General features: G+C 41.0%; 38 protein-coding genes and 1 tRNA gene (1 of these 39 only partly in view). 19 read left to right on the top strand and 20 right to left on the bottom strand.

The window, feature by feature from the left end; translation table 11 throughout:
* Nucleotides 1–1,447: 1,447 nt before the first annotated feature.
* Entirely contained in the window at nucleotides 1,448–3,061 is a 1,614-nt protein-coding gene (locus RE317_RS10955; protein ID WP_074783481.1) for a VapE domain-containing protein, read from the top strand.
* 127 nt (nucleotides 3,062–3,188) lie between these two features.
* Here RE317_RS10955 and RE317_RS10950 read toward each other — a convergent pair whose 3' ends face one another.
* The 3 genes from RE317_RS10950 to RE317_RS10940 form a co-directional block, all read right to left on the bottom strand.
* A complete protein-coding gene (locus RE317_RS10950) occupies nucleotides 3,189–4,502 on the bottom strand; it encodes a FimB/Mfa2 family fimbrial subunit (protein ID WP_117873428.1) in 1,314 nt (437 codons plus the stop codon).
* Nucleotides 4,499–5,494 (bottom strand): fimbrillin family protein, encoded by a 996-nt coding sequence (locus RE317_RS10945; RefSeq protein ID WP_057280932.1) that lies wholly within the window; start codon nucleotides 5,492–5,494, stop codon nucleotides 4,499–4,501. Before RE317_RS10945 ends, RE317_RS10950 begins: the two co-directional genes overlap by 4 nt.
* A gap of 297 nt (nucleotides 5,495–5,791) precedes the next feature.
* Nucleotides 5,792–7,402, bottom strand: coding sequence for an ATP-binding protein (locus RE317_RS10940; RefSeq protein WP_057280931.1), 1,611 nt, complete (start codon nucleotides 7,400–7,402; stop codon nucleotides 5,792–5,794).
* Between the two features lie 47 nt (nucleotides 7,403–7,449).
* On the opposite strand from RE317_RS10940, the gene RE317_RS10935 reads away from it, so the two are divergent.
* The gene (locus RE317_RS10935; RefSeq protein ID WP_117616360.1) at nucleotides 7,450–7,671 is read left to right on the top strand and encodes a hypothetical protein; all 222 of its coding nucleotides are present in this window, start codon (nucleotides 7,450–7,452) and stop codon (nucleotides 7,669–7,671) included.
* Here RE317_RS10935 and RE317_RS10930 read toward each other — a convergent pair.
* The 4 genes from RE317_RS10930 to RE317_RS10915 form a co-directional block, all read right to left on the bottom strand.
* On the bottom strand, nucleotides 7,668–8,783 hold the full coding sequence (locus RE317_RS10930; RefSeq protein WP_117873429.1) for a clostripain-related cysteine peptidase: 1,116 nt from the start codon (nucleotides 8,781–8,783) through the stop codon (nucleotides 7,668–7,670). The two genes, RE317_RS10935 and RE317_RS10930, sit on opposite strands and share 4 nt — an antisense overlap.
* An 88-nt stretch (nucleotides 8,784–8,871) precedes the next feature.
* Nucleotides 8,872–12,000 (bottom strand): PL29 family lyase N-terminal domain-containing protein, encoded by a 3,129-nt coding sequence (locus RE317_RS10925; RefSeq protein WP_008666388.1) that lies wholly within the window; start codon nucleotides 11,998–12,000, stop codon nucleotides 8,872–8,874.
* Nucleotides 12,001–12,048: 48 nt separating this feature from the next.
* The gene (locus RE317_RS10920) at nucleotides 12,049–12,285 is read right to left on the bottom strand and encodes an AraC family transcriptional regulator (RefSeq protein ID WP_229532457.1); all 237 of its coding nucleotides are present in this window, start codon (nucleotides 12,283–12,285) and stop codon (nucleotides 12,049–12,051) included.
* Nucleotides 12,286–12,401: 116 nt separating this feature from the next.
* On the bottom strand, nucleotides 12,402–13,520 hold the full coding sequence (locus RE317_RS10915; RefSeq protein ID WP_005838741.1) for a site-specific integrase: 1,119 nt from the start codon (nucleotides 13,518–13,520) through the stop codon (nucleotides 12,402–12,404).
* Nucleotides 13,521–13,646: 126 nt separating this feature from the next.
* On the opposite strand from RE317_RS10915, the gene ruvB reads away from it, so the two are divergent.
* Genes ruvB through RE317_RS10895 form a run of 4 tightly spaced genes read left to right on the top strand, consistent with a single transcriptional unit; the run spans nucleotide 13,647 to nucleotide 19,622 of the window.
* On the top strand, nucleotides 13,647–14,675 hold the full coding sequence (ruvB, locus tag RE317_RS10910) for a Holliday junction branch migration DNA helicase RuvB (RefSeq protein ID WP_005838742.1): 1,029 nt from the start codon (nucleotides 13,647–13,649) through the stop codon (nucleotides 14,673–14,675).
* 3 nt (nucleotides 14,676–14,678) lie between these two features.
* On the top strand, nucleotides 14,679–16,124 hold the full coding sequence (locus RE317_RS10905) for a lipopolysaccharide biosynthesis protein (RefSeq protein ID WP_005838743.1): 1,446 nt from the start codon (nucleotides 14,679–14,681) through the stop codon (nucleotides 16,122–16,124).
* Nucleotides 16,125–16,126: 2 nt separating this feature from the next.
* On the top strand, nucleotides 16,127–17,491 hold the full coding sequence (locus RE317_RS10900; protein ID WP_005838744.1) for a TIGR00341 family protein: 1,365 nt from the start codon (nucleotides 16,127–16,129) through the stop codon (nucleotides 17,489–17,491).
* Between the two features lie 4 nt (nucleotides 17,492–17,495).
* Entirely contained in the window at nucleotides 17,496–19,622 is a 2,127-nt protein-coding gene (locus RE317_RS10895; protein WP_008666373.1) for a S46 family peptidase, read from the top strand.
* Between the two features lie 320 nt (nucleotides 19,623–19,942).
* On the opposite strand, the gene RE317_RS10890 is transcribed toward RE317_RS10895, so the two are convergent.
* From RE317_RS10890 to RE317_RS10845, 10 genes are all read right to left on the bottom strand, one after another.
* Entirely contained in the window at nucleotides 19,943–21,817 is a 1,875-nt protein-coding gene (locus RE317_RS10890) for a DEAD/DEAH box helicase (protein WP_005838746.1), read from the bottom strand.
* A 261-nt stretch (nucleotides 21,818–22,078) separates the two neighbouring features.
* Nucleotides 22,079–22,291 (bottom strand): helix-turn-helix transcriptional regulator, encoded by a 213-nt coding sequence (locus RE317_RS10885; protein WP_007834480.1) that lies wholly within the window; start codon nucleotides 22,289–22,291, stop codon nucleotides 22,079–22,081.
* Between the two features lie 271 nt (nucleotides 22,292–22,562).
* The gene (locus tag RE317_RS10880) at nucleotides 22,563–23,210 is read right to left on the bottom strand and encodes a DUF2975 domain-containing protein (protein ID WP_005838748.1); all 648 of its coding nucleotides are present in this window, start codon (nucleotides 23,208–23,210) and stop codon (nucleotides 22,563–22,565) included.
* A gap of 16 nt (nucleotides 23,211–23,226) precedes the next feature.
* Nucleotides 23,227–23,856: a DUF2975 domain-containing protein gene (locus tag RE317_RS10875; RefSeq protein WP_008666365.1), complete on the bottom strand. Its 630-nt coding sequence runs from the start codon at nucleotides 23,854–23,856 to the stop codon at nucleotides 23,227–23,229.
* Between the two features lie 8 nt (nucleotides 23,857–23,864).
* Nucleotides 23,865–24,695 carry a CPBP family intramembrane glutamic endopeptidase gene (locus RE317_RS10870; RefSeq protein WP_008666364.1) on the bottom strand — a complete coding sequence of 277 codons (831 nt, stop codon included), beginning with the start codon at nucleotides 24,693–24,695 and terminating at the stop codon, nucleotides 23,865–23,867.
* Nucleotides 24,696–24,867: 172 nt separating this feature from the next.
* Nucleotides 24,868–25,167: a hypothetical protein gene (locus RE317_RS10865; protein WP_008666361.1), complete on the bottom strand. Its 300-nt coding sequence runs from the start codon at nucleotides 25,165–25,167 to the stop codon at nucleotides 24,868–24,870.
* Nucleotides 25,167–25,586, bottom strand: coding sequence for a DUF3836 domain-containing protein (locus RE317_RS10860; protein WP_008666359.1), 420 nt, complete (start codon nucleotides 25,584–25,586; stop codon nucleotides 25,167–25,169). Before RE317_RS10860 ends, RE317_RS10865 begins: the two co-directional genes overlap by 1 nt.
* Nucleotides 25,587–25,965: 379 nt before the next feature.
* Nucleotides 25,966–26,886 (bottom strand): bifunctional riboflavin kinase/FAD synthetase, encoded by a 921-nt coding sequence (locus RE317_RS10855; RefSeq protein WP_008666358.1) that lies wholly within the window; start codon nucleotides 26,884–26,886, stop codon nucleotides 25,966–25,968.
* Nucleotides 26,886–27,500: an HAD family phosphatase gene (locus tag RE317_RS10850; RefSeq protein ID WP_008666357.1), complete on the bottom strand. Its 615-nt coding sequence runs from the start codon at nucleotides 27,498–27,500 to the stop codon at nucleotides 26,886–26,888. The genes RE317_RS10855 and RE317_RS10850 overlap by 1 nt, the downstream gene beginning before the upstream one ends.
* A 27-nt stretch (nucleotides 27,501–27,527) precedes the next feature.
* A complete protein-coding gene (locus RE317_RS10845; protein WP_008666355.1) occupies nucleotides 27,528–30,158 on the bottom strand; it encodes a calcium-translocating P-type ATPase, PMCA-type in 2,631 nt (876 codons plus the stop codon).
* Between the two features lie 155 nt (nucleotides 30,159–30,313).
* Between RE317_RS10845 and RE317_RS10840 the strand changes: the two genes are divergently transcribed.
* The 13 genes from RE317_RS10840 to RE317_RS10780 all read left to right on the top strand — a co-directional run bounded on the left by RE317_RS10840 (nucleotide 30,314) and on the right by RE317_RS10780 (nucleotide 40,558).
* A tRNA-Ile gene (locus RE317_RS10840) sits at nucleotides 30,314–30,387 on the top strand.
* A gap of 610 nt (nucleotides 30,388–30,997) precedes the next feature.
* Nucleotides 30,998–32,485, top strand: coding sequence for a phage integrase SAM-like domain-containing protein (locus tag RE317_RS10835; protein WP_008666353.1), 1,488 nt, complete (start codon nucleotides 30,998–31,000; stop codon nucleotides 32,483–32,485).
* A 17-nt stretch (nucleotides 32,486–32,502) separates the two neighbouring features.
* On the top strand, nucleotides 32,503–33,747 hold the full coding sequence (locus RE317_RS10830; RefSeq protein WP_008666352.1) for a DUF6043 family protein: 1,245 nt from the start codon (nucleotides 32,503–32,505) through the stop codon (nucleotides 33,745–33,747).
* A gap of 178 nt (nucleotides 33,748–33,925) precedes the next feature.
* Complete coding sequence (locus RE317_RS10825) at nucleotides 33,926–34,243, top strand: DUF3853 family protein (protein WP_008666351.1); 318 nt, start codon at nucleotides 33,926–33,928, stop codon at nucleotides 34,241–34,243.
* A 4-nt stretch (nucleotides 34,244–34,247) separates the two neighbouring features.
* Entirely contained in the window at nucleotides 34,248–35,633 is a 1,386-nt protein-coding gene (locus RE317_RS10820) for a virulence-associated E family protein (RefSeq protein WP_008781281.1), read from the top strand.
* Between the two features lie 134 nt (nucleotides 35,634–35,767).
* Nucleotides 35,768–36,115 (top strand): hypothetical protein, encoded by a 348-nt coding sequence (locus RE317_RS10815; protein WP_008666349.1) that lies wholly within the window; start codon nucleotides 35,768–35,770, stop codon nucleotides 36,113–36,115.
* 51 nt (nucleotides 36,116–36,166) lie between these two features.
* A complete protein-coding gene (locus RE317_RS10810) occupies nucleotides 36,167–36,727 on the top strand; it encodes a hypothetical protein (protein WP_008666348.1) in 561 nt (186 codons plus the stop codon).
* 5 nt (nucleotides 36,728–36,732) lie between these two features.
* Nucleotides 36,733–36,861: a hypothetical protein gene (locus RE317_RS10805; protein WP_256186682.1), complete on the top strand. Its 129-nt coding sequence runs from the start codon at nucleotides 36,733–36,735 to the stop codon at nucleotides 36,859–36,861.
* 174 nt (nucleotides 36,862–37,035) lie between these two features.
* Nucleotides 37,036–37,434: a hypothetical protein gene (locus RE317_RS10800; RefSeq protein WP_008666347.1), complete on the top strand. Its 399-nt coding sequence runs from the start codon at nucleotides 37,036–37,038 to the stop codon at nucleotides 37,432–37,434.
* Between the two features lie 15 nt (nucleotides 37,435–37,449).
* Nucleotides 37,450–38,661 (top strand): relaxase/mobilization nuclease domain-containing protein, encoded by a 1,212-nt coding sequence (locus RE317_RS10795; RefSeq protein WP_008781280.1) that lies wholly within the window; start codon nucleotides 37,450–37,452, stop codon nucleotides 38,659–38,661.
* Nucleotides 38,662–38,685: 24 nt separating this feature from the next.
* Nucleotides 38,686–39,228 carry a hypothetical protein gene (locus tag RE317_RS10790; protein WP_008781279.1) on the top strand — a complete coding sequence of 181 codons (543 nt, stop codon included), beginning with the start codon at nucleotides 38,686–38,688 and terminating at the stop codon, nucleotides 39,226–39,228.
* Between the two features lie 225 nt (nucleotides 39,229–39,453).
* Complete coding sequence (locus RE317_RS10785; RefSeq protein WP_008666344.1) at nucleotides 39,454–40,065, top strand: master DNA invertase Mpi family serine-type recombinase; 612 nt, start codon at nucleotides 39,454–39,456, stop codon at nucleotides 40,063–40,065.
* 16 nt (nucleotides 40,066–40,081) lie between these two features.
* Entirely contained in the window at nucleotides 40,082–40,558 is a 477-nt protein-coding gene (locus RE317_RS10780; RefSeq protein WP_008666343.1) for a TaqI-like C-terminal specificity domain-containing protein, read from the top strand.
* Nucleotides 40,559–40,604: 46 nt separating this feature from the next.
* Here RE317_RS10780 and RE317_RS10775 read toward each other — a convergent pair whose 3' ends face one another.
* The 3 genes in view from RE317_RS10775 to RE317_RS10765 are tightly spaced (at most 3 nt apart) and all read right to left on the bottom strand, a layout consistent with a single transcriptional unit that may run on beyond the window.
* Nucleotides 40,605–43,991: an Eco57I restriction-modification methylase domain-containing protein gene (locus RE317_RS10775; RefSeq protein WP_008666341.1), complete on the bottom strand. Its 3,387-nt coding sequence runs from the start codon at nucleotides 43,989–43,991 to the stop codon at nucleotides 40,605–40,607.
* Nucleotides 43,992–43,994: 3 nt separating this feature from the next.
* Nucleotides 43,995–47,303: a helicase-related protein gene (locus RE317_RS10770; RefSeq protein ID WP_008666339.1), complete on the bottom strand. Its 3,309-nt coding sequence runs from the start codon at nucleotides 47,301–47,303 to the stop codon at nucleotides 43,995–43,997.
* On the bottom strand, nucleotides 47,300–47,938 hold the 3' end of the coding sequence (locus RE317_RS10765; protein ID WP_008781276.1) for an RNA-binding domain-containing protein. 1,008 nt of this gene lie beyond the right edge of the window; only the last 639 of its 1,647 coding nucleotides appear in the window; the start codon falls outside the window, past its right edge; it ends in the stop codon at nucleotides 47,300–47,302. The genes RE317_RS10770 and RE317_RS10765 overlap by 4 nt, the downstream gene beginning before the upstream one ends.

Raw genomic sequence — 47,938 nt, 5'->3', positions numbered from 1 at the left:
CTGGCTGATTAGACTGTTTTATGAGCTTACAACTGCTGTTTTTAGATGCTGGGAACACATAAATCAAAGAAATCTTCAAAAGATCGCAGCTTAAAGAAAATGAACAGATTTGTATAGTGATGAACAAAAAAGAGGTGCATCGTGCATTACGACACACCTTCTATTAAATTGAATTAGCTTAATATTTTATTTAATAATTGGAACAGAACTCGGCTTTCAGGAGATGAATATTCTTTTTTACTGGTCAGATTTTCTAACAGAATATATTGTTTTAGTACATATAGATAATAGAAATCATGTAATGCTATTATAGTGGCATTGGTTAATGTGTTTTTAATGTGTTGGATGACAGTTGATTTTCCACAGTAATTACTATTTTAATATCAACACATGTTTCATAAACAGGCCTCGCAATTGTTTTGCATATAATAAAATTGTTCGTTAGATGAATTCCTAAAAAGAAAGCGAAGAAAGAATTACTCCGTTGCCGGAAGCATCATTTGTATATTTTGCAAATATACCTTCTGTTTGGAGCAGCAAGAATTGTGATATAATTTATCTTGAGTATAGAAATACCGGGAGGATTATTGTTACATAGCCTGAAAGATATAAATCTTTCATACCAATCATAAATCAGGCTCAAAACATGGATGATCATCTGTTCATTCGCAGGTGGAAATGCTGAGATTATCTTCATTTTAAATGCCTCAGCGATAAAATCCGGTTGTTCCTTTTCTCCTTTCATCTATCGCTGAAACTCCCTGCCCATAGGCGTTCCGGCTATGAAGGGGCTCCTGTCATTGCTCTGTCAGCCTCCTTTCAGCCTGCTCTTTCACATTTTTTGTGAAGGAATAAAACGATACGGGCTGAAATGGAAGTGAGGGGAAATGGTTTCAGATTTAACCGGCTGATTTTCTGTGCATATTACATAAGATGACAGGATGAGGGGAAAAGGGAGCGTATCGGATTAGTGGGGGAGTAATACACGGAACAGACTAGGTCTGTAAGCTGAACAGGCTAAGTCTGTGCACTGAACAAGCTGGCGTGTTTTAAAAACGTATAGTTGTTTTTTAAAAGCCTGAAGATGTTTTCTTAAAAGTTGAAGACGTATTTTTTAAAGCTCAAGGTGTATTTTAAAAACATAAAGGCGTATTCAACAATAACATTAGTAACGTATAAGCCCCAACATTAGTAACGTGTCAGCTCGTATGTTAGTAACGTGTAAGCCCACACGTACATAAGCATCGGGTCACACATACGCAAGCATCGGCCTACACATACGTATGTATTGCGCCCTGTATCCATTGAATTTTGCACCAAGTTCCATTAAATCTTGCACCAAGTTTCATCGAATCCTGCACCAAGATCTGCCATATTTCCGCCCCCTCTTGACAAACGCCTTTTTATGTTGTATATTTGTAGTTTGCCAAACTTAAAAAAGTAACTCATGAATGTATTCGCTACTCTCAAAACAGTCTTCTTCGGAAGCAAATTCCTGTCAAGCCCTGTTCCTATTGACGGAACACCGCGTCGTGATCTCGTATCCGCTCTCAACGGGCTGATGCCGCTTTGCCGGACTATACCCGGCGTGCGTCTGGCGCTGGATATCCGCGAGGGCCAAGTAGTTCTGGCATTGAACTGGACTCCGCGCACCGACGGGAATGCTCCCACGGGCAGTTACCACTACATCGTGTCGGACGAAGACGGAGTAAGAGAGATGGCCGACTCACAGGTTCTTCTCACTGAAAACGGTAAGGATAACCTGCCGGGGAGTATGGACGATTCTCGGACACATCCGACAGTCTCAACTGAAAAGACAGAGAAGGATTCCGCTCACTTGAAAAAAGATGTTCAGAAAAAAGCGGAACCAATCTCCTCAGAAGATACTGGCAAGAAAGCGAAATCACATACCCTGATGCAGGAAGTGACCGCTTTCCTCACCTCCCGCTACCGCTTCCGGTTCAATGTGCTTACTGAAGAAACTGAAGTGGCAAGTGTAGAAAACAACATTCCCGATACTCATCTGCGTTACGCCAAAGTGGACGAACGATGGATGAACTCACTAAGTCTGGAGGCTATTGAAACGGGCATAGACTGTTGGGACAGGGACATTCAACGCTTTGTGCGCTCACGCCGCATCAGTGAATACCATCCCTTTACTGCCTATTTTGAACAGCTTCCCGAATGGGACGGCACGGACCGGGTGTCCGCGTTGGCACGCAGGGTGTCCGACGACCCGGTATGGGTGAACGGTTTCCACCGTTGGATGCTGGGACTCTCTGCCCAATGGATGCAGCTCAATCCGGATAACAACCGCGCCAACAGTGTGGCTCCCCTGCTGGTGAGCAGTCGCCAGGGATTGGGGAAAAGTACGTTCTGCCGTCTGCTGATGCCCGATAGGCTGAAATCCTACTACACGGAAAGTTACGACCTAAGCTCCCCGGCATCCGCCGAAGCCAAGCTGGCTGCCTACGGATTAATCAACCTGGATGAATTCGACAAACTAGGTGCGTCCAAAATGCCTTTGCTGAAGAACCTGATGCAAGCCTCCGCACTGAATATCCGCAAGGCTTACAAACACAGCGCTTCATCGCTTCCCCGTATTGCCTCGTTCATCGGCACCAGCAACCGGGAGGATTTGCTGGTAGACCGCACCGGCTCACGCCGCTTTCTTTGCGTCAGTCTGAAGCATGCCATAGACTGCACCACGTCCGTAGAGCATAAGCAATTGTACGCCCAGCTTAAAACAGAACTTCTATCCGGTGAACGAAGCTGGTTCAATAAAGAAGAGGAACAGACTATACAGCAACATAATGCCCTATTCTACAAGCATGTACCCGAAGAAGAGGTGTTCCGCCTTTGCTTTCGCTTTGCTACAGAAGAGGACAATCCGCAGGAAGTGCTTAGCCTCTCCGCCACCCAACTGTTTGAACGTATGAAGGCCGCCCATCCTTCGATCATGAGAGGGATGACCGCCTACAGCCTGAGCCGTATCCTGCCCCAGCTGGGCGAACGGGTACATACCACCAAGGGAAATGTATACCGGGTGGTAGAATGTTAACTTTCAATTAATTGAGAATTTATCTATGGAAATGAGATTCCCGGTATGGAAGTCGATTAGACGCATTCACACTCTCAAGCATATATTGTCAAGAAGTGTGAATGCCCTTTTCTAGTATATGAATGGGTCATCCGGCATCATAATGAGCGCTGCATACCAAACGTATTTTGTATTTCACCGTACTCCCTGCCTGTAAAAATTTGGATGAGGTTTTAAATCCGAATGCATATATGCTCCCGTTATGATCATATACATACCGTTTCTCAATATCCAATAACGGGTCTCCGTTTCTTAATCCCTCTATGGTTTCATTCAGTTCATCCAGTGATGATCCGCTGAACGTCTTATGCAATATTTTTGCCTCCTCTTCAGTCGGAAGATGCCATCCGTCTGCTTCCTCCTGTATGATATTCCGCACATCGGAAGCGAATCCACTCCACTCATCCAGACTCATCAACAAAATATCCGCCCCTGTGGAACTTGCATTCTCTATGCCAGCTACAATACCGCCGTTCCAGATACCGCCAATTTCGGGTAGCCCGGAAAGATCCGGATTAATGGGAGGCGGCTCACTACCGCCATTACCTTCATCAGCACCGCCAAAATTGAATTTGATGTCTACCGGAGCCTTCCATTCACCTGATATCAAACTGCCCCCTACCGTGACATCACCCGAATAGCTACCCCCGATATTCAATGGTACGTTCGCTTCCGGCTTTCCTTTGAAAGTGTATCCAAACGTCTTTGTCTGACTATTATCTTCCAAGGTTATGGAAAAAACGGTCTGAGAGCCGCTCCCCGGAAAAATATAAAAAGGCTTTGCACTCCAAATTCCACCCGGCTCAAACTCACAAATAATTTCCGTACTCTTGTCTTTGCCGGAATACTCCCTTGTAAACGACAGGGAAGAATATAAAGGCGAAATCTGCAAACTCACCTTTTTAACGTTTGCCGGTATATCTTCCAAACTGATATTGACTAAAGATACAGCATAATAGAGGGTTACAGAAACAGATATATTTTTCTTATTGGCAATTGTCACAGTTGAAGTGCCCATCATTAGCGCGCGTGAGCTTCTGTTATTTTCTTTCATAACAATTACATCATCAAGGCTAGGATCTTTCGGAACGATATATTCTTCTCCCAAACCGGCTATTGCAACAATAGTATATCGGGCAGGAGGTAACTTCATTTCAATCTGGGCGTTATCTGTCATTTTCAGACTGGCAGAACAGCTGCCGTCCTCTGCAAACGCATAGATATAGGCCGGATAATTAATCTGGGATTCTCCGCTAGACCTGGCAGATATCTTTAAAGGAAGATTTGTTTGCGAGACTCCGTCTTCATCGTCTTCTTCATCATACATCGGGCGTTGGCAAGAAACAGCAGACAGTAGCAATAGAAACAGAAGCACCTTTAATTCGGTTAATCTATAATTCATAACATATTATTTGTTTGTGGGTTTATTTCTTCTCCATTTATAACTATATCCTCTTCTTCATTTCCCGGAGTCCAACCCGAAATACTTCCTCCCGTTATAATTACATTTCCGTCTTTTACTACAATATTGTATTTATGAATACATCCGGACAATAAGCCCGGAGACAGGTCGTCTCGTCGTGTTATGTAATATTTGTTGTTACGGGTATATTCAATGGTGAGATTAACAGAATGGTTTTTCACGGCTTTCGGATCAATGTTTCCGTCATTCTCGCCCCCGTTCAGGATAAAATAAAAAGAAACATCCTGATTGTTCATGGTGTGTGACGGAGTAATCTGGAAGGTTTCCTTGGGAGTTTCGCTGATGGTGATGCTGTTCGTTTCAAAGGAGTAGTATCCTTGGGTCGTCAACCCATTTCCTTCAAGTCTGATTTTGTCAATAACGGCCTGTGCCATATCTCCTTCACCCTTTATGTTTATCTTTAATAGTGACAAAACGTGCTTAAATGAATAATCGCCCGAAAAGGCCACATTGCCAAGGTCGGTATCGTAGGAAAGCTTCCTGGATGCTACTAGAAAGTCATATTGGTCAATATTTTCCCAAGTCCCGTTCTGGCTGTCGAGAGAAGGCATTTTTATATTTTCCTTACTTTCGGCTTTGGAACCGGAGTGGGGATAATATGCGTAAAAAGTATGTTCCTGGTTTTTATCTTTCCAAAAGACACTCTTTTCTGTAGTCCAGGAAGTTCCATCGAATATCCAGCGGACGGCGCTGTCATTGTCCATAAAAACACCTATATCATCGGTTTTACTAAAACTAGCGATGGCATTTTCATGATCTTGCAAGTAGCGTGCTCCGGAAACTGTTTTCCCGATTCTTGCCATAATGGATACCGTGTACTCTTTTTCTTGTGATTGCTCTAATTCCTCACTACCTTGGCAGGCAGAGAAGCACATGAACGTCAATAGCGATACATACAATGATCTTTTCATTCTTTTATTTTATAATAGTGAGGGACAAAACATCAGCTTATCCGTTAAAATTAAAATGAGGACAAGTTGAATTGGTCGAGGATTAAAGCATGTCTGCTTATTGTCGGTAAGAAATTAAACTTGTGTTCGGCTGCGAAAATAATTCATTCTTTGCAAAAAGAAAAGCAAAATGATAAAAAGATGAAAATTAAATGAGTTATGCCGGAAACAGCATGAACATTCTTACCGGTATATTCCCATAAAAAATGATGGAAGATAACCTGTAGTTTAACGCTTCAGGCTGACTATGACTAAATCTTATTTGTAAATTATCTCCTTCCATTCTTCCACAGTACGTGTAAGGGAAGAAAAATTCACCCCGATACAGACTATTTTACGGTTATCGGTCAAATAAGATCGGGCATAGCCTTTCTCTGCTATTTGCTGTAAAGCCTCCTCTGCTGTTCCGTCCATCTTGAATTCGAAAATGTAAACATATTCGTCCATTTCCAATATGCAGTCCACTCGTCCGAAGCTCTGGCGATTCTCACAATGGATTGCACGGCAATAAACTCCTATCAAACGGAGAATCAGATAAAAAGTGTATTGGAAATGTTTCTCAGTCATATCCAATTCCTTCAAGGAAGCGTGAGAGTCATACGGGATGCTTGCAAGAAAGGCGGTCAGAGAATCACAAAAAGCGGAGGTGTTCCCTTGCTCAAGGCAAGTAACAGCATCGATAATCCAACTGTTGACCTCTCCACCTCCGGGTTTCAAATAATGTGCTGCCAATACGGACAAGAACCCTTTACGCACCTCATTATTGGGAAAATCGAGCAGATAAGTTCCCATACGTCTATTATATTCTTTAATAGTGAGATATCCGCTCTGATAAATCATGGGTAGAGGCTGTTCCACATCAGCCTTATAATCCACAAACAAAGAGGGAACATAATAACGTCCGGCAAGTTCGTTTATCTGCTCGCGGCTGTGTTGCAGCAGACGAACCAAATAGGTGGGAGTACCTGTAGAGAACCAGTAATCACGAATTGCCATACTGTCAAAAGCATTAAGAATGCTGAACGGATTGTAAATGTCGGTCATCCTCTCTCCAAAATGATATCCGTCATATTGCCGTCTGAGAAGTTCCTTCATTTCTTTCACTGTGTACTGATATTTAGCAGCCAACTGTATGGTGGGTTCTTCGAAAAATGCTTCCAGCTCATTCTGGGTGATACCGCACAAGGCTTCGTACCGTTCATCCATACTGATATCCTTAGGCTGGTTAAATCCACTGAAAACACTTACTTGGGAAAACTTTGTTACTCCGGTCAACAATACGAATCTCAAGTATTGATCGGCTCCTTTAAAGGTAGAATAAAAGGATTTCAATATTTCCCGGTTATGGTTCTCCAACAGAACTTGCTTTCCATAATCATCATAAAAACAAGCTTCCGTATCTAATACATCCAAAATAGGTTTGTCATATTCATCAATCAGAACCACCGCACGCCGCCCTGTCTGTTCATAAGCTCGGCGAAGTATTTCAATGAAACGGGTTCCTATGGTTGTATAATTGGGATTCTTGCCATAAATATCTTCCCAGTTCCCTAAATAGCCTTCAATGGTAGCCTCCAGAATTCCGGGTTGTGTATACAGTCCTCCATTAAAGTCTATACGGAAGATAGGATACTCATACCAGTCCTTTTCCAATCCGTCGATTTCCAGTCCGGCAAACAAATCTTTGCGTCCCTGGAAATAACAGGCAAGGGTACTTACCAGCAGGCTTTTGCCAAAACGGCGTGGACGGCTCAAGAAATAAGTCTTGCCTTGTGTTACCAAGTTGTAAATCAAACCGGTCTTATCCACATATACATAGCCATCTTCACGGATTTGGTCAAAACTCTGTATTCCAATAGGGTATTTCATATTTTGTTGCGGTTCTAGAATGAATGATAAAACAAAGATATTAGTAAATGACAAACAAAGCAAATAAAGGATTTGTTTTTTCTGCTTATGACAAGTTTTTCCGTTTCTTATTAATGGATAATCACCTGTTTCTGTCCATATATATTGGCATTCTGTCCTTTAAAGGATACTTTGAAAAGTATTTAGAATCTATCTATTCTGCAATAAGATATACTTCTTCTACTGAATTTGCTATATCATTGTTTGTCAGTGTTATACATATTATCTAATGTGTATTAATATCTTTATACCATTGTAGTTTTGTATATTCTTCATTCAAGTCATTAAGTTCTCTCTGCATGATAAAAGTGGTCATACCTGAAAAGGCGGTGATAGGGAATGTTCCTTCTTCCGTAGCATAAAAAGGAGTATTTCTTTTGTAAACCACACATTGGCTGATACACTCTTGAAGTGCATTGTATGTATTTTCATCTGATAATGATTGATAATATTGAGCGAAATCAAAAAAATAGAATGGGGCTTTTAAAACTCCATCATAATTTTGAAGGTTACCGACCGGGAGAAAAGAGCCGGATGTTTCTGTATTGATCTGTCGTATCAAATTCGCTAAATTTGATAATCCGGCAGTTTTTATTATGCTAATGGTAGCAGAACGTTTATCGCCTTCCATCAAATTCCAATAATGAAAATAATTTTCTGCAAATCTTTGCAAATCAGAATTTTCTTCAAGCAGACAGGAAATACTGCCGGCATAGATAGGAGTAAATCCCGGAGATACTACTGGGGCAGAGGAAGCCATGATATATGCTGCTTTATTTCTTAATTCATAAGCCACCTCAATACCTGCCATATTACATGCTTCAAAGATTATGAATTCAAATAAATGGTCCGGGAGGGCCATGGCAAAATCTGTTATTTCCATTTCATTGTCATTATCGATGATGATAGACCGCGAGCCATTAACCAATGTATGTGGAGGAAGCCAGCCACTGCCATGGGAAAACACGATTAGACCGTAGCTTTTAGCAGGATAAAGCCGAGTTACGTCGTTTATAACTCGTTTAAGCACTTGGGGGGAGGCTGAGTTTTCTTGGTCATAGGTATGTATGGTAATATAGCCTTTCTCACTTTTTCCATCAATTTCCATCAATCGTGGAGAGTCCTTAAATGGTGTATCCTGATACACTATTATATTTCCATCTGTCCCGTCTTCCCATCCATTTTTAATTTGAACAAGTTTGTCATAGGTTTCGGCATCAAGATTATTATCTCCTCCCAGATAAACCAATAGTGTCCGTGCAGGTAAAACAACAGGGGTGTCATTTTCTTTATGACAGCCACATACTAATAACAGAAAACAGACAGCATATATATACTTCATACACAATATAATTGGATAAACGATTATAAAAACTAAAAGAGGGGAACATTTTGCCCCCCTCTTTTTTTATAAACAATGAGCGTATTAATTACTTGTCATTGTGCTTCTTAACTTGGATTTGGATAGTTCCAACAGAATGTCCAAGACCTTTCTTCCAAGTATGGTCGCAGATACCGCCCCACTTGTGATTTACACAAACTTCTACATCAATAGTAAATGGTTGAGCAATATCTTCACCATTGTTGATCCATGTGATAGTCTGCTTAGCATTATCAAGTTTGATCTTCTTCATGTTTTCAGCATCCAGTTCACTTCCGTCAGCAAAGTATGCCTTAGAAACCTTGAAGTTAACAGTTGTATTAACATCGAATACATTATGGTCAACTACCAGTTTCTTTGACCAACCAGCTTGATCACCTGTCTGAACCAAAGTATTATTCTTAGCCATATCTTTGTGATCATAGATAACATGGTTGTTATTGAATTGTGCCTGAGCACCTTCAGACCACAGATAATCTGACAAGAAGAATGCATCCTTCAATGATACTGTATTTTCAGCTTCCTGATACTTGTCATACAAAGGACCTGCTTCGTAAGCGTGGAATACCATCGGAGTTACAAATGCAACTTCAAATTCATCGATAACCACTGTAGAACGTCCATTTTCAGGAGCAGGAGCACCAGTATAAGTAGTAGTATGATCTTTAGCCCAAGGAGTATTGTTTACCATATTGATAGTATCGCAAGAGAAGTTATTGTAATCTTCTTTAGCATACTTGTTATGAGCATTGGCTTCCTTGTTGCAAGTACCATACAATCCGTCAACATCTTCATTGAAGCTTACTACGGCACGCATTTTGATCTTCTTCAAATCCTTAGCGTCAGCAGCATTGATCCAAGCACGTCCTTCGTCTGTAGCCTCCAAAGCGATATACCACTTGTTGTCTTTACCTTGATACAAACGGATGCCGGAATTGTGACCGTCACCTATCTTAGATGCGTTATTATGCTGGTCAACCAATTCGAATGACAAGGTAGCTCTAGCCCAATCCTTATCATGAGTCTGACCCTTATAAGGATTATAGTTGATCAAATCGAATTCGTCATTCAATGCTGCAACCATTTCATAAGTTTTAGGATCATCAAAGTTATCGTATCTACCGTGAGCAATGAAGTAAGAATCATCTACCCAGTTCAACTTAGTCTTTTCAGGAGCAACTACATCCGGATACTTCACATTGATAGTATAAGTAACATGGATGTCAGATAATCCCTTATGATCAGCATTTGGCTTGTATGTACCCTTAACAGTGTAAACGTCGTGATCGTCATGACGAGAGAATGCTGTATTCTTCACTGTAACGAACAACTGATTGTATTCTTCAGGTTTAAAGTTCGGATCTAATGAATAGTCTGCATTATCTTTTCCATCCCATGCATATACAGCGTGTTGTTTAGCCTCATCTGCTGTTGCAAATTCAGGAACGAAATCATAAGTCTTACGGAATTCGTCTTTACTCAACTGTACATCTTTATGGTTGAATATCTTATCCATATCCATGTCAAGAACTTGATTGATATGTTTCAGAGTGACGTCTTTTGTTTCTGTAATATTAATTTCAGGAGCAACAACTGCATTGCGTACAATGTGAATCTTGATGATTGCTGTTTTAACTACATTACCATTGTCTTCACCCGGTGCTACCAGTTTCACACGAACAATAGGAGTTCTGTCTATAGCAGCTGTGTGGTTGGCATCTGTTTCTGCGCCCCAAATCGGGTCCGGAGTTTGTTTTACTGTAGCAACACCATCTTTGGTAACATCCAAATAACGTTTTGTCTGGTTAACGCCATCATAATAGAAGTCAACCGGTTCAAACACCAATGAATAGTCATCAAAACCATTCTCCATCAGAGGATACTGAGCGTCTTGGGCTCTACCCATACGTTTGTCAAAGAATGAAGTTACGATGTCCTTCAAATTTTTTGAATGTCCATCACCTGTATAGTTCAATTCTACAACAATACGTTCTGCATCATCTTTAGATTCAGCATCTCCTTTATATAACTGGTTTTCAGCATTGGCTTCGAACTTAGCTTTATCTGCTTGATAAGCCTTCAATTTAGCCTCTTCAGTACCGGTCGGATTCAAGGTGTTAAGATAATATTCATCTTTGATGAATTCTCTATAATTTACCTTGTTAGGAGCAATTGCATTTTTAATCTGAGCAGGAGCGTTAGTTTGGTCAAATGCATCAGCTACTTTAACCAAATGTACGTTTTTCTGCAAAATTACTTCATGCTTGGCGGGAACAAAATCAGAATGAACGATTTGGTCATTGTTCTTAATTCTCAATGAATATACTGTTCTTTCGTCCAGATTAGATTGTTCAGCAAAAGCCCAGTCCTTTACACGGAAGTTTAACATACCATGTCCTTCTTTATAAGATTCAACGGTAATTTTTCCATCAGTGTACAGTTTTTGTCCAGCGTTGAACAATTCCCAATTCTTGTTATTCGTATTGTAGTTCCATATTTCAGCAGTATCACGAACAAATCCTACCACTTCCATATCTTTGAATGATACGCTGTTAGGATTTACCTGATACTTCACGTCTGCCTTACCTGAGTAAACGATTTTAAATGTGCTAAAGTTATTTGTACCCCAATCTGCACCTGTAATCTCTGTTTTACCTGCCACACTATCAGTAACGATGGTAGGGAAATGGATTCTGGCAGCTTCACCTTCAGAAAGGAAAGTAGGGATAAACTTAACTCCGCTAACTACAGAAGTAGCTTTAGGCATACTGATAGTCTTTTTAGTGCCATCAGCATAAGTAATAACTAATTCATAAGCTGATTCACCTTCTTCTACTGATACTACATAATCATCAGCAGAAGTACCTGGAGTACCCGGAGTACCTGGTTTACCCGGTTCACCTTGTTCTCCTTTTGCACCATTGTATAATTTAATGGTCTCTCCATCACTGAATTTGATTTCATAACCACCATTACCATCAGTGAACGGAGTACAGCTTTCGACATATTTGCCTGAGCCTACTTTGTCTTCAAGGGCCTTGATTGCATCTTTCACATTGGATATTTCTTGATCCAAGCGGTCGATGTCGTCATCGTAATCCTTACAAGATACAAATGTTCCTGTTGAAGTGACCATAAGGGCTCCAAACAGGATTGCACTTAAAAATTTTTTGTTCATAATAGAAAAACTTTAAATTTATAAATTTAAAAACTCAAAATGTTATTGTTATAAAAGGACTTTAAATCTTTTTCTGTGTCCGGATGGTGCTTTATATAGGAACTGCAAGGGAGATGCGCCTACAATTTTATGAAATGCGGCATAAAAAACGCTTTGGGATGCAAAACCACACTTCCTAAAAAGAGAACTGGCTGAATACGTACCCTCTAGTAATAAGGACTTTGCATACTCAACACGATACTTGTTAAGGAGCTGCTTGAAATTGCATCCGAAGTAGTTGTTCACCGCATTACTCAGGTAGGTCGTATTCGTGCCGGATACTATATAGTAATACTAATTGTTTGAACACCAGTTATATGTGTGACAACTTTAATGATGTAAGGGCCGTTTCAGGTCCTTTTTTATTTATAATTGACAATAATATCCGGTAAACTATCTACTGCTTTTTGTTTGAGTTCATCTATGATATGAACATATTTTTCAGTGTGCCGGGTAGTAGAATGTCCTGCAAGGCTGGCGGCGGTCTTGATATTAGCTCCATTTGCCATAATGTTGGTGATAAATGAGTGCCGGGCACAGTGGAAGGTGATGTGCTTGTGTATATTAGCCCTTTTGACCCATTTGTTTAAAATTCTTAGTGTGTAAGAATAGGAGGGGAGCCCGAATACCAACTCCTCGTTAATGCCTTTATGTCTTTGCAGGAGCTTGATGGCAGTGTGGTTTAAGTTTAGATGCAAGATTGCGTTTTTGGAGTGTGACTGTACTTTCTGTTGTAGAATAGTAAGGCGGTTTGATGAGAAATCTATGTCTTTATATTGCAGTTGGTGCACATCACACCAGCGCAGCCCACAATAGCAAGAGAACAAGAATGCCCTTTTTACTTCGTTGTTGGGGCATGGAGTGATAGCAAGTTTCTGAATCTCTTTTAAGCTGAGGATTGCTTTGGTTACCTCATCAAACTGCATCAGGCGGATACCATCTGTAGGGTTAGAGGTCATTAACTTTTTTTCTATACATTTATTGATGCACATTCTGAATTTCTTGAAATATCCGATGGGAGTGTTACCTCGGAGATGATCCCTGAGATACTCAAGAAAATTTATACAAAAATCTTTTGTGAGAAGGGTTACAGGTAAGCTTTTCTTTCTTGTAAACAGTCGCAGATGGGTGATACATGCCCTGACCATTTTCTTGTCCTTTTTGTGATAGGTATCCAGGTATTGTCCTATCAGAATATAGAAATCGGGAACATTGCTTTTATCTGTTGGAAGTATATCATCGAATGTATTTTCTATATCGTTCAGATGATATTCAACAGATAAGAATTCTAGTTCCTTCTTTGCTCTTATCTGCCTGGCAATTAGTACCTTGTTTCTGTTTTCCGCTCTTCGCTCTGCACTGGTAGGAGCGTCCAGGATGATGCCCAAATACTCTTTGCGGCGCTTCCCGTTATAACTGTAATTCAAATAAAGCGAAACTCTTCCTTTGTTCAATTGTTTCTTTCCTAATGTAATTCCCATAATGAATAATAATTAATACAATAATAATGTTGAAAAGAAGGACCAGAGAGGGACTGAAAATGAATTCCTCCATCTTTCTTTCTATAATAATAATATCTTTTGTACCTTTGTGTCATAAACAAAAAAATGGAAGAAAATTTTGATATACGCGAGCAACAGCTCACAACTAAGGAACGCGATTTTGAGAATGCCTTACGTCCGCTGAATTTTGAAGATTTCAGCGGGCAGGATAAGGTAGTGGATAATCTGCGCATCTTTGTCAAGGCGGCGCGTCTGCGGGCCGAGGCGTTAGACCATGTTCTTTTGCACGGACCTCCCGGCTTGGGCAAGACGACCTTAAGTAATATCATTGCCAATGAACTGGGAGTAGGTTTTAAAGTGACCTCAGGACCGGTGCTGGATAAACCGGGTGATTTGGCGGGAGTACTGACCAGCCTGGAACCCAATGATGTGCTTTTTATTGATGAAATACATCGGTTGAGCCCTGTGGTAGAAGAATATCTGTATTCTGCCATGGAGGATTATCGTATCGATATAATGATAGACAAGGGACCTTCGGCGCGTAGTATCCAGTTGGAGTTGAGCCCGTTTACTTTGGTTGGAGCCACTACCCGGAGTGGGTTGCTGACTGCGCCTTTGCGTGCCCGTTTTGGAATTAATCTTCATTTGGAGTATTATGACGATGATGTATTGACAAGCATTATCCGTCGTTCAGCTACTATATTGAATGTGCCTTGTGACGTGAAAGCGGCGGGTGAGATTGCTTCGCGCAGCCGTGGAACGCCCCGTATTGCAAATGCGCTGTTGAGGCGCGTCCGTGATTTTGCCCAGGTGAAAGGTTCCGGAAGGATTGATGTGGAAATTGCCCGGTTTGCTTTAGAAGCCTTGAACATTGACAGGTATGGACTGGATGAGATAGATAACAAGATTTTATGTACTATTATAGATAAGTTTAAGGGAGGCCCTGTGGGGCTGACTACTATTGCAACCGCTTTGGGTGAAGACGCCGGAACAATAGAGGAGGTTTATGAACCTTTTTTGATTAAAGAAGGTTTCTTAAAACGTACTCCGCGTGGACGTGAGGTCACGGAACTGGCCTATATGCACCTGGGACGGAGCATTTATAATAGTCAGAAGACATTATTTGATGATTAAAAGATGGCAGGATTAAAAGCATTAGCCAAGGAAACAGCCATATATGGGATGAGTAGTATCATCGGGCGGTTCCTGAATTATTTGTTAGTACCGATATATACCAACGCTTTGCCTGTGGAATCGGGGGGCTATGGTATCATTACCAATATGTATGCTATAACTGCCTTGCTGATGGTGCTTTTAACATATGGTATGGAAACCGGATTTTTCCGGTTTGCCAATAAGGGGGTGGATGATCCGATGCGCGTCTATTCCACTACTTTGCTTTCGGTAGGGGCGACTGCGCTCTTGTTTTTAATCGTTTGTCTTTCTTTTCTGCATCCCATAGCAGGTTTCTTGGGATATGGAGAGCATCCGTGGTATATGGGGATGATGCTGATTGTAGTCGCAATGGACGCTTTCCAAGCTATTCCTTTTGCTTATTTGCGATATAAGAAACGCCCTGTTAAGTTCGCTGCATTGAAATTGTTGTTCATTTTTGCCAGCATTGCCTTGAATATCGCTTATTTTGTAGGTATGAAAGGAGAGAATGTCGGAGTGGCTTTTGCTATAAATCTGGCTTGTACTTCTTTGGTGATGCTGTGTATGTGGAAAGAATTGGTGGGCTTCAGATATGTGCTGGACAGGGAGTTGTTGCGGCGTATGCTGCATTATTCTTTCCCGATATTGATTCTGGGTATTGCCGGAATCTTAAATCAGGTAGCCGATAAAATTATTTTTCCGTTTGTTTATCCTGATAAGGCGGAGGCGACCATCCAGTTGGGTATTTATGGGGCTGCCAGTAAAATAGCTATGATAATGGCCATGCTGACACAGGCTTTCCGGTTTGCATACGAGCCGTTTGTTTTTAGTAAGAGTAAAGAAAAGGATAGTCGGGAAATGTATGCCAAAGCGATGAAGTTTTTCATTATCTTCACTTTGCTGGCCTTTTTGGCTGTTATGTTTTACCTTGATATATTACGTTATATTTTAGGACGTGATTATTGGGTAGGGCTTAAAGTTGTACCTATTGTCATGGCTGCCGAAATGTTTATGGGTATTTATTTCAATCTTTCTTTTTGGTATAAGCTGATTGATGAAACAAAATGGGGAGCTTATTTTTCATTGGTGGGATGCAGTATCATTATCCTGATAAATATTTTCCTTATTCCGGTGTTTGGCTATATGGCGTGTGCGTGGGCAGGTTTTGCCGGATATGGAGTAGCTATGCTTCTCTCTTATTTTGTAGGGCAGAAAAAATATCCTATTAATTATGATTTGAAAGCGATAGGTAACTATGTGGCGTTAGCGCTGGTACTTTACATTGTTTCAGTTTATCTTCCTATTCAAAATATATTCTTGTTGTTGGGTGTTCGTACATTACTGTTGTTATTGTTTGTGGCATATATTGTGAAAACGGACTTCCCCTTGCAGCAGATACCTGTTATAAACCGATACATAAAGAAATAGCTATGAGTGACCTGAAGAATGATTTGAAGAATGTGCCTTATATAAAGCAGTTCTTTGGTGAATATCTTGATTTGCGCAAGGATAAGGATAATGAAGCCTTGATTGTAGAAAGTATTCGTAACGGTGTTGAGTTCAAAGGAACTAATTTGTGGATTCTTATATTCGCAATTTTTATTGCTTCATTGGGCTTGAATGTGAATTCTACGGCAGTGATTATCGGTGCTATGTTGATATCTCCGCTGATGGGGCCGATTATGGGAGTGGGGCTGGCTATCGGACAGAATGATTTTGAACTGTTGAAACGTTCTCTGAAAAGTTATTTGGTGGCGACTGTATTTAGTGTGATTACATCCACGATTTATTTTTCGCTGACTCCGTTGGATGAAGTACAATCGGAGTTGCTGGCACGTACTTCTCCTACTATATATGATGTGCTTATAGCTTTATGCGGTGGCTTGGCCGGTATTATCGCCTTGTCTACAAAGGAGAAGGGGAATGTTATTCCGGGGGTAGCTATTGCTACGGCTTTGATGCCGCCTTTGTGTACTGCCGGATTCGGGCTTGCTACCGGAAATTTACTTTATTTTTTAGGTGCGTTCTATTTGTATTTTATCAATTCAGTATTTATCAGTCTGGCTACTTTTATCGGGGTGCGTGTCATGCATTTCCAACGTAAGGAGTTTGTGGATAAGGAGCGTGAGAAATTGGTAAAGAAATATATTATTTTTATTACTTTGGCTACGATGTGTCCTGCTGTTTATCTGACTTATGGCATTGTAAAAAGTACTATTTATGAAGCTTCTGCCAACAACTTTATCAACGAGGAGCTGAATTTTAATAATACCCAAGTAATAGACCGGAAGATTTCTTTCGAGAAGAAGGAAATACGTGTTGTGCTAATAGGCAATGAGGTTTCGGAAACAGAAATAGCAACCGCAAGGGATAACTTGAAACTTTTTAATCTGGCAGGAACCAAACTGGTTGTTCTTCAAGGAATGAATAATGATGCGATGGATATTGGCAGTATAAAGGCGCAAGTGATGGAGGACTTTTATAAGAATAGTGAGAAACGTTTGCTGGAGCAGCAGGAAAAGATTAAGTCTTTGGAAAACGAACTTAATGTATATGCCGCATACAATACCGTAGATAAAAAGATAATTCCCGAACTTAAAGTACTTTATCCTGCAGCAGAAGCTATAGCCATGGCGAAGACTGTGGAATTGCAGGTAGACTCAACCCAAACGGACACATTGACAATAGTCTTGATGAAATTCAGTAAAAAACCTGTAGGAAAAGAACAGGAAAAGATTTCCGAATGGTTGAAGGCACGTGTCGGGGCGAAAAAACTTAAATTAATTGTAGAATAAAACCATGAAAAAACTACTATTGCTGCTGTCTTTCCTGCCTTTATGTATATGGGGTAATGAGGGAATGTGGCTTCCTTGTTGCCTTAGCAAACAAACTCAACAAGTGATGAAAGAAATGGGATTGGAACTTTCATCTGAACAATTGTATAATCCCGGAGGAAAAGCATTGGCTAATGCTGTTGTTAGTTTTGGAGGTTTTTGCTCGGGGGTTGTTGTATCTCCGGATGGCTTGGTTTTTACTAACCACCATTGTGGGTATGATGCCATTCAGCAGCATAGTTCTGTGGAGCATGATTTTTTGCGAGATGGTTTTGTAGCCGACTCCTTAAGTAAGGAGCTTCCTAATCCGGATTTATTTGTCAGTTTTCTGATACGCACAGAGGATGTGACGGAGCGTGTGTTGCAAGCTATTCCAGTCGGAACAAAGGAAAATGACCGTGCGCTGATTGTGGATTCTATTTCCACATTGCTTGCTCAGGAAGCTGTGGCGAATGATACGTTGCTGCGTGCTGAGATAACTCCTTTTTATGGTGGTAATGAGTTTTATCTGTCTGTGTATAAAGATTATTATGATGTTCGTCTGGTGTTTGCTCCTCCCTCTTCTGTAGGCAAGTTTGGCGGGGATACAGATAATTGGGTATGGCCCCGCCATACCGGGGATTTCTCTGTTTTCCGTATTTATGCTGATCAGAATAATCAACCGGCAGCTTATTCTCCGGAGAATGTGCCTTATCATCCGGATTATTTTGCTCCTGTTTCTTTGGGCGGGTATGAACAAGGTTCATTTTGCATGACTATGGGATATCCCGGTTCTACCAGCAGGTATTTGTCTTCATTTGGGATAGACGAAAGGATTAATACGGATAATGCCGCTATGATTAATGTCCGTACCATCAAGCAGGCTATCTGGAAAAATGCAATGGAAAAAAGTGATGATATTCGCATTAAATATGCTTCCAAGTATGCACAAAGCTCTAACTATTGGAAGAATAGTATAGGCATGAATCAAGCGGTAAAAGAGTTGAAAGTGATAGAGAAAAAACAAGCTTTGGAGCGCCAGTTGCAAGAATGGATCCGTCGGGAACCTGATAAGCGAAGCAAATATGCAAGGGTTCTGACTGAACTGGAGCTGAATTATCGTAATCGTAGAAATGCGGCGCGGGCTATAGCATATTTTGGAGAAACATTTGCTAATGGACCGGAGTTGATTACGGCAGCCTTGGCTGTACTGAATTTTGATTTTGAGGCAGAGGAGAGTGATTTGGAGCGTAATATGCGGCAATTGTTGGAGATTTATGCCAATATGGATATAAGTGTGGATAAACAAGTCTTTGTGGCTATGTTGAAAGAATATGCGGCTGAGGTAGGCAAGGAGTTTTTACCTGATGTTTATCCATTGATAGAGAAAGATTTTAAAGGTGATTACCAAGCTTATGTAGATGATTTGTATGCTCGTTCCTCTTTAAAGACACCGCATGGGTTTGAACAGGTGGTGAAAGGGGATACTACTTATGTCTTGTTTGATGACCCTGCGGCTTCTTTTGCTATTGATATGTTGGTGAAATTTTATGAATTCAATCAGTCGGTGGAAGAAGCTAGTGTGAATATTGAGAAAAATGAACGTTTGTTGAATGAAGCAATGCGTGAGATGGAGGCAGATAGGGTGTTTTATCCGGATGCTAATTCTACTATGCGTCTGAGTTTTGGCATGGTGGGTGGTTACTCACCGAAAGATGCTATTGAATATTCTTATTTTACGACAACAAAAGGTATTTTTGACAAGATAAGGAAGTATAAGGGAGATAGTGATTTCGATGTGCTTCCTTCTGTAGTCGAATGCTTGAGAAGGAAGGATTTCGGACGTTATGCTACCGGAGATGGTAATATGAATGTTTGCTTTATTTCGGATAATGATATTACGGGAGGGAATTCCGGTAGTGGAATGTTTAATGGAAAAGGGGAATTAATAGGTCTTGCTTTTGACGGGAATTGGGAAGCAATGAGTGGAGATATTGTTTTTGAACCTAATTTGCAGCGTTGTATCGGGGTGGATATCCGCTATGTTCTTTACATGATTGAAAAATATGGGAAAGCTTCCCGTTTGGTCGATGAACTGAAATTGACAGACTAAAAGAAAAGTATGAAATGTCAGGAAGCTTGGGTATGTCAAAGTTCCGATAGTTTGTCATATAATCTTTCATCCGGAAAGATGGCAAAAAAACTGTTAATATTAATTCGATGTAAACAAGGATATTCGGCAAATCTTTTTTTGAATAATACGATAAATCCAACTGACTCATAATGAATCAGTTGGATTTATCGTATTATTTGCGGAATGTCCTTGAAATGACAGGTTGTTTCAATTCTGCCTGCTCCGCTATTATTCGAGAGAAGTGGATGTTATTTGCATATTTCTACTATGCCCAATTCTCTTTCATGAAGTTGGCTTCCTCATTTCTTGGATTTCTTTTTCTTATTGTTATCGCTGTTAAAGAATTGTTTCCAATCGTCTTTCGTTTTGGGACCGCGTTCTTCAATGTAGCCACGTTCCGCACGGCTGGGTCTTCCTTCTTTTGAGGTCGTTTTTTTATTGGACCTGTCACTTTTTTTGCCGAATGAAGCATTCCTTGCTGCACTGCTTCTGCGTTCGCCATTGTCGTTTTTGCCATTATTGTCACCGGCAACTTCTACTACAATTTTCCGGCCGCCATTCAGATTAACCTTGTTCAATGCTTTAATCACGTCCTGTGCCTGATTTTCTGCTACTTCGAAGAAAGAGAAATTCTGCATCAGGTCTATTCGTCCGATGGTAGTACGTTGCTTCTTCATGTTGCGGTTAATCAGTTCTATGATTTGGTTGGCATAGAAACCGTCTGTCTTTCCTACATTCAGGAATAGACGGGTGTATCCTTTTTCTGCTTTACGCTCTGTCTTTTCACGAGCACTGCCATGATCCTTGCGTTCTTTGGAGCCACGTTCGCTGCGACGGTCATTTGTGCTGGGAATTTCTATTTCCGGAGCGTTACTATAGTATTCCAAGAAGCGGTTAAATTCCATTGACACCACGCGCTTTATCAGATCTTCCTTTGAAAGCCATTCCAGTTTACGATAGATTCCGGGTAGGAAGGATTCAATTTCTTCATCGTTTACTTTTACCTTTTCTATGTCATCTATCAATTTAATCAATTGCTGCTCGCAAATTTGTTTACCACTGGGCATCTCACCCATGATAAATTTTTTGTTGATGATTCGTTCTATCTCACGCATCTTTCCTTTTTCGCGCAGGTTGATGATGGCAATAGAAATACCTGTTTTTCCGGCACGCCCTGTACGACCACTACGATGAGTATAGCTTTCTATATCATCGGGCAAGCCATAATTAATGACATGAGTAAGGTCATTTACATCTAGGCCACGGGCTGCTACGTCGGTAGCAACTAAAAGCTGTAAATGGCGTTGGCGGAATTTTTGCATCACTAAGTCGCGCTGGGCTTGTGAGAGCTCACCGTGCAAAGAGTCTGCGTTATAACCGTCTTGTATTAATTTATCTGCAATTTCCTGAGTTTCTTTACGGGTACGACAGAAAATGATGCCATAAATCTGTGGATAATAATCCGCGATACGTTTCAATGCGGCATATTTGTCTTTAGCGTGTACTAAATAGGCTATGTGATTGACGTTTTTACTGCCCTCATTTTTGGTACCGATAGTGATTTCTTTTGCGTCATGCAGATATTTTTTGGCGATGCGTGAGATTTCCGGACTCATGGTAGCCGAGAACATCAAGGTATTCCGGTCTTCAGGAACTTTTTCAAGGATAGCATTTATGCTATCAGTAAATCCCATATTCAGCATTTCATCGGCTTCGTCCATTACTACATCTGTAATCGTTTCTAGTTTGGCAACCTTTCTTTCTATTAGATCAATTAGTCGTCCGGGAGTAGCCACAATAATATGTACGCCTGTTTTCAACATGCGTATTTGGCTTTCGATGGATGAACCACCATATACGGGAAGGATTTTCAGCCCGTCAATGTACTTGGAGTAATCGTTCAGATCGCCTGCAATCTGCAAGCACAATTCGCGTGTGGGGCATAAAATTAGTGCTTGAGGTGCACGGTGCTTTACGTCAACTTTTTGGATAAGCGGCAGACCAAATGCGGCTGTTTTTCCAGTCCCTGTTTGTGCTAGGGCTACTACATCGTTGCCGTTTCCCAATAAATACGGTATTACTTCTTCTTGTACCGGCATGGGATTCTCATATCCCATTTCTTTAATCGCTTTTAGTATTTCCGGGGAAACGCCTAACTCTTCAAATGTCTTCATTTATTTTCAAATATCTAATTCGCTGCAAAGATACGGATAATCATGGGATTATATGGCGCTTATGCAATATTTGTTTTTATCAGTAGTGTATTTTTAGGGAATATTGGCTAAAGCGTGTCGGGAAGTGATAAGAAAATTTTAGGTATAAGGTGAAAATACTCTGCCGGTATGGCAATTGAAATGCTTTATCGGTCAGAGTATCCGGATTAAAGATATGAGAATTTTATGGTGTCAGAGTGTTTGTATATGTGGCTGTTTATATTATTCATCTTCTTCTCTATATTCTAAAATATCTCCGGGCTGGCAATCTAGTTCCCTGCAAATAGCCTCAAGGGTAGAGAAACGGATGGCTTTCGCTTTCCCGGTTTTCAATATGGAAAGGTTAGCAGGAGTCAGGTCTATCTTTTCGGCTAAATCTCCCAGCGAAATTTTTCGTTTCGCCATCATTACGTCTAAATTTACTATAATTGGCATAGATCAATTCATTTTGGGTTTATTCGGGTTCTCATCTACTGCGCGCCACCAAAGGGTGTGGCGTTGTGTCAGTTTATTAAAGGCATACAGACAGAAGCAAGTCCATCCAATGTTGATCGATATCCTTACTATTTTGTTGTCCAACGATGGATGTAACACAAGGAAATAGATGAATGAACTTACAAACAGAGTAGCTATCAGGCAAAGTATCAAATAAAAGATGCTTTTTCTTTTTGAGGGGAAAGTATTTTTTTCTTTCATGGCATTTTTCTTAAATGGTTAAATCCTGTTCTTCTTTCATTTTTGCCCCGATAGCAAATATCTCGGCAAAAAGAATGGGAATTATCACAGCTACCCAGTCGGGAGAATAACCGGCATAGCTGATGATTTTGTAGCCCGGCAGGCTGATTTGCTCAACTGCTGCGTTTCCTACAATCCATTCGTCAACAGCTATGAGGATTTCCAAGCTTGCACTGGTGTATGCAAACCAACGGAGGCGCCGTACATTGGCAGATGTAAATACTTCGCGGCGTGAGATGGAAATGAGCAACCGGATCAATGAGCAGAAACCGATGAGAAAAAGGAATATTCCGGGTATGGCAAGTCCCATGACAAGGATGTGCCAGGCCGATGGCTTGGCATACGTTTCTATTTCAGTCACTGTGTAGGGGAGTGTCCAGTCCACGCGGTTGTTGCTCAGTGAATCGACAGTAGTTTCAGGTAACGGCTCTACATTCAGTTTGACTGAGGTTGCATGATGGGGTATAATGTGGCGTCCAGGCTCATATATTTCCATTGCACTGTTATGTCCATCTTCAAATCCTTTCTTGAAATCTCTCCAATTTTCATCCAATCCTCCAAAGAAGTTTGCAATGATGGCTATAATGGCTATGACACCTAATATTCTGAACTTGTTCATAGTCTGCTTTGTTTTTTTAAATGGTTAAATCTTGTTCTTCTTTCAGTTTGATGGCCTGGGCATATATTTCGGCAAAAATGGCCAGCAATAGGGCTGACAGGAACATGCTCCAAGGAATCTGTACGCTTTCTACCTGGTATCCGGATAATTGGATGCTGTGGGTAGCTATGTCATAATTGATATATTGTGCCAGTGTTTTGATGATACTTGCTACAATGATGGTTGCACTAATGAGGCGTACCCGGAAAACATTACTGGGATTGAACAGGTCTTTTTTACGGATAGAAAGTATCAGTCTGATGAAACAATAAAGAGCGCCCAAGGTGATCAGACTAAAGGGTATGGCTATTATTCCCATAACTAGTTGAATAAGGGCGTCTTTGGGTGTATTTTCCTGTTCTATTTTTATACTTGTTATGTGATACTTCAGGAAGTTCCCTTTTTCTATGACACTGGGGATTGAATCATTCAATTCATTTCCTTCTGTAGGAACAACGTTCACATAAAACAAGGGTTGCAGTTTGTTTCCTATGTCACCGCGTGAGGCATCACTGGCGCCTTCCATACCTCCCAGGAATGCGTTGTACATACATCCGGCAAAGGCTATCAGCAGCAGGAAACATAGGATATTTAATTTTGTTTTCATTGTTATATTTATGCTTGTGTGTTAGTGACTTCAGAGGATGTTCCCGGCTGTGGCAAATGTTTGTTCAGATAGAAATACATGCCGACTAGGATGATTATGGCGGCTGCCAAAAGGATGTAAGTAGGTGTGGCGCCAATCATATCAACCGTTTTTTCATTCAACTCTTCTTGGGTTGATGTAGCCATGGCAATGGTAGCCAGGGAGTTATTTAGAAAATGCCCTATCATTCCCGGTATAATGCTTCCTGTGCGGTAATAAAGCCATCCGAATACCAATCCCAGACAGAAGGCGAAAGGTACTTGTGCCGGATTGACATGGATGAGACCGAAAATGAGTGCTGACAGGAGGATTGCCATACCGGGTCTTTTTCCGGTTTGCAGGAAATGCCCTTCAATGGCTCCACGGAACAGCAACTCTTCTACCAGAGGTGCCATGACGGCAATGGCGATGATGCCGAATACATTGCGGCTCATTCCTATGAATGTGTCTTCCACTAGGTTGGGCAGTTCTATGAATTCGCTGGCTACATTGCAGATGAACATGGCTGCTATAATGAAGGGAATACTCAATAAAATGGTTTTTGCAGGTACTTCAGTCCAGCTTGTCTTGTTGAATTGAACGTATTTAAAGTAGATCAGGTGCCAGATCATGGCTATTCCTGCCAGTACCATAACGAGTCCTGTCATAGAGGCTGTATTCTTACCTGCGGCATAAGCCAGATTATCATTTTCTGAAATTTCGTTCATCACTTTAATAATTCCCGCCGGAAGTCCTACCAGGAAGGTGAAAGCTAACTGATAAGCGAAGTAATAAAGTACTAATTTAATTGCGCGTCCCATAATAGAATGTTTATTGGTTTAAAATGGATTTGAATTAAGGGGTAGGACGGACTTCCGCATCCGTCCTGAGGGTATCTGTTTCTTTAAGTAAGCATCCTTGGGTTTCTCCTTGGTGCGATCAAAATCATGGTTGTTTTCATCTGGTTGTCTTTTAAATTTGGTTGATTTGTTTTTAGTTCATCAAGTGAGCAATGGCATGTTTGCATGGAACGTACCAATGGTTCATGAATAGGATAAGAAATGCTAAAATAAGGATAATTGCGCTTTTTTGTTGTGCTCTTTGGGCCAGTGGGGTGTTGACAGGAATCTTGCTCAGGACCAGTCTTCCCAAAGCTATTCCCAAAAGCATACCCAAGCCTAATCCTATTTGCGGATATAAAAATCCGACCATCATTCCTATGTACATTCCTATGGTTTGCCACAGGCTGGTCGCATTCTTATTTTTGGTTTGTGTTTCATTCAAAGTTTCCATTACTTTTTGTTTTGTGTGTCGGCCAACAAGTTTGCGTTGTTGCCTTCACGGTAAATACTTTCTTGTTTGTTATGGTTGAAAGTGCTCTCTTTGGCGTTCCATTCAGCGTAGTTGAGTTTGATTTCATAGACTCCGGGAGTTACGGTAAGCAGATAGGCCGGCTTCCACAGTTCCCGGTAAGCATCCCAGCGATAAGCTTTTTTCTCAATTACCTGACCATTTTCATCGTGTTTGTACTCATACTTCAGTTTGCGTGTCAATGTTTTGCCGTCTTCATTCAGTGTGTACACGGTTGTGTTTGTGTCATTCTGACCGTAGATGTACTTTGTGTTTCCTGTTTGTGCGTTTGCTGTTGTTGTACAACTCATCATTACTACTGCAATTGCTGCTAAAACTGATTTTAATACTGACTTTTTCATTTTTACTTCGTGTTTTAATGTTTGTGTTTATTCTTTCTTGTTTCTCGATATTCATTTATCGTTTATCGATATGCAAATGTATATCTTATTTTGATACTACAAAAGAAAAACGAAAAAAAATTATCGAAAAACGATAAAAATATATCTTTTTTCGTGCTTTATAGGATGGAAGTGTATGAAGAAACAGATTTTATGCAAGAAGTGACTGGTATCGGTGAATTAATTCTTCCGATAGCGTTTGCGTTCACTGGCAGGGGCGATTTTGTCTGCCCGAATTACATAGAATGAACTGTTTTCGAGCAGGCAAAACTGACTGTAAACGAAGATGTGTAGAAAGAGTAGTTTGAAAAGGGGAAGGCTGTACAATGCTCCCTTGTATTTAGAGAAGAATTTTGGCCGTTTTTTCCCGGTCTTTATGCATTTGGGCAATGAGTGCATCTATAGTGTCATATTTTTCTTCAGGGCGAAGATACTTTACGAACTCAATGCGCATTTCTTTGTGGTAGATATTCTCCGAAAAATTGAGGATGTTCACTTCAATACTTAAATTGTTGCCGTTATTGATAGTAGGGCGGTGTCCTATGTTCAACATTCCTGCCCATTTTTTTCCTTCCACATATACATATACTGCATAAACTCCTTCCGAGGGAATTAACTTGTCGCTACAATCCACTTGCAGGTTAGCTGTAGGGAATCCTATTTTTCTGCCTACTTTGTAGCCATCTACCACTGTTCCATCCAGATAGTAGTTATACCCCAGGAATTTGGCAGCCTGACTTACTTTACCTTCTTTTAATAGTTGGCGGATGACTGAAGAGCTGATTTTTCCCTCTTTGTCTGTGTAAGCTCGCGCGCGTACTATATATATGTTCAGTTCCTCACCATAACGGCAATAATCTTCAAAATTTTCACTGCGGTTGTGACCGAAACGATGGTCGTAGCCTATAACTAATGTATGGATATTGAACTTGTTACGTAGCAACTGCATAAACTCTCGAGCCGAAAACAGTGAAAGTTCCTGTGTAAAAGGGAGAAGAAAGCAGTAATCTACTTGCATCGTTTCCAATAATTCGAGTTTCTCTGTTGGTGAAGAAAGTAATTGCGGACGATAAGCGGTTTGTATCACTTGTCTGGGATGTACAGGAAAAGTGATCAATGCAGAATATAACCCATCCTTGGCAGCGACCTCTTTTACTTGATTAATAAGAAAGCGGTGTCCGCGATGCACTCCATCGAAGAAGCCGATAGTGGCAACTGAAGGAGGCAATGTTTGATGGTTTATATCTGATATTATTTTCATTATTCAAAAAGTGAACTTAAATCTTCTCCAATATGGTAATGATAGGACTGTATGCCAAGCGATATTGCTGCCTGGCAATTGATTGCCGAGTCATCTATAAAAAACGTTTCTTCGGGCAAGATGTTTGCTTCTTTCATCATTTGCTCATAAATGTCTTTTTCCGGTTTGGCCTTGTGCATTTCAAAAGACAGAAAAATATCTTCAAAAAAGTCATTTACACGGAATCCCCGATAACAGAACATTTGCTCACAGGCATAATCCCAATGTATCCGGTTGGTATTACTAAGCAGGTAAACCATATAATGTTCGCGTAACTTTAGCAATAAGTCCAGCTTTTCACGAGGAATATCAAGTAGCATCAGGTTCCACATATCATCAATTTCATGGTCGGACAGGGCTTCGCTGACCTCCTTACGAATGGCTTTCCGGAATTCTTCCGGGCTGATTTCACCCAATTCAAATTGGGAAAAGAAACCTTTTCCCCTGAACTGGCATGCCTGTTTCTCTATATCTCGAAATCCTGCTTTACGAAAAGCATTCAAGCAATTGTCAAAATCCAGATTTATTAATACTCCTCCTAAATCAAAAACGACATTTTTAATCTTACTGTCCATAACTCTTTATGTGCTTTATTCTCTTTCTTAGTCTTTTTTCTGTATTCGTTTTATCCAACGGTAGATTTCACCAATCCACAATACGAATGACGTTCCTGCGATAATATAAACCCAAGTCATGAAATTCATAGGTTCGGTACGGAACACTTTACCTCCGAACTCGACAATCAGAATTTGTCCGACTAAAATAATGATAGCCACACTTAGCATGCCTAATGCATGACGGGAATCCTTGAATACAGAATGGTTGGTTCCGAAAACACTGGCATTAAATAGATTCCAGAATTGCAGCATCACGAAGATCGTGAAGAATTGCGTCAAAGCTTGTCCTACTAAATCTGCTGGCATCTGTTTGATAATGACAATTAATGTCATCAGTATGGCAAGGAAGCAGAAGCCTACACCTAGTATATTTTTACGCATGGCTTTGGTGATGATGAAATCATCGGTCTTGCGTGGCTTTTCATTCATGACGTCTGCACTGGGGGGAATAGATGCTAAGGCCATGGCGGCAAAAGTGTCCATAATAAGATTTACCCAAAGCATTTGTGTTACGGTTAGTGGTAGTTCTGTACCAAAGAAAGCCCCTAATAAAACACTGGCTAATGCGACTACGTTGATAGTCAGCTGGAATACGATGAAACGCTGAATGTTTTTGTAAAGAGAGCGTCCCCACATTACTGCGGTAGCAATACTGTGGAACGAGTCATCCAATAGGGTTATGTCACTTGCTTCCTTGGCTACTGACGTACCGGTTCCCATAGAAAGACCTACTTGAGCGTGATTCAGTGCAGGAGCATCGTTTGTTCCGTCTCCGGTTACTGCTACTACGGCTCCTTTTTGCTGTAACAGTTGGACCAGACGTTGCTTGTCCATAGGACGCGCACGACTCATTACTTTCAAGTCAAGTACGCGGTCCAGAGCTTCTTCATCGCTTAATGCAGCAAACTCTACCCCTGTTATGCGGTTCCGGTCTGTATCTTCAGGTTTCCATAGCCCTATTTGGCGGGCAATTTCGGTAGCTGTTCCCGGAGTGTCGCCTGTAACAATTTTCACACCGATACCTGCCGACTGACATTTCTGTACGGCTTCCGGTACATCCGGACGAATAGGGTCGCTGATAGCTACGATACCTAGGAAAATCATATTCCCTTCATTGACTAGTTCGGCACAATCGTTACCGAAGTCTTCGGGGATAAATTTATAAGCTAATCCTAAAGTACGCATTGCCTTGTTCTGATAGGCCAGCAGATCGGCATTGTAATGAGCCTGTTCCTCGGAAGAGAGGTTGCATTTTCTCATCACAATTTCGGGAGCTCCTTTTATATAGAGTACCTTTTTCTGCTGGATAGGTGAATCTACTAATGTAGCCATATACTTACGTTCTGTAGAGAAAGTAAGTTGATTGATAACTTTTGCATTTTCACGTAATTCCAAATAGTTCTTGCCCTGTTCATTCAGCCAAAGCAATAAGGCTATTTCAGTAGGATTACCTACTCCGGATGGTTTCTTGTTTTCTCCTGTTTCTTCAAGGAAAGCTGTGGAGTTGGCACTGATCCCTTCAGCTATTAAATCTGCTTTGGTGGCATCAAGTTTCGCTTCATGTACCTGCATCAGGTTTTGTGTCAATGTACCTGTTTTGTCGGTGCAGATCACAGTAATGGCCCCCATTGTTTCACAAGCATGCATTTTACGTACCAGATTATTGGTTTTCAGCATACGGCGCATATTTAGTGCAAGACTTAAGGTGACACTCATCGGTAAGCCTTCAGGAACGGCTACTACAATTAAAGTGACAGCCATCATGAAATATTTCAATACAATGCGGGCTATTGCTATCCACCCATGCCAGTCTGTTATTTCATTTACGCTGAGGTAGGAGTAAAGGTCTTTAGCTGTGAAAACGATAAAGGTAAGTGTGGCAATAGTAAAACCTATTTTTCCGATGAAACCCGCCAATTTTGTCAATTGGATATTCAATGGAGTCTCTTCTTCACTTTGTTCGGTGGCCTGACGTGCTACCTTACCTATTTCGGTGGAATCACCCACACGTTCTACCTTCATTATTCCATGTCCGTCAACCACTGTGGTGCCACGCATCACTTCATTGCTGGGATAAGTGGCTTCTTCATCAAATAGTTCTTCATGGATGGTTTTATTGACCATTAATTCTCCTGTCAAGTTGGATTCATTCACTTGCAGGGAAATAGCTTCCAGCAAGATTCCGTCGGCAGGAATCTCCTCACCGGTATTCAGAACTACGATATCACCTACTACAATCTCCTTACGGGGAATTTCCCGTACTTTCCCATTTCTGATTACTGTAACTGGTGTTTCTTCGCCTACAGCGTTCAGTAAGTCAAACTTCTTATTCGCATCGTATTCAAAGTAGAATCCGATACCGGTTGCCAGAAAAATAGCAAAGAAAATGCCGATTGTTTCCGCATACTCATTTTCAATAATGGCAATCACTAAGGAAAAGAATGCTGCGACTAAAAGAATACGTATAACCGGGTCGCGGAACTTTTCCAGATAAAGTTTCCACATGGAAGGACGTTTGGGAGGTGTCAAGAGGTTATTCCCATACTTCTCTCTACTGATAAGGACTTCTTTGTCCGAAAGCCCTGTTAGGGCTGTTTCCTGTTTTTTTTGTGCCATACGGCTTAGCAAAATTAATTAATGGTGCACAAAAATACAATTTATATCCTTACGAATAAGGGAATTAAATCTTTTTATCAAAATTTGGGCGATAAATCTTGCAAGTTTCAAGGGAATATACTACTTTTGCACCTGCTAATAGGAAATTGTGGCACGGACTTGTAGCTCAGTTGGTTAGAGCAACAGACTCATAATCTGGAGGTCCCTGGTTCAAGCCCAGGCTGGTCCACTTTCAAAATCAAGGAGTTACGAATCTCGTAACTCCTTTTTTCTTGCCTTGCGTAAACAATGCGTAAACAAACTGTTTGAGTTGACCGTATTTTACACATAGAATTTCTATGATGCTCCATGCAATCCTGTAGCATCTTTACCCGAAGTTTTGTTAGTGTGACGACACTTTACAGTCAAATAAACTCAAATGTCTTCCATTTATATATTGATTTACAGAATAATGTTATAACTTTGCAAATGCAATGCATTTATGGCAAGCCATGATCAACGGGTGCTCTTTCCCCAAAAAGGAAAAGTGAGTTTGCCTAACCATCGTGGGAGGGTCATCCCATTCCGATGAATCGAAGCGTAGAGGGAGTATTAGTCGGAAGATACTCTATTTCAAACAATACGTGAGAGTTGCTTCAGGGGTTGAGACCGATTAGCAGAAGCCCGGTTACCAGTCAGCGACAGAAGACAACGAGATTGCACCGCTGCATATAACGACAATGTTTTTATCCGTCAAAGGATAGAGGCTCAGTGGTTATATGCAGCGTTTTGTATATGTACGCCTCACATTGCAAAGCGGCTGTATTCAGAGGTTATGTTGAACATAAACAATGAATGCAATGGAAAAATTAACCAAGTCATTGCCACTTTTCAAAGAGCGTAACTGTTCTGTCTCTATCGTGTTGGATGCACGTACCCGCAGGAAAAATGCGTATGAGTTCCCTTTATCCCTACGTTTCACGATAGACCGCAAGTTCTTCTACTTTACAGTTGGAAGTTCTTTTACTGAGAAAAAGTTCTCGGACATCTGCAATGCGACGAAATGTAAAAGCGAGAACTACAAATTTCAGAAGGAGTGGAAAGATACCATTGCCCCTAAGTACAAAGAAATCTTGATTAATCTGAACAAAGGCGGCATCCTGACATTTGAGATGGTACGTCAATGTATCATGGGTGAAGAAGTGGTGCTATCCAAAGAGGACACAACCCAATCACAATCCTTTATTAGTATATGGGAGCAAGTCATTCACGAATTGCGTACAGAAGATGAAGGAGCACGTTTCACTACGGCAGAGAGTTATGAGTGTTCTCTCAAATCATTCAGAAAGATTCTTGGAGAAAATGCAATTAAAGGCTTCTGCATCTGTGCGGCAGAACTTCAGAAGTGGAAGGATGGTATGCACAATGGGGTAAAAGACGAAAATGGTGCGATTGTCGGAAAAATCAGCGACACTACGGCCGGTATCTATTTGCGTTGTTGCCGTGCCGTATGGAACAGGTGTGTACATGAAGGCTACCTCAAAGATGTGCCCTATCCTTTTTCCAACAAAAAAGAGAAAGGGCTTGTGAGCATTCCCAAGAGTGCAAAGCGCAAACAGAATTTCCTGAACGTGAATCAGATGACGGAACTATACAACCTTTTCGTTTCAAAGAAATACCCAGAACATTGGTCGGAAGAATATATGCAACGTGCGCATTATTCATTGGGATTATTTCTTGCCCAATACCTTTGCAACGGTTTCAATATGGCTGATGCTGGTCGCTTGACCTATAATAGTTATTATTATCAGACAAATGGCAAGGCTTTCCGCTTCAATCGAAAGAAAACATCCCGACGGAGTGCTGACGGTTCAGAGGTAATAGTCCCTATCATCCCTCCCTTACGATATATCTTGGATGAGATAGCTGCACCTCCGACTCGGGATAGTTTTGTGTTCCCCGATATATTAAAAGGAGCGGAAACGGAAGAGTTACGCCGCAAATACACCATGCAAGAGAACTCAAACGTGAAAGACCGCGTCATTAAGATTTGCCATGAGGCATTGAATTGGGATAAGTCCATCTGTCCGTCCGGCACATGGTGCCGACACTCGTTTGCTACTAATCTGCATAATGCCGGAGTGGATATGGATTATATCTCTGAAAGCATGGGGCATTCAACTTCTGATCATGCTATCACTCAAATCTATATTGAGTATTATCCTCTTGATATACAGATGCAGAACAATTCAAAACTACTAAACTTGGAGGATTCCTCTGAAAGGGATGTGTTATTGGCGAAGTTGGCAAGTATGTCCACAGAAGAACTGCTTAAACTATTCAAATAACTTTTATTAGTAATGCAATGACAAACTTCATAGAAAGGATAAAATCCTATTCCAAGAGGAAGGATGCGGCTGATATGGCTATCCGTGCATGGAAATCGGATAACAAGAAAGTGTATGCTGATTTTTGTAAGCGCATGGATGCTGTGGCTAAAGGTAATATGTCTGTTTTAATGGATATGTATCTGATGATGCGTGACTGCGTTCCACCCGAAGCCTTGATGATGTATAACTGGCTCTCTGATTTTGTGAACGTCAAGGATGTGTCAGACATTGCAAACCAACAATGGGCTGGCCAATATACCGAGACCATCGCCAGATGTATAACCAACAAGCGTTTGTGGATAGGCATCAATGTGAAAACAGGTATGGTAGAACTTCTTACTTCTCCAAAGTCCGGGCTGTTGATGGTTCATTCTGAAACGTCTATCGAAATTTGGAACCATCTGCCATTGGAAATGAGAACCTATTTGACTGAACAGTTAGATTTGCTTATGAGAAACAGCAAAGGTTGTTTTCTGTTAAGTAAGTTGAAAAAGAAAATGGTTTATCAGTTTCTGACCTATATCTCTCAAATTGTTTTCCTCTCTCATGCAGTATTCATTGGTGGGTTCATGGCTAACCTGTATGACCGTGTAATGGAAAAGAAAAAGGATTTGGCTTATTGTATGTATTATTTCGTGGTATTTGACCACGGCCTTTTACGTATGACCAAGTTATTCAACCGTTTGTTAAACAGTGAAGAGGTTGACCATGGCGATATACTTTTGGCGAAATCATGTGTTACCATGCTTGCCAATAGAAGTATAGAGATGGGCGCAGAAACCAAAGCAGACTGGGAAGATACTATAGAAGACTGTACCCCGGAAATCTGGAAGGAGGTGATGTTTGCCTTACGAAAAGTAAAAGGCAGGCGAGGCAATAGAAAGGTGATACAATCATTGGATGATATTCTTTGGGGCGGCAAGGAACGTATCAAGCAGGGTATCCGTTTGTTTCTTGAAGAAAATACAGAGGACATAAGTCTTGCCTATCTGTTGCAATCATTGGTAAAGTCTGGCAAGATAAAAGCGTCCACAAGATACATGACATTCCACCGTGCCATAGAACAGTTCTCTCAACGGCATTATGGGCACGATATACCGCAAAAGCGATACGGGGAAATCAAGGAACTTACTTTGAACTCACCCCAAAGAGGAAGCAGTTACACCAAAGCAAAACGGATAATAGACCGTTGGACGGACTATTTTGCCAATAACGGGTAGTTGGGAAATCCAGCTATCCGTTTTTTACAGCAAACATCTGTTGTAATTCGGTCGGTAAAATTAAGGTATAAATAAACCGACCAACACACAGAGTTTCATACACTACCTTTGCTTGCGAAATCGGTTTCACAGAGTTGAGCCGAGGCTTAAAGTATTTAATCACCAAACAAGTAAAGGTATGGAAGAAAAACTCAATTTTACCCAACTACTCCAAAAGCCCATCGCCATGATGACGGGTGAGGAGCTTTGCTTTCTCATCACCAAAAGTGTGGAGAGTACAGAAGCGGCCACTCCCCAAGTGGCATCCAAAGGCAACTACTATGGCATAGAAGGAATCGCCCGTGTGTTCGGATGCAGTGTACCCACGGCAAACCGCATTAAGAAAAGCGGTATCATAGACAAGGCTATCACACAGATAGGACGAAAAATCGTAGTGGATGCAGACCTTGCACTGTCTTTGGCAAAGGAAGCAGGTGGCATCCATATCAAAGAATAGCGGTATGGAAGAGAATTGGAAAAAGAATCTGGCAACAGACAGTTACGGAAATCCGGTTCGTTCCATCAGTAATCTCCGGCTTATTTTCACACTGGATGAGAATCTTAGTCAGATAAGGTACGATACCTTCTGTCAGGACGATGTGTGTTTCTGCCCTTTGTTCCGCAATGTCAATGGTAACAAAATTGATGAAGAGTCGGCAGGAAAGATACAAGACTACTTGGAAAGAACATACAGAATACGCCTGACACAGAACAAGGTGTTTGAAATGCTGAAGACCACTTCCTCTGAACGGAGTTTCAATCCTGTGCAGGAATTTATCACCCAAGAAGCATGGGACGGGCAATCTCGTATAGGCACAACCATTATAGATTATCTCGGAGCAGAGGACAACCCACTTGTCAGGGAACAAACAAAACTTTGGTTTGTGGCGGCTGTAACCAGAGTATTCAATCCTGGTTGCAAGTTTGACAACGTACTGACCTTGCCCGGTCCCCAAGGTATCGGGAAAAGCACCTTTTTCAAAGCCATCAGTGGGAGATGGTTCAACGATTCATTCTCTTTTGCCAGTGGTGACAAGGAGAAAGTGGAAACCATAACCAATGGCTGGATTATTGAAATCAGTGAGTTGAACGGCTTGAAACGTGCGAATGATGCGGAAGCAGCCAAGGCTTTTCTAAGCCGTTGCAGTGATTATATGCGTCCGGCTTATGGGCATAAGGTGGTAGAGTTCATGCGACATAATGTTTTTGCGGCTACCACCAATGAGGCAAACTTCCTGCAAGGAGACAATGGAAACCGCCGATGGTGGATTATCCCGGTCAAAGGCAATGGTCATGTGTCGGATTGGCTGGATAAACTACAGTGTTCCGTTCCTCAGCTTTGGGCAGAGGCATACGCCTATTATCGACAAGGAATGAAACTCTACTTGTCACCGGATATGGAGAATGAGGCCAACGAGGTGCAGATGCAACATTCCAACATTCTTGTTGACCCAATCATGGAGGACATAGAAATGTATCTGGAACGTGAGGTTCCCATTCAATATGCAAGCTGGATGATTCCGACACGACTGGCTTATCAGAAAGGAGCATACTCAGAGCCAAATTCCACAATGACCTCACTCAACATGGTTTGTGCCCGGCAAATTATAGAGGAACTGCCCAATGATTTGGTCAGAAGAAATTCGTCCAAATACACTTCGCAATACATCAACCGCCTGATGTCCATGATTCCGAACTGGAAGCGAAGTGAACAGGAGAAGGTCAAGGGGCTACATCCAGCCTACTGCGATAAGACGGGACGGACAAAATACCCATGGGTGAGGGTGGACGCTCTAAGTGAAGAGTCATGTGCGACATTGCCAAGTGAACAGGAATTACCATTCTAATTTCAAAATAAGGGAAAAGAAAAAACTAATGTCCCCTTGTCCCTTTTGCCCTCAAAAAAGAATAAAAACAGGAAGTAAGCAAAATAGAAAGTTATAAAAAACGCTTGGGACACGGGACAATATAAACCAACAATATGAAGAAAAAAGAACTTATCAAACAGCTACAAGAATGTGACCCTTTGCTGGCAAATGCGGTCAGCCACATGGTTACGTATGTTCAAGACCGTTACCCTTCCACCTTTCCAAGTAAAGAACAGACTAAGGCGGTAAACGATTACCTGCGAAGTGTTCATGCCGACGGGAACGGAAGTATGTCGGAACGGAACTGTGAACACCGCCGTATCGCTTCACAAAACATTACCATTGCTGCCATCCGTGTATTGGATAGCCAACAGCTGGACAGGCTGCAAAACGTGCTTGACCACATAGCATACGACAAGGAGTATTATATGCCGGAAAAAGGTTGCGGTATGCACCGCTGACTTTCTCTTTTGGCTGCACCAATTGTAAAACATCTTCAAAATAGACAGACGATGAAAACAGACTTGAATTATTGTATAGTGCTTTCGTCAGAACAGCTTGCATATCTGGCAGGAAGCAAATACGGTATTGACCGCATGAAGATATTGCACCGACTTATTGAAGCGGCTGTGTTGGAAGAAAACGATTATGCCATAAAAGGATTTTCCACAACCTTACAAGTGGGGCAAGCCATCCTTTCGGAAGTGGATTTGTCCTGCAAGTTAGGCTATGACAAAAAGACCATATCCCGCGTACTTGACAAGATGAACCAGTTGGGAATTGTCGCATCCACGCAGAGCAACCGAACAAGCGTTCACACCCTGAAATGTATATCGGCATGGATGGAAAATGGCAATCGTATAGACAATCCTTTCTATGTCCGAATAAAAGACCGGCAAGAGGAAGGAGAGGATGCTTACGCATTATCCGATGATATGGTGCCCGTTTTATCAATGACTCCGCAGGAGGATTCGGATAGCCGTATGGAGGAAAACCTACCTAACTCGAATGAATGTAGGCAGACAGAAGTAATGAATGAAACCTACGTTTCTGATGCAGTTTTTCCTTCGTAGGCAAAATGCCTGTTATATCAGATGAAGGCGAACTGCTATCTCCATTTTCTTCTGTTCCTACCAATTCGGCTCCTCCACAGCCTACGGCAGGGGAAGAATTTAATGAGGATATTTCGGCAGATAGTCAGATTTAGTCATATTGGATATGGCGGTGATGCCGATGTTTTTGTGTGTGGTCTTGCAAGAAGTTCCTATGTCGCACAAATTCGCAACGCTCATCCGTACTACATAGGCGTATTCCGGCAGTCGCAAGCTCCCACCGTGCTGTCCCTTTTTAGATTGATGTCTCACCCATAACATAACAAAACATGAAGAAGAAAAAGAATACCGACAACGAAGTTGATGATGAAAACGACAAGAAAGTTATCAGACGCACCCTGCGGCTTGAAGCCAGAGTTACGGAACAGGAATATGCAAAGGCGGCAGAACTTGCCAAGACCTGCGGTTTGTCCATGAGCAACTATGTGCGCCGCACTACTTTAGGGCAGCACCCACGGCAACGGCTGTCTGAGCGTGAGGTAGAAGCCTTATGCAGCCTGACGGATGCAAGGGGCGACCTTATCCGTATTGCGGCAGCAGTAAAGTCCATTCAAGCGGATAAACGTGCAATGTATTTCAGCGATACCCGGTTTGTGGAACAATGGATGAGAGCTGCTACGCAACTAATCAACCGCTGGAGCCAGATAGAGAATTATCTTACCGAATAAATTTCCTTACCCATTATGATAGCAAAAGCCAGTACCATACCGCATGGCGCAAATGCCATAAGGTATTCCGTCAATAAAGACAGAGCGGATATAGTCAAAGCCAATCTGTTGCCTGATGATATCTCACCAGAAGCAATGTACGGTCGGATGATGCTCGTGCAGAAGATGTTTGCCGAGAAAATCAACAAGGGCAGACCTCTTGGCAGAAACGTGATAAGAATTGAACTATCCCCAGCCGAAGAAGAAAGCCGTGGGTGGTCTATGGACGATTGGGTACGTTTGGCAGATGAGTTCATCCGCGTGTTTGATGCCATTGATCTCTCCGGCAAGACCAAACGGACTTCTTCAAAGCAGGTCAACCTCAAAGGCTCGCAATACATAGTCGCCCTGCATCGTGATTCCAAAAGTGGCATTCTCCACCTGCACATTGATGCCAACCGTGTAGACATGGACGGGAAAATCAATGATAGTCATAAGATTGGCGAAAGGGCAGTCATAGCTGCGAATATCATCAACGAAAAACGAGGATGGGTGCAGTCCGAAGAAATCGGAATACGGCACAGGCAGGAGATTACAAATTGTTGTATGGAGATACTTCGTGCAATGGATAAGTTCAGTTGGCGACAATATGAAATGGAACTGACAAAACGGGGTTACAAAGTACACATACAAGAAAATGATAAAGGAAAAGTTTATGGTTATTCAGTCAAACGGGGTAACTCAAATTATAAATCATCTGTGTTGGGTATCGGGAGAAATCTGACCCCTTCAAAAATAGAGACTACTTGGGCAAAACTGCATCTTCAGGAACGGAAGTCTGAGTCGACAAATTCTATTCCCCAACAAACACGGACAGCCAACACTGATTTTGTTATACAACCCAAGATGGCTCCACAGCCTGTTTTAAAGCACTATGATATAGCAACAGACGAATATCACAGCTACCATGTGGATATATCCGAAGCCACTGACAATATCATCAGACAGGAGTGTTCTTTGGAGGAAGCTCAGCCGTTGGCTAAGATTGAAGAGATACAACACACGGCTCTATTACTCTTTGCTGGGTATTTGGATGCAGCCACAAGCATAGTTGCTTCAAGTGGCGGTGGCGGTTCTGACACAGGAGGCTGGGGACGAGATAAAGATGAAGATGAACTTGAATGGGCACGCCGTTGCGCAAGAATGGCAAATCAAATGTGCAAGCGCAGGAGAAGACTTCACAGATAATTCACTTACTATCAATATAAGGAAATGGGCATAGGAAGATCAAGGGGTATTTCGCCTATAAATGTCAATGACATGTTGGAGAACGTCGAAATGAACCAACAAGTTGAGTCAGAAAAACAAGAAATTGATAAACTTCTCATAGAAATAAGAGAGGCAAAGGAAACGCTGATAAAGTTCAATGAGGATTTGGAGAAGGCAATTGCTGCCGAATGCCGCATTGAGGGTGCGCTCAAAGCGGCAGCTGGCAGTTGCGATAATATTGTCAATGGCATCTGTAATGCCATCGTGAAAGCAGAACGAAACACAAACTTCAAGGCGACCATCACTCCTGAACAGCTTGCCGAACTTAGGCAACTCATAGACCATTCTATAGAAAGTTGGACTTCAGTGTTGAAAAATCATCAAGTCGAACAAACGAAACTTATCACCGAGCATGAATCCAATATGCGCAAAATCCTCAGACGGAATGAGGGTGTATGGTACTCGGACTTTTGGATGAAGGTCTTGGTGATATTCTTGCTCGTTTATACATTGGGATTAGGACTGGTCGTATATTGTGCTACATGAAAATCACGTGCAATGTAGTATAAATGGGGCGGCATTTCCGTCCCATTATTGGAAAATTTTTGATGGCTTTTATGTTTGTCTGCAAATTACCAGCAAGTTAAATCACAAATTAACAGGAAGAAATCTCGCACCTTTACTATAATAACAGGGGCTAACTTCATTAGCTGAATATCCGCTTTATTCAATGAGACAATTTTAAATTATATAACTAAATAAATAACAACAATGATTTACGGATACATTCGAGTAAGCAGCGATAAGCAGACAGTAGAGAACCAACGCTTTGAAATAAACAATTTCTGCGAGCGAGAAAAAATTAAGATTGATGGTTGGATTGAGGAAACCATCAGTGGTACTAAGGCATACGACAAGCGTCAGTTAGGCAAATTACTTAACAAGGTACAGGGAGATGATCTAATCATTTGTGCTGAACTTTCACGATTGGGACGCAACCTCTTTATGATAATGGAGATACTTAATATCTGTATGACAAAGGAGTGCCGCGTATGGACTATCAAGGACAACTACCGTTTAGGCGATGATATTCAGAGCAAAGTGTTAGCATTTGCGTTTGGTCTGTCAGCAGAGATAGAACGTAATCTCATAAGCCAACGTACAAAAGAAGCGTTGGCAAGAAAGAAAGCAGAGGGTGTTGTTCTTGGTCGTCCAAAAGGAAGCAAAAATAAAAAATATAAACTTAGCGGAAAAGAATCAATAATCAATAACATGCTAAAAGAAGGTATGTGCAAAACAGACATTGCAAAACAACTTGGCATTAGTAGAAATTTACTATATTCATATTTAAATGGAAATTGTAATATTGTAATGGAGGTTTAATAATGACAAATGGTTTATGTTTGGTAGAGGGCAAGGTATAAACTATGGAGGAATACCCAAATTGCTAGCTCCAGAAATATCTTTTGGAGGGAATTTTATGTTTGATTCAAACGGTCAATATTATAGTACAACTAAAATATATGGTTATATTAAAAAGGCGAATTGCTTATATAGTTACAAATTTCTCCTTGGACTCCTAAACTCAAATCTTTTTTGGTTTTTTATACAGAATACAGGATATGTTTTAAGAGGTGGATATTATACATTTAAGACAAACTATGTTTCTCCATTTCCTGTTCCAAATTATGAAGCCATTGACATGAGACAAGTCTCCATGGTAGAAAATATAGTTGATGATATTTTACATTGTAAATATGAACTTACAAAGGACGAAATTGCTAGTTATATCAAAGATATAGACAAAATCATTTACCAATTATATGGCTTGTCAAGTGAAGATGTAAAAACAGTTAATTTATATGCAACCCGATAATTAAAGTCACGTAGCTTATTGAATATAATAGGCTACGTGACTTACATCATAATATTACTATTGATATTTCATCTTTGTTTAATCCGTACAGACTAAAGACTTCTTGTTCAATTTTATCTGCTACTATTTTTTTCTCCTTTTCATCTTTTAACACCAATAAATTCTTAATCATTGTCCTAATAGCTGAATCTGTTTCTATGGATACATTGGGAATTGGCATGGGTTTTAAATATGCAGGTTTATATCTATAGTAACCATTTGCAAGAACTGTACCTGTGTTTTTTAGGAACCACCAACATAAACGAGAATTCATTATCGCTAATAATGTCTCATAACTTATACTGATGTCCTCTTTCTTAATATATCCGTAAATGGTGGTTGTACTATAATATTGACCATTTAAATCATACGAAAAATTACCACCATAAGAAATCTCTGGAGCAACAAGTTTTTCCTTTGCGAATAATGTTAAATTTTTGGGATATATATATCTGTACCAAAGTATGTCATTTTTTAACCTCCCTTTTTCTCTGCCACGCAGTTCGTCTTCGCACTCTTTTAGATAAAGATACCCTTTAGGAAATAAAGTCGCAATTTGTTGTTCTGAAAAAAGTTTGGCTTTGTCATTAGATAAATCATAAGGAAAAATAACAAATCTGTCAGAAGAAAGAGGCTCATATCTATGCACATCTTCACCCTTCAATAAAGGTTTTACTAGGCCATTCTCTATCACAACATTCTTCTTTAAATATTTTGAATAGCCTTCTATTTCAAATGGGTTGATTACTCGACAATCGTACAGAAAATAAACATCATCTTTACTCGTTGCGATTCCTTGAAAAATTTTATCAAATACATCACTCAAACGATATGGACATTTGTTAAGCTTTTCAAGCACAGTATTTACCTTTTTGTTGGTTAATACCCATGCCTCTGAAGTATTTATGTTTATATTTACAAAATCATTATAAGTAATAGAACTTAGATAATTTTGTAATTCTTGATTATTCTTCATATCCCTATCAAGCTCCAAATACGCCAAAGACTTAGATTGCTTAAAGCAATGTATTCCCGTATAAGTAGATGCTTCAAATACCTGATAAGCTTCGAAGTTTATGATAGAAGAAATAAAAGATTTTTCACATAAAATACTTCTCAAACCTTTTCCAAAAGAAGAATTTGTCCATTTTACTGGCATAATATAGTACATAACTCCCTTAGGCTTTACAAGTTGTAGTCCGCGTTCTACAAATGTTACATATAAATCGAAAGAACCCACTGCAGATTTATAATTATCAGATAAATAATCTGCTAAATCATTATTAAATTTTCGCAGTTCTTGAATTCTTAAGTATGGTGGATTACCTATTACTATATCAAAACCATCTGTGACTCCAAACATCCATTCTGGGTCAAAGAACTTGCTCACTGCATTCTGGTCGTAAGGATTCCATGCGGCAAGTTGTATTGCATCTTCTGGTGCAAAATTATTGTCATCTGCCAAGAGCTTTGCCAACTTCTCGCGTAGTTCCTGGTCTTTCTCACGCAGTCGACGCTTGGCGGAAGCTGATTTTGCCATGAAGTGCTCATGGCGCACCTTTGCAAGCTCTTCCTTAGTAGGTTCGATCTCCGGATTTTCAAAAAGATTACGTTGTCTATCTTGCTTTTTCTTAGCAATGAGAGAGTTGGCGGCGACAAACTTGGTTTCAAGGTTTGGCAATGTAGGTATTCCAAAGTTTGGTTTGGAGGCATCACGCTCACAATCTACGATAAGTGAAATAAAGAAGCGCAACTTGGTAATCTGTGCAGCTATACTCTGAATATCACTACCGTAGAGACAGTTCTCAATAATAGCCAGTTTCTGTTCATACACGTTTGTATTAAGCTCGATGCGCTGAAGTACCTCTGCCATACGGTTGAGCAATCCCATTGGAAATGCACCTGAGCCACAAGCTGGGTCAAGCACTTTGACAGCTTTCAACTTTTCAGCAATTGATTTATACTCTTCCACATGAGCTACTTCGTATTTGAAGTTAGGAGCAAACAGTGAGCGGTTGAAGTCTGATTCGCCCAAATATGCAATCAGACTTTCATCGACCATGTACTTTACAATCTCACGAGGTGTATAGAAAGAGCCACTTTGATTGCGAGCGGTTTCCTTTGTCTCAGGATTGTATGCACCGAGCAGATTTTCAAATACTTTACCCAATAGTTCAGGGTCAAGTGCAACTTGTTGTTCCTCGGGCGTGTTCTCCTCAATGGTGAAGTTGTACTTGTTAAGAATAGAGAAGAGGCCTCGTTTCTCATCAAAGAACAAAGTATTAGGAACAATGGCACGATAGCGATAGCGACCATCTGCAAATGTGCGGTCGTTACGGCTAAAACCATCATAGTTGTATGCTTGTTCCACACCATCAATGGTCTTTGTCTTATCAAGGCACTCAAAGAGACCACCGTTTAGGAACGGCACTTCTGCGAACATGTCAATCACTTGCTGCTCAGAAATAGTGAACAATTCTTCGTAGCGATAGAGTGTTTTGATGTCTCGTTTAGATGCGGTGGCAAACTTGCGTTTATTGCCCTCCTCATCCTCAATTGCACGGTTGAGCGTTGCAAAGAAGAGATTTTGAAGAATAGCATTGTAGTAATTACCATTGGTAGTGCTTTCTTCATCAAAATCTTTCAGTATCGTATGAATATACTCAGGATCAAACAAACGATTTGGAACAAGATTTTTCTGCTTGATAAACCAAATGAACATGATACGAGTTATCATGCGGATAATCTTTGTTTCTATATCTTCTCGGTCATCATCTTCAATGGAAGTGTTGTTCGGGAAAGAGACACCTGTAACTGGGTCAATAGCCCAAAGATACCAGTCGAAAAGTTCTCCATAGAATTGTTTAGTTAGTGCCTCAACAGAGAATGCCTCAGTAATGTCGGCAAGCGTCTGTTTGCTATTCTTCAACGTGGAGAATTGGTCTATAGCAGTACGACAGCCGCGTCCCTCACCTAACAGATAAGTATAGCGCATAGTGTCAGTAGATACTTTTTCATATTCGCCTTGTTTATTGAATCCCCATGTCTCACTTACATATGAGAAGCGGAGTACACTTTCGTTTTTCCGGTAGCCAAAAACGAATGCACCAGCATAGCCCATATTGCGCCAGTCTGTAGTAAGTATATCACGGATGCCGTGGCGGTTCCTTTCTATATCAACTTTCTCATTGAGTTCTACTTCATAGACGGCAATTGTCTCGCCATCTGATAGAGAAATGTTTCCCAAACTAAGAGCTTCCTTAGCCAAACGGCTACTCACATGGATAGGTGTAGGTGTGCGCCAGAATTTCACTTTGTTGTGAAAAATATCGTAAAGCAATCCTTGCCATGCCTCACGGCTGTATTTTGCTTCAATTACTTCCTTGTAGTTCATAATTTATGCTTCTTTAAATGATTCAGATAATATGATTTCGGCTTCCGATTCTATTTGTTTCAGCATTTCTGCCTCTGCCATGTAGTATGGGGCATATTTATTTGCCATCTGTATAATCTCGTTCAAGGCCTCATCGTGTGTCATGCGTGCTTTGCCACTAACACGGCGTAGGTCTTTCTGAATTCGTTGTAAACGCTTGGAGATGTAAGTGATAACTCCGCGTTCTGCAAGTGTTTTCAGTTGAGCGACTTTCAGATACAGTTCGCTGTCATCAATCTCACGCATGAAATTAGAGAGCAGGTTAAGTGCGGTACTAACCTGTGCGCCACGACTTGAAGGATCATCTTGACCAAATTCTTGATTTTTGATTTCTTCCTCTTGTATAGTGTGGAACTTGCGCAATGCTTTTTCAACATGGTTGTGGTGTTGCTCTATGCGTTCCACAGCCAGCTCTTCAGGCGTAGCCTTGAAGTATTTCAATGCGTCAAGCACAGAAAGTTCTTTCACATTCTCTGATACGAGGAAGAACACCTTACGGAAGTTGGTTTTCAAAAAAACGAGAGTATCACCAGACAGCGTAACACCATCAACAGCCCGCGACGCACGACCAGTACGGCTACGAAGTGACAGCTTTGCTATTCGGTTATACTCACGGCGATTGGTCTTATACAATGTGCGTAGCTCTTCATAATAAGGCAACTCTTGGTTAAGGTCTTTCTTTTGCTCTTTCATCGCCTCGTCAAAGAGCTTGCTCAGGTTACGGTCTATCACTTCGTTCTGCGAATAAATCTGATTGTCTTCTCCAAATGTAGAGTGAAATGTCTGGATTTTGCTCAGGGCAATCTGATTAAGATTGATTTCTCTGTTGCCCTGACGTGATGGATAGAAGACATAGTTATAAATGTGTTTCGATACAGATCCAATACGGTTTACACGTCCAATACGCTGCATCAACCGTGTAGAGTTCCATGGTGTATCATAGTTGACGATTACATTTGATCGGTGTAAGTTGATGCCTTCTGCCAGTACGTCTGTGGTAAGTATGATATTGTAGTCGTTGAGCTTGTTCTTGAAGTTGGCATCAAAGTTCTCTCGAATGGTTTTGAAGAGATTACTACGATTTTTAGCAGAGATAACCAATACGTCTTTGCGGTTTATACGTTTTGCAAGATACTCTACTGTATTTATAGATTCTGAGAACACAACAAGTTTTTGTTCTGGATTACGTTCTACCCTGAATAACTCGTGTTTCAGCAGTTCATTAAATTTGGCAAATTTGGAATCATCCGCATCTGTCACAACCGACCAGTCAATATACATTTGTTCAAGAATCTTTTGGTCAGCTCGAAGCATCTCAATAAACTCCGGACGGAAATCATTTGCTGTAAACTTTGCATTCTTCGGGTTGTCCTGTGCCTTGGCATTCAGTTTCTCTTCTATTTCTTCCTCGCTCCATCCTGCTGCCAACAAATTGTTAATATCAAGATCTGGAGCAATGAACACCTTATCGTTATTGAACATGTCAATCATATTCTGATTTGCAATCTTGAAGTTCTCAATGGAAACTTGGAACGCATGGAAACTGCTTTCTAGACGTTTCACTAGTCCATTCTTGCGGATTCCGGCCAAGGAGCGGCTAATGGTTTCTGCATTGTCATATAAGCCATTTGCGGCTTCAGGTTTCAGATAAGCAATAGCTTGATAACATGCATAACTCAGGTCTTTAGTAAGCGTGAGCATAGCTTTCTCAAACAAGTCTGCCAAATGCTCATTCAGTTCATAGCGACTTTCTATTGGGCGTTCCACTTTGGGAAAACCATTCACATCTTTGTTGTAGCGTGGTACATTTTCGATGTCGGTACGTGTACGACGAACTGATAGAGGCTTTATGATGCGGTCGCGCACTTGCTCAGCCAGTTTTTTGAATTTGGTCAAATCAAACTCAGGCTCATTACGAAATCGCTTAAACTCCTTGATGAGCGGACTGAAAAAGGCCGTAAGATTAGCTACTCCATCTATGGTACAATGGCGTGGGTCTTGAAAAAGGAGGATTTCATTATAAATATCGGCTGGTGAGTTATTCATTGGGGTTGCCGAAATGAGCATCACCTTTTTTTTGTAGCCCTTGATATGCCCTTGGTTGATGCGTGGCATCTTGCAGATTTCCTGTAACTGCTCGAAAGCGTTTGTAGTGTGAGAGCGGAACTTGTGCGCTTCGTCCACAAGGACAAGATCGTATTCGTCAGCGTTCCAATAGTCATAGTTATCCTCATCAAGAACCTTGTTCAAACTGCCATTTGTAATAAATTTGGTATATTTGTCAATGCCAAAATCTTTGAAAGTGGTTTTCCAGTTCTGCTCCACAGCCGGGGGATATACCACAAGTATTTTGGTGTTGTCGCGCCCATTCTCCTGCAAAAACTTCTTGGCAATCATTGTAGCGATAACAGTTTTACCCAAGCCCACAACATCGGCAAGAAAGAAACCATCATAGCGCAGAAGCTTCTGATACCCCTCCACTACGGCATCCATTTGATAATCGTATTTAGTGTAGTTCTCTGGAACATTAAGTGGATTCTCATCGTCCGCATCCATCACACGGTCAGAAAAATACTCAATGAGCATCTTTATGTATAAGTCATAAGGAGATATATCACCTTTGAGATAAGTACGCTCTATATTGATTTTGAGATCTTCAGCAGTTATCTCGCATCCTTCAGCTTCTTTCCAAAGCTCTTCAAATTCATCTTTCGCAAACTTTACATCTTCATACTGTGACATTTTTACATTGAATTCGTATTGTTTATCCTCTGTGATGCCCAGTCCGTTACCGGATAGATTACTGGAGCCAGTTATGGCAATTCCTTGTGTGTACTGATTGAAATCATCAGGATATAATACGTATATCTTGGCATGAATCTTCTTTGATGGATGCGCACGCAGTTCCAGTTTCCCGTCTACCAAGTCCGTTACCATCTGAAAGATACCGTCTTCTATTTCCCTTTTGTATCCGGATTGTTCGATGTCTCTACGTATTTGCTGCAAGCAGTCGGCTTTAACCTCTTCTTCTGCCCCAAAGAATATTCTCCCTTGACGAGCAGCTTCTGCTATGTACTTATCTACGTTTATACCAATTAACACACGAGCCTTGTTGATATTGTCTAAAAAAGGCCGCAAAGAGAAATAGCCTGATGCACGGAGGAATCCTACCACCGCATCAAGATTCTTTATTGAAGGATTGTTACTGAGGACTCCTTCAAATTCGCACATCAGTGTGTTGCCGTTCTTGTTAGTGAATATATGTGAGTTCATTTTTTACTTCTCCTATATTTTTGATTGCTTGCATTGGGATGCTCGGGATTGGTCATCTCAAGATAACCAGCCTCGACAAGAGCCATGATATATGTTTGGATATTCTTGCTATGGTATGTCACACCTGCCCTTTCAAGAATTTCCTTGCTGCTACGTGGCACACTACAGAAGTTTACTATATCCCTTTGTTTATTTGTTATTTTAGGACGCTTAGTGTCAGAGTCTACATTAAAAGTGTCAGAGTTGGTATCTAAGCTAGTGTCAGAGTGTCTAAGTTTAGTATCAGAGTCTGCATTAAAAGTGTCAGAGTTAGTATCTAAGTTGGTGTCAGAGTCTCCAAGTTTAGTGTCTAAGTTGCCATTAACTTGGTTACTTTTATTGCTGGCTTGGTTACTTTTCTCGTTAACTTGGTTACCTACTGGCCTATTTATAGTAATCACGAACTCATTTGTCCTGTCATTATTGGTGAACGAGACATTCACATCCTCAGACAAGGCACGAAGCATACCACTACCCGCTCCTGTGTAGGGAAGCAAGTGAATGGCATTTGTAAAAAGGAACATATTGCGTGGCATAGAAGTTCCCACAACAATATCATCTACGGAAAGCCCATTAGGGAGAGTTCCCGGGCTGTG

This window comes from Phocaeicola sp. GP0067 (assembly GCF_031119655.1).
Taxonomy (GTDB): Bacteria; Bacteroidota; Bacteroidia; order Bacteroidales; family Bacteroidaceae; genus Phocaeicola; species Phocaeicola vulgatus.
The sequence above is the reverse complement of the archived record's forward strand: the minus strand, read 5'-3'. Positions and strand labels throughout refer to the sequence as shown.

Excerpts from the sequence above, each read along its gene's own strand:
- RE317_RS10785 (WP_008666344.1), top strand. The coding sequence starts at position 39,454 with ATGATTTACGGATACATTCGAGTAAGCAGCGATAAGCAGACAGTAGAG.
- RE317_RS10805 (WP_256186682.1), top strand. The coding sequence starts at position 36,733 with ATGCCTGTTATATCAGATGAAGGCGAACTGCTATCTCCATTTTCTTCT.
- RE317_RS10775 (WP_008666341.1), bottom strand. The coding sequence starts at position 43,991 with ATGAACTACAAGGAAGTAATTGAAGCAAAATACAGCCGTGAGGCATGG.
- RE317_RS10825 (WP_008666351.1), top strand. The coding sequence starts at position 33,926 with ATGGAAGAAAAACTCAATTTTACCCAACTACTCCAAAAGCCCATCGCC.
- RE317_RS10780 (WP_008666343.1), top strand. The coding sequence starts at position 40,082 with ATGTTTGGTAGAGGGCAAGGTATAAACTATGGAGGAATACCCAAATTG.
- RE317_RS10860 (WP_008666359.1), bottom strand. The coding sequence starts at position 25,586 with ATGAAAAAGTCAGTATTAAAATCAGTTTTAGCAGCAATTGCAGTAGTA.
- RE317_RS10865 (WP_008666361.1), bottom strand. The coding sequence starts at position 25,167 with ATGGAAACTTTGAATGAAACACAAACCAAAAATAAGAATGCGACCAGC.
- ruvB (WP_005838742.1), top strand. The coding sequence starts at position 13,647 with ATGGAAGAAAATTTTGATATACGCGAGCAACAGCTCACAACTAAGGAA.
- RE317_RS10905 (WP_005838743.1), top strand. The coding sequence starts at position 14,679 with ATGGCAGGATTAAAAGCATTAGCCAAGGAAACAGCCATATATGGGATG.
- RE317_RS10925 (WP_008666388.1), bottom strand. The coding sequence starts at position 12,000 with ATGAACAAAAAATTTTTAAGTGCAATCCTGTTTGGAGCCCTTATGGTC.
- RE317_RS10800 (WP_008666347.1), top strand. The coding sequence starts at position 37,036 with ATGAAGAAGAAAAAGAATACCGACAACGAAGTTGATGATGAAAACGAC.
- RE317_RS10935 (WP_117616360.1), top strand. The coding sequence starts at position 7,450 with ATGACAAACAAAGCAAATAAAGGATTTGTTTTTTCTGCTTATGACAAG.
- RE317_RS10955 (WP_074783481.1), top strand. The coding sequence starts at position 1,448 with ATGAATGTATTCGCTACTCTCAAAACAGTCTTCTTCGGAAGCAAATTC.
- RE317_RS10945 (WP_057280932.1), bottom strand. The coding sequence starts at position 5,494 with ATGAAAAGATCATTGTATGTATCGCTATTGACGTTCATGTGCTTCTCT.
- RE317_RS10870 (WP_008666364.1), bottom strand. The coding sequence starts at position 24,695 with ATGGGACGCGCAATTAAATTAGTACTTTATTACTTCGCTTATCAGTTA.
- RE317_RS10890 (WP_005838746.1), bottom strand. The coding sequence starts at position 21,817 with ATGAAGACATTTGAAGAGTTAGGCGTTTCCCCGGAAATACTAAAAGCG.
- RE317_RS10850 (WP_008666357.1), bottom strand. The coding sequence starts at position 27,500 with ATGGACAGTAAGATTAAAAATGTCGTTTTTGATTTAGGAGGAGTATTA.
- RE317_RS10835 (WP_008666353.1), top strand. The coding sequence starts at position 30,998 with ATGGAAAAATTAACCAAGTCATTGCCACTTTTCAAAGAGCGTAACTGT.
- RE317_RS10880 (WP_005838748.1), bottom strand. The coding sequence starts at position 23,210 with ATGAACAAGTTCAGAATATTAGGTGTCATAGCCATTATAGCCATCATT.
- RE317_RS10875 (WP_008666365.1), bottom strand. The coding sequence starts at position 23,856 with ATGAAAACAAAATTAAATATCCTATGTTTCCTGCTGCTGATAGCCTTT.
- RE317_RS10830 (WP_008666352.1), top strand. The coding sequence starts at position 32,503 with ATGACAAACTTCATAGAAAGGATAAAATCCTATTCCAAGAGGAAGGAT.
- RE317_RS10815 (WP_008666349.1), top strand. The coding sequence starts at position 35,768 with ATGAAGAAAAAAGAACTTATCAAACAGCTACAAGAATGTGACCCTTTG.
- RE317_RS10845 (WP_008666355.1), bottom strand. The coding sequence starts at position 30,158 with ATGGCACAAAAAAAACAGGAAACAGCCCTAACAGGGCTTTCGGACAAA.
- RE317_RS10810 (WP_008666348.1), top strand. The coding sequence starts at position 36,167 with ATGAAAACAGACTTGAATTATTGTATAGTGCTTTCGTCAGAACAGCTT.
- RE317_RS10790 (WP_008781279.1), top strand. The coding sequence starts at position 38,686 with ATGGGCATAGGAAGATCAAGGGGTATTTCGCCTATAAATGTCAATGAC.
- RE317_RS10930 (WP_117873429.1), bottom strand. The coding sequence starts at position 8,783 with ATGAAGTATATATATGCTGTCTGTTTTCTGTTATTAGTATGTGGCTGT.
- RE317_RS10900 (WP_005838744.1), top strand. The coding sequence starts at position 16,127 with ATGAGTGACCTGAAGAATGATTTGAAGAATGTGCCTTATATAAAGCAG.
- RE317_RS10940 (WP_057280931.1), bottom strand. The coding sequence starts at position 7,402 with ATGAAATACCCTATTGGAATACAGAGTTTTGACCAAATCCGTGAAGAT.
- RE317_RS10915 (WP_005838741.1), bottom strand. The coding sequence starts at position 13,520 with ATGGGAATTACATTAGGAAAGAAACAATTGAACAAAGGAAGAGTTTCG.
- RE317_RS10855 (WP_008666358.1), bottom strand. The coding sequence starts at position 26,886 with ATGAAAATAATATCAGATATAAACCATCAAACATTGCCTCCTTCAGTT.
- RE317_RS10820 (WP_008781281.1), top strand. The coding sequence starts at position 34,248 with ATGGAAGAGAATTGGAAAAAGAATCTGGCAACAGACAGTTACGGAAAT.
- RE317_RS10950 (WP_117873428.1), bottom strand. The coding sequence starts at position 4,502 with ATGAATTATAGATTAACCGAATTAAAGGTGCTTCTGTTTCTATTGCTA.
- RE317_RS10895 (WP_008666373.1), top strand. The coding sequence starts at position 17,496 with ATGAAAAAACTACTATTGCTGCTGTCTTTCCTGCCTTTATGTATATGG.
- RE317_RS10885 (WP_007834480.1), bottom strand. The coding sequence starts at position 22,291 with ATGCCAATTATAGTAAATTTAGACGTAATGATGGCGAAACGAAAAATT.
- RE317_RS10795 (WP_008781280.1), top strand. The coding sequence starts at position 37,450 with ATGATAGCAAAAGCCAGTACCATACCGCATGGCGCAAATGCCATAAGG.
- RE317_RS10770 (WP_008666339.1), bottom strand. The coding sequence starts at position 47,303 with ATGAACTCACATATATTCACTAACAAGAACGGCAACACACTGATGTGC.